Raw genomic sequence first — 57,671 nt, forward strand, 5'->3', positions numbered from 1 at the left:
TTTCATGAGTTGATCGATAATAAACCTTGTATGTAAAGCAGGAGTATCAATTCTCTCAAGTTCTTCTTCGATTTCAGGAATTACAGTCTCGATTTGCTTTTGTGTATCATCAATATTTATTGCGTTGGCCGAAGATAAAACTGATCTCAGGTCTTCTATAAAGGGAGATATTTTTGATACAGAATATTCTTTATTATCCAGATGAATAAGATAAACTCCAATAGATGACGCTAATATCATGAATGCATAATTATTCATTATCAATTTATAACTATTACTTTCTATTTTCCTTTTTTGCGCCGGGTCTGTGATGAGCCTGTTATAAGATGAAATCACATTGGACATCTTTACATAAGTATCCTTCCTCAGCTCTCTGTATGTAGTCTTATCTATAGATTCTTTATCCAGAGAATGTAAAATATAAAAAGCGAAATTTTTATTTGACTGCCATAATTCATTAATGAAAACAGGCATACTTTTATGTTCCCAGAAAGGAAATATGACTCTGATAGAAATAAAACATAAAATACCTCCGAAAATAGTATCAATTACCCTGTAAAATATAATTTCAGTATTCAGGCCGGTAAGAACTCCAAAAAGGAGTAATACAAACAAGGTGAAAAATAAGGTTGCTTTTACATAGTCCCGGGGTAAAAAGTTAAAAGCAAAAAAGAATGCGATACCCATTAGCAGGATTCCGGCAAGCGGGTTTATTTCCAGGAAGGTTAATGGCAGAACAATTAACGCCCCAATGATGGTACCGATAATTCTTTGGGTTAATCTATTTTTGGTGATACTATAGCCAGGCTTCATTATAACAAGGATTGTCAATAATACCCAGTTAGGATTTTGGAAATCCAGAAATCCAGCCATTACATATCCGATTACGGAGGTGATAGCCATCCTTAAAGCATATCTGAAGTAACTCGAATCTAAGGTCAGATTAGATAGAAAAGCATCTATACTAAGCTTTCTTGGTGGAATAAACTTATCAATCCGTCCCGGATCAAAATCCATATCCACTTTCTCTTTTTCTCCGGCAGCAAGAAGGGATATCCTGGAGATTTTTTTTATCTGGTGATTAAGGTAAATGTTAAATCGATTGATAAATCGATAATCAGCGATTGTCTTGTCAGGAGAAAGGGCATTGGATTTGGCTTTCTCCAATTCTGATCGAAGGGAATCCATTTCCTTCTTGAATTGTGGAATATCAAAAGAGGTGAGTTTTCCCTTTTTGATGCAAACTGAAGTGTTTCTGAGAATTTCGGGCATTTTGCCTACTACCCTTTCTAATGCATCCACACCAGGAAAATCAGATTTTAGCGACCTGTATTTTTTTGGATCAAAATGAGTTATCAATGCGAGCTCAAACATTTCTATTAGTTCGATAAAAATGAATAAAGAACGCTCATAATGCCTTTCAGACCTAAAGAGATCCATTCTCTCTTTTAATAACAAATCTCTAATATCATCATACTTTGGATTTAGACCTGACTGAAATTGAGCAAGGTTATAGAGCACCTCTTCCTCATTAACCTTTTCTGATTTTAAATATTTTAGCCTGAGGTCAAAATAATCAGCCGTTACATTAAGTAGATCAGCCAGCTTTTTATTAATGAGAGATGGTTTATACAATTGATAAACAATAATTGCATAAATAATATAGAGTATTTCGCCAGCTGAAACTCCAATAAAGTGATTTAAAACTTCCCCTGATTCAAGTCTATTTGAAAAACTCAAACCAAGCATTATAGACAAATAGCCTGAAAAAGAAAGCATTGCGACGTTAAAATCAAATGCTGCAATATAAGCTAAAAGAAAATTGCTATAGAAAGAAAAATGTTAAGTACAACAGGATTATCAGCGAGCATTATTACTCCTAAATGGAGTCCCAGCGATAAAAAGAAAGCAACAAAAAATAATTTTAATTTACTTATAAAATTGATGTTTAAATCTACTGCTGAAATAAAAGAGCCGCCTAATAAAAACTGAATGGCCTCTGTCTTAAAACCCAATGCAAATAAGATGATTACAGGAATATAAACACCGGCAACTATTCGAAATGCATTTATTGCAGATTCACCTTTAAAAAGATACTTGATATTTTTAGTAACTATATTCCTCAACAATCTTAGTTTGATATTCAAAATTAGTTTAAACTACCTAAATAAAATATCTATCACTTATTATATCTAAATAAAAAAAGCGACCCAATTACGGATCGCTTTACAATCACAACCTATTTGCACTATTTATTAGTATTCAATTCTTCTTCTAATAATGGATAATCAGTATATCCTTTTGGCCCCGGGGTATAAAAAGTGTCTATATCATAATCATTTAACGGCGCATCATTTTCAAATCGTTCTACAAGATCAGGATTTGATATATATAATTTCCCATAAGCAACAAGATCTGCATCGCCTTCCTCTATAACCTTATTTCCGGATTCCTGATCAAAATGAGCATTGATCATTAAAGTACCCCTGTATATAGGGCGATATCGTTTAGCTATTTCCGTTTCAGCATTTGGGATATCACTTACGTCGTTAAATGGTTCTGACAAGTGTAAATAAGCGAGGTCATAATTATTTAACTGGTTAATGATATAATCAAATGTTGGAATTGTATCTTCATTTAAGGTCATACCAAAGATTCCATGTAGTGAAGGATTCAACCTCACACCTATTTTTTGTTCGGGAATTTCCTTTTTTATCGCATCAATGATTTCAAACAGTATTTTAGCCCTGTTTTCAATACTACCTCCATACTCATCAGTCCGTTTATTTGAAGTAGATGAAAAGAATTGATGTAACAGGTATCCATTTGAAGCATGTATTTCAACACCATCGAATCCGGCATTTATTGCATTTACAGCTCCGTTTTTAAAATCTTCAATCGTAGATTTGATTTCGTCAATGGTCATTTTTTTAGGAGTAACCGTATCTTTAAATCCTTCAGGAGTATAGGACTTTTCATTAGGATTTATGGCCGATGGGGCTAATGGAAGATCTCCATTATGAAAATCAGGATGAGATATTCTTCCTACGTGCCAAAGTTGAAGAAATATTTTCCCGTTCTTTTCGTGAACTGCTTTAGTTATTTTTTTCCATCCTTCCACCTGGGCTTGAGTATAAATGCCAGGTACATTAATATAACCTACAGCCTTTGGAGAGATTGGAGAACCTTCTGAGATTATTAACCCTGCACTGGATCTTTGTTTATAATATTCTGCCATAAGGTCTGTGGGAACATTTCCGTCATTATCTGCCCGTGACCTGGTCATCGGTGCCATCACGATCCGATTTGATAGGTCTAACGATTTATTTAGAGGTCTTAACAATGGTTTTATATTTTGCATAATTAATTCTATTTATTTGTTCAAACGTGTATTGTCTAAACATGTTTTATAAATGCTCGTTTAAAAGGAAGTAAAATGTCAGGAGTTTTACATGAGGATCAGATATGTGAATATGTGTAACCTTTGAACTTGAAACCCTGTTAAATAAGAAAAGAACCATGCCATGGATATTCAGGAATTGATTGATAAAATGGAAGGTGATTTTCCTGTAGAATCACAACTTTCATTTCAACCTTTATTGAAAAGGTGGAAAGAAATAATAGATGCAGATCCCAATACAGGGAGAGGTAAAATACTTCAAAAGATGTATGACAGGATTGCGTCAAATCCTGAATTACAAGGTGAAGATCTCGATAAAGATGTCGTTTTAAATAATGAAGAGGAGTTTGAAATAATTCTTGGTTCGCTTTTTCCTTTAAGCACACATTCTCCTGATCAGTTATATACAATTTGCTTACCTTTTGAACTTGATCCGCTTTATTCTTCTGAAGCATTTAAATTAAATTTTCTGAATGAAAGTGGACAGATGACATTACCTGAAGAATTTGATGTCAGGCGTATTACTATGACCCGAATAATACAGGCATATAGAATTATTCTGGGTAAATACTTCGATAAAGAGATAAAATCTTCTCCTCCGATAATATATAAGTTTATTGATTCAAATGGATTGATGAAATATTATCAGTTTGATGTGGATTCCAGGTTTCTTGATGTAGAACTCAAAGCTGATACCTGTCCCAATCTTGATCAACAAATCATCAGCGGAAAGGTACCATCAGTAAATGATATCGAAACATGGATGGAAAAGCTGCCATTAGACCTATTTGTATTTAAAGGATTCGCGGTTATCACCTTGAGGGATTTGACTATGACAGAGGGTATTTCTGATCTTAGAAATGAATTAATGCTTCATCAGGATTTTTCCGATCCGGAGTTTTTATCTCAAATTCAATTAGCAGTCAAAAGTATTTTGAACTGTGCAGATATCAATGTTGGAATAGCTGCGTTTCAAAATTTCGAGGGACGTCAGCTTTTATCTGAAAGAAGGTTAGCTAATAGTTTTTTGATCAGTAGGTTGTGCTCTGGTCACTGTAAGGAAGAATATTCTGAAGTAATTAAGTTACTCGATAACGTAAAGGTTCCAAAATACATAAGGAATATAAAGGACTTTATTTCTGATTACCCTGTGTTGGGCAGGTTAAGTGAAACAAATATTAACTCGGTTATATTGTATCCATTGTTTTTTGATGATGAACCTGTTGGTGTTCTTGAAATTTCATCAGAGAGTACAGAAGTTCTCAATGAAAACATGATATCATTACTGGATCACGTTACACCAGTTATTTCTCTTGCTCTTCATAGAAGTGCTGATGTAGTAGTAAATAATGTGAGAAATATAATTAAAACGAATTATACAGCAATTCAGCCTGTTGTAGAATGGAAATTTAATGAAGCTGCGATAGATTTATTAATGCAAAGGGAAAACGGAAATAATCCTTCAGTACCCGATATTAAATTTCAGAAGGTATATCCATTATATGCAAATCTCGATATCCGGGAGTCGTCGAATGAAAGAAATAAGTCGATTCACATTGATTTGAAAGAGCAATTAAATCTTGCCGTTAAAGTGATCAATGAATCTAAAGAAAAGATCAACCTTCCGATACTGGATAAATATGCCCTCCAGTTAAATAAAATGAGGTCAGGTATTAAGCATGTGCTAATCCCTGAAGATGAAAGAAGGATTAGTGAGTTTTTAGTCGATGAAATCACACCATTATTAACTCATTTAGGTAAAACATATTCAGATTTAAAAGAATTGATCAAGTCTTACTTCAATGAATTGAATGCATCATCCGGAATGATCCATTCAAGAAAACAAGCCTTTGATGAAAGCATGCAATTGATCAATGATACTGTATCTGATTATATTGAAAAGGAACAGGTGATAGCGCAGGAAATTTTCCCACATTATTTTGAAAAATACCGGACTGATGGAATAGAGTACAACATTTATATTGGTCAATCACTGGTTAAGGACAGAGAGTTCAATGATATCTATCTTAAAAATTTAAGATTCTGGCAATTGAGAACTCTTATTGAATTGGGTAAAATAACTACCGATCTTAAAAAAGAAATGTCTTACAAACTTGATACTACCCAATTGATATTAGTTCATAGTGATCCTTTGACAATTAAATTCAGAATAGATGAGCGAAAGTTTGATGTTGAAGGTTCATATAATATCAGGTATGAGATAATGAAGAAAAGAATTGATAAGGCACTGATCAAAGGTACCGGTGAAAGATTAACGCAACCTGGTAAGATTGCAGTGGTCTATAGCAGGCCTGAAGACATGGAAGAGTATTTTGAATATCTAAATTACTTCCAGGAAACTGGGATGATCGAAGAAGATATTGAAGATCTTGAAATTGATACTTTACAAGGTGTTCAGGGTTTAAAAGCACTTCGGGCATCATTAAAGAAAAAGGAACCTGAGAAAAGAAAAGAATCTAAAAAATCAGTTAAAGAGAAGGTTTAAATAAGAAAAGGGCTCAGGGCCCTTTTTTTAATTTACTTTAATACATCCATTCTGTATTGTAATTCTATCCCCACTTTTTACTTCAACTTTTCCACATGATGTCATGATCACACATTTATCAGATCCTCCCTGAATGGTCAATGAACCTGTACGACTACCGGAAAATTTCACTTTTGTGTTACTTCCTCCAATTTTTACACTCATATTATGATCTTTTGAATCTTTATTGGTGTAGCGGATAGTAACTGATGCAAATAGTGAATAGGAAATAATAAAAAATCCAGTGAGAACTAGAAGAAATTTTCTTTTCATGATTGTTTTAGTTGAAAGTTGATAAATAATTATATGCAAGTATAATTATTTCATTTTTTATTTCAAATCAAAATTGAAATCCGGCTGTAACATATGGGAGTAATTCCTCTTCAGAGTATCCTACTGTAACGGCAAGAACTACCAATTTTAATGGTGAAAAATAAATCCCCCGCCATAACCGGTGTGCCATTTGTTACTATCTTCATTTTCATACCATACTCTGCCAACATCATGGAAAAGAATTATTCCAATGGAGGCAGGAAAAAGGTAAGTATTGAAACTAAATAACCTGGCTCTTAATTCGGTATTATTATAGAAAGAACCATCACCAGCAAACCTGAATCTTCGATATCCTCTTAAATTGTCTGTTCCCCCAGCGTTTGTGCCTGGAAAAAGGCATAATCTCCAAAAGTATATCCTCCGCCAAATCTGGTTGACCAGGTTACCCTGCCCGGTAACCTGAAAGTCCAGTAGAAAGACAGGTCTCCACTTAGATAAGCAAAATCTTCACTGTATTCTGTAGCTCCGGCAAGTGCTGAGGCTGTAAGCAGGAATTTAATTCCCCTTTTTGGTAAAACAGGATGATCGATGTCCACATAAGATAATTCACTGGATAAACCGATATAATGCCTGGTCTGAAAAATAAAGTCGTCATTGAATTCATCGGGAGGTAAAGTCGCGATAAAATTATCTTCGTTATCGTCTTTATCAAGCTTAAAATACTGATATGCAGGCCCTGCTTTAAAATGGAATCTGTTTCCAAGATTACCACTAAGATATAGGCCAAGGTTAGCCTGGTTGAATCTGGCCCTGAAATATGAAATAGGCTGTTCTGAAACGTTAAGACCAGGGGTTTCATTTCCAAAACCAAAGAAGTTTCGCACATAATTTGGCGCCAGGAGATTTGCTTCTATGTTAAAATCAAGTTTTTTATAAACATCAATAAAATTTCCGGTATACCTGATGTTAAATGCGTTTGTCCTGAAAGCATAATTGGCGGTAACTCTTTGTCTCAAAGCATAGGGCTCTTTTCTGAATCCATGTTTTATATAATCAAGTCCGCCACCCACGAAAATGCCATCATCAATATTAAATTCAAATGAGAGTAACGGGATTAGAAGATTATATTTAAAATTTTTTCGGTCATAATAATAAACAGATGGATCTTTACTGACCTTTGTTTTCCAGCCTTCCCCTTCATTAAAAACGCCCAGAGAATCATAAGCATATTTATAAACCAATATTTTTGGTTGCTTTACCGGTGTTTCATTTCTTATCGTATCCTCTCCTTCTCCTTTAAACACCCTTATTTTTATGTCAGTTTTATTGTCCCCTTCAAATTCTATTACATCATCTCCGGCACGAGTATAAATCCTGATCTCTTTTGTGATTTCCGGTTTAAACTTTCTTTTGTAAATGACCTGTTCTCTATCTCTGTCATCACCATCAATTTTTTTCATTTCCACCCTGACTTCACCGTCATCCTGTATCTTCACTTCCACTTTTTCATGTTTATCCGAACCGTAGACATCCACTTTTTCCGCTATAAAATCATAATATTCAAGCGCTTGGTTTACCAGGTCATCCCTTCTTGATAACAATCTTTTTTGAACCTTTTGTACAGTTTTCTGTGAAATATTGTCTGGAAAACGACTAACAGCTTCTTTGATCACCTCATCAGTTAGTTCGTTTTGAACATCCTCCGCCAGGTCTTTCCAATCCTCTTTATCAAGTTCATTAAGAAAGGTTCTGTCGAAATATCTGCCATTAAACATGAAGGTATTGATATCATCTATTTCTTCATCAAATCCCTGAAATTTGGGCATCAGCCACTTTCGGGAAGCTATTTTGGGAATAAATCCTTCATTAACGAAATATGCCTGGTCCCGGTCTCGTGGCACAGCAATATATCTATTGCCTTTTTCTTTATCTATTTGTGCCCAGCGCCACTGATCGTCATGCCTGTCCCAGTCTGCAATGACTATATCCAGCAATCTTGCCTTTAGGAGTAGCTTTTGGTCAACGGTATTGTCATTATCCTCTTTAAGGTTTTCGAGTACCTTGTCAGTACTATCGTAATCCTCTGGCTTAGCATCCGGAGGTTTGGGTTCTCTTTTTTCAAACAAGTATACACCACCTCCGAATTCTTTTTGATAGATGCCAAGTGCAGGATCTTCAGGTAACCAGACTAATTCAGGTTCTGCATGAGGAATCCCGATAGCTTCTGCCATCGGAGGTATAGTAAGAGCTGCATATGGATTGCTGGCAGAAATCTGATCCTGGACTATATCTTTAGCTACCGTTTCCCTTAGTACCTCAGGAATAGCTGATTCAGGAAATTTATTCACCGACCTAAGTACATATTGAGTGCCAGCGCTATCTTCCAGTCTAAGACTCTTTGTTTGTTGTCCACCTCCCCTTTTAACTATTTTGAGCCCGCCCTTTTCTTCTTTTATATCCAGAACCCTGAATTCATTTTCTACGGACCATATTTCTCTGTAGTTTTCTCCAAACAGTTTTCGTTTAAACTTCTTTGCTTCATATTGATTTGTTATCGTCGTATCAACTTTGGCAGGAAAATCTCTCTTAATGTCATCAGACCCCATATTCTTAGGTGCCTCAGCCAGGTAATCAAAAAGTTTATTTGAGTATAATGTGTCTCCGTAGCTATTAAAAAAATCCACTGATACTTTTTCATCATAAATATTTAATGCAGCATAGCCCTTAGATTCAGCTGAGAAACGGGCCGGATTTCTTCGTCTTTTCACATTACTCAATTTCGCAGCTGATCCACTGACAATATAATGTGATCTATCTGTTTCAATATATTGAAGTGAATGTTCATGCCCGGCAACATGAATTGTATAGGGATGCCTTTTAAGCAAATCATGAAGGCGCTCAGACATTTCTCTATATACAGGGTGCGGCCGGTCCTGAATATTTCCAAACCAGGTTCTGTATAGCGGATAGATCGAGCCAATTCCGGGAAGAGGAAGATATAGTTGCTGATTAGCTGCAGTTAAAGGGAAAAGATGTTCTTTTATAGTATAAGCACCATTGTGCTCACCAAAAGTGAAGACCGGGTGATGCATTGCGATTATTTTGATTTTCTCCTTATGCCTGACGAGAATGTCATTTATAGCATAGAGAACCTCTTCACCGGTTTTATTTTCACAATCACTGTCTTCTCCGGGACGAGTATCATGAGATTGCAGCCACCATTGGCTGTCAATATAAACTATGATCACTTTGTCGTTTATTACGCGATATTCAGGACCCGGACAGCCATTGTAAGGAAAATAATATACGTTAGGTTTATCAAGTGATCTAACAAAATTTTGTTGCCTTTTTACTTGTTGCAGACCATATTTCCTTCCTCTTGCCCAGTCGTGGTTTCCCGGGACAAATGAAACTATGGTATTGGGTAAACTGGAGGCTTCAACTTGCCTTAATAATACATCTTTATATTTAGTGTAGTTTTTATCGTCTTTAGTGGGAAGTCCTAATGGATAGATATTGTCGCCCAGGAAAATAATTTCTTTTTGAATATTATTATTATGATTATCAAGAATATTATCTATAACAGGATGAGAATCACCAATTTCAAATTTTCCAGCGTCACCAACCAAAAGTATTTTAAGCTCCTGCCCTTTAGATTGGTGCGAAATCAATAAAGATAAAAGCAATACCAGCCAAATTATTGAATTGTATTTAACTATATTAATCCCGTTTTTAGCCATCTTCATTTATATTAATCTCTTCACTACAGAGATGAATTTACTGATATCTTCAGGAGTATTGTAAACATTTATGGATATTCTAATTAAAGTCTTTCTTACAGATACTGAAATATTTTCTTTTTTGAGTTCATCAGCTAATTGAGTTGCTGAAACATTACTTTCTGAGAGATCTATTCCTATCAAGTGGTTTTCTCTTTCACGAGCATTATTAATTTTTAGGCCACTTGATTCACAAAACTGAATTAAATCTTTACTCAATTCTTCACAATACTTGTTAACGCCTTCTACAGTCCACATATTCAGTTGTTCCAGAGCATCTCTAAGCATTGGTAGGAGAATAAAATTACTGAATTCGCCAACATTAAATCGAGATGCTCCCTCATCATATTCATCTGTATAATTAGTCAGGGAAGAAAAATCTGCTGCATTCGACCTGTTCATCCATGAATATTCTATCGGCTCACCCTGATTCAAAGATTCATCTACATATAATAAACCAATGGAATAAGGGCCGAAAAGCCATTTATAAGAAGCTACTATGAGTGCATATAGATTGCATTCTGCGATATCAAGCGGAACAGCTCCGACAGACTGAGTTCCATCCACAATTAATTTAATGCCTTTTTCATGACATACTTTCCCTATTTCTTTTAAGTTAAAGGCCGTGCCGTCAATCCAGTGAACTGTTGGGATAGCAATAATAGAAGTTTTGTCGGTGATGGAATTGATAAGCTTTTTACTCCAGGTAATTTCACTTTCAGAAGAAGGTTTTGGGATTTCTTTAAGATTAGCGCCATTATTTTTACACCAGTTATCAATTGTATAATAGCTGCTTGGAAACTCATCGGCTACCATTAGAATCTCATCATTTTTATTTCCTTCCAGGTTTCTGAAAACTGAAGCATAACCGTAGGAAGTAGATGGAATTAAAGCTATTTGTTCGGATTTACAATTAACAAGTTTTGAATAAAGTGATTTGATCTGCTCTTTAATAGTAAAGAAATCGTCCGGATTAATTTTTGTTGGATCTCCTTTTGACTTAATCCCTTGAATACCTGCTTGTTGACTCGAGGTAAGTAAAGGAGACATATAAGCGCAATTCAAATAAATAGTTTCAGGAGAAAGACTGAATTTTTCTTTTTGGCATGTTAATTCCGGCATAAAATCATAACAAATATTTAATGAAAAATAATCATAGTGAATAATAAAACCTAATGAATGAAATATTCTGGAAAAATATGATTAGTTTTTTAAATAAATTATTTATCATAACCAACTTTTTAATTTATATATAAAACTCTTTGCTCCTTTAAAATGAACAAAAAGGCAATAAGGTTTGAAGCGCTGGATATTACTCGTGGATTTGCTATTTTAACAATGGTACTTTCCGGAGTCATTCCATATAAAATCTTACCGGATTATATGTATCATGCACAAATACCACCTCCCGATCACGTATATGACCCGAATTTACCGGGACTAACGTGGGTAGACTTAGTATTTCCGTTATTTATTTTTTGTCTTGGAGCAGCAATTCCATTTGCCATAGGTTATAAATTGCGGAAAGGAACTAGTAAAGCACATATAGTTGTAGAAATTTTCAAGCGTTTTGGCTTATTAGTTATCTTTTCCATTATCCTACAACATTTCAGGCCACATCAAATGTTAAATCCACCTGATACAATTACATGGATAAAAGCAATAATCGGATTTGTTGTATTGTTCTGCTTATTTGTAAAGCTTCCTGAAAGATTTGGGTTTTACAGGTATGTAGTTAGAGCTATCGGCTGGAGTCTTACATTGTTAATTATTTTCACTACCAGTTATCATGATCCTTCTGGTTTTAGTGCTGGTAGAAATGATATTATTTTGTTAGTTCTTTCTTATATATACTTGTTCTCTGCCTTATTATTTTTGTTTGAGGATAAAAAAAATATTATCTATATTTTCACTGTTTTGGGGTTGCTGGCATTTCGGCTAACACATAACGAAATAGAATTTGTAGGTGCTATCTGGAATTGGAACCCTTTACCATCAATTTATAGTTTTAGATTTCTTCAGTATCTATTCATAGCTATACCCGGGATTATTGCAGGAAAAATATATTTAAGTCATTATCAGGAAACACCTAATTCGGCTCCCGGGAGGAATTATATTATTCTGATTTTAATATTAATATTTTTAGTTGTAGCTACCCTTATCGGGTTTCAGGAACGAATACAGCTTTTCTCTTTTATTATTTCAATTGCATTAATATTGTTAGGATTTTATATAGTTAAAAAATATCAGTATTCTCTATTTACCTTGATTTCCTTTGGAGCGGGAGTGATTTTACTTTTGATTGGATATTTTACTGAAAACTACGAAGGTGGAATAAAGAAAGATCCATCAACGTTATCTTATTTCTTTATAACTTCTGGTCTATCATATTTTATTTTACTGTCATTTACTCTTTTGATAAAAAAATATAAACAATTAAGATTTTTAACTTTATTATCTCAAAATGGGAAAAACCCAATGATTGCCTATGTAGCCTTTGGAAATTTACTATGGCCTATTATAGCAATAACGGGCCTTGAACCATTAATTTTAGCTGTCTCTCAGGATATATTAACAGGATTGATTAGAGGAATTGCATATACTTTAATTATCGCGATGATTACCGCTTTTTTTACAAAAAAAAATATATACTGGAAAACCTGATCAAGTTTGATCAAACATAATTTTATTACCATCAGGATCTACAATCACAATAGATGTTAGGCGTTTGGATTTATTATCTTCAGTAGCCTTTATTATTTTTAATCCTGTATTATCCATTCCCTCTTTAATCTTATCGAGATCATTTGCGTTAAACATTAAAATGTTTTTCTCAAACATACCCTGGAACAAACCTATTTGCAGGTTATCATTTCTCATTATTCGCCACTTGGTAAGATTATTATCAGGAAAACCCTGGTTAGTATGTCCTCCATCAACTACTTTAAATCCCAGTTGCTGATAGAAGTTTATACTTTCCATGATATCTTTTACTTTTAAACTCAAAGAAAATTGTCCGAGCTGCATATTTCCCCCTTTCTTATGTGATCGCTACAATTATAACGTGGTAAATATTGAATTATTTCAATCTTTAATTGAACTTTAATAATAAATATAACGAAAATAAATGTATTTAGTTATTTTTGGTATGAGATTTAGACTATTAATATTACTTCAACTCATACTTTAATTTGATTATATCCGGACTACCATCTCTCGCTTCATTCGAGATAAAAAGGTCACCGTTTGAATTAAAAGTTATACCTTCAGGCTGATTAAAAATCCTGGGATTGAGGTTGTGAAATGATTTTAGGTTTTGATTTTCATCAAATACGGCAAGCCATTTACCGACATGAGATATAATATAAATATCATTGTTAAGTGGATTTGTTGCAGCTCCGGAAGGACTCACATGTATTTTTTCTTTTCCATTTAATTGCTTCCCGGTTATTTTCCAATCTTTCGTTTTTGTGATTTTATTTGAATTTAGATTTAGCTTGTATGATCTTGCTTCATCTTTATCATCTCCTTTACAGTTTTTACAAAGCAAGAAAATCGAATTATCCTTTGAGGAGAGAATAAGAGTTTCAAAATCATTTTTACCTTTAAAAGGAAAATCAATTTTTTTTGAAATTACGTTTTTCGAAAAAGCGTTTGAAACTACATATATATCACCATCACTCTCGAGGCAATAATATTTATTATGAAATAGGGCTAAAGCCTCAAAATCCATGCTTTTCTTAAAATCTGAGACTTTAATTATTTCCTTTGATTGGATATTTACTTTATAAAGTCTGCCCCTTTCGTCTTGAATACAGATAAACTCGTAATTATCGGACCATAAAATACCCGATACTTCGTTAAGTTGATCAGGGAGAATAAATTTTTCTCTGTTCTCATAGCTATATCCTGGTGGTAAAGTGTATTTTTTATCATTATTAAAAGAGCAGGTAGAGGACAGTAGAATAATCCCTAAAAAGAATATAAATTGATTATATTTCATAAATTAATGTTAGAATAAATAAATATATACAGAAATAAAGATATGTCTGTAAACCTTGATATACTTTCCAAAGCTGAAGATCATGTCAAAAACATTATATCAGATAAACAAAACAATGATCTTCTTTATCACAACCTTGATCATACTGTTGGTGTGGTTCAAGCCTGTGAGGAGATGGCCGATTTTTATAAATTAAATGTTACCGATTATAATGTGCTTATATGTTCGGCCTGGTTTCATGATATTGGGTATTTTCTGGGTGAACAGGAACACCATGAAGAAATAAGTGTTGGTGAAGCAAGAGACTTTTTATCATCAGAAGGTGTGCCTGCAGAATTTATTGAAAAGGTCGAAGGATGTATCATGGCTACAAAAATGCCCCAATCTCCTAATGGTCTTTTACAGGCAATTTTGTGTGATGCTGATTTATATCATTTGGGTACCGATGAGTTCTATTCAAAAAGTAAACGACTAAAGGAGGAGACCGAAATCATATGTGATAAAGATTTCTCTGAAAATGAATGGATAAAAATTAATCTTGATTTTCTTCGATCACATAATTATCACACAGATTACGGTAAAAAATTTTTAGAACCAGTTAAGCAAGAGAACCTTGATAGGTTGGGAAAAAACTACCAGGTATTTTATGAAGATGAGCCATCAGAAGGAAACACTTCCGTAACCGAACCTCATCAAATAAAAGAAGATCTCCCTGAGATCACGAGAAAAACTGAAAATAAGAAGGTTAAGAAGAAAAAGAAAAAACCTGATCGTGGGATTGAAACAATGTTCAGAATAACTGCTCGTAATCATATTGAATTGAGTGCTATTGCTGATAATAAAGCAAACATAATGATATCGGTCAATTCTATAATTGTCTCAATATTAGTAACGGTATTATTCAGAAAATTTGAGGAATATCCGAATTTAATTTTACCCTCCATATTTTTATTAGTAACCTGTTTAGTGACCATGGTATTTGCAATTCTGGCTACCCGTCCTAATGTTACATCAGGAGTATTTACTGAGGAAGATATCAAGATGAAAAGATCTAATTTATTGTTCTTTGGTAATTTCTTTCGGATGAGCCTTGACGATTATCAGAAAGGAATCAAAGAAATGATGAATGATCCTGATTTTTTATATGGTAGTTTAACTAAAGATATATTCTTCCTGGGGAAAGTTCTGGGACGAAAATACCGGTTGTTAAGATATGCTTATACTGTTTTTATGTATGGGTTTATATTTTCAGCTCTTGCTTTTGGTATTGCAATGATATAAAGGACCGGCTATACATGAAAAATATGGCCGGTCCTGTTTTATTTTTGTTACCTATTATAAAATGAAATACCTGCTTGTATACCAAAGTAGTTCTGAGCCTCAAAATCGTCATTTTTGAAATTAGCATAATAAGAAAGTCCCAGATTAAGTCCGAAACCGGGATAAACCCAATACACCACTCCTACTTCCGGGTTTAAAGAAAATTGCCAGGTTTCATCTGTAAAAGCAAAGATACCGATATCTGTTTCTCTGTTAATGTAAGTGGTCCCAATACCTAAATTAACATAAGGACGGATTTCATCTTCGAGAAATTGCTTACCAATTGTAAAATAAATTGGAACCGCATCTTGATATCTGTATTGTCTACCCGAAATTGAAGTATTACCATCAACCGCGGTTTTATAACCACTATCTTCATAAAAAACATTATAACCGGTCTTAAAACCAAGCATTACTCCGCCATTTACTTCACTTCGAAATGACAAATTTAATCCTCTGAATGACACTTCTTCAATATAATCCGAAAGATCTCCAGTGGGCAGACCAAGCGAATAACTAATAGATGTATATTTTGTTTGAGCATTCATTTGATAAGAAGCTATCAGGAGTAGTCCTGAAATTGTATATAATAATATCTTTTTCATCATCTATTTGTTTAAATATGGTGATTGTTCAAAGCCCTGGTCTATAGAAGTATTTATTCTGGAAATGATAGAAGAATTGCTTCCCTGTAGTAATCCATTCACTACCATTGTCCAGTAAACAGGTATAATGTCATTAAATTGCGAATCACCTAAAGGTGTTAATTGTACTAATAAGGTTCCTGTAGTATATCCTGTTGTAACTGGAGGGTAAGGATACCACCATCCACCACCATTACAATACCATGGATACCACCAGCACCAATAGCCATAATCGTAATAATAAAATATAGTTGTCAATGTAGTGTAAGATGGTAGAATAACAACATCAGGGTTATCTTCTTCATTTACTCTTGTCCAACCATAATTATTCATGTTTTCTTCGATTTGACTCAAAATTGGATCTGCAAATTCAGGATCCATAAATTCCGGGGTATCATCACCCGGTCTTTCATCACCAATTTCAATGATTTCGTCTGGCAGAGCGTAGGTTGTTACACTTCCGAAATCATATGTGTCATCAAAATTCGTTACAACGACATCAAGATCTGATACGTATTCAGCACCGCCCGGCTGACAACCCTGAAGGAGTATCATTACATTAATAATGACTCCAAAATAGAAGTACTTAGTAAGGTTTTTAATCATCTTCATTCTGTTTTGATTAATAAAAAACTTGTCATCCACCTCTCCCACCTCTTCTACCTGTAGCAGGCCGAGGTTGTGCCCTTTGAGGCATATTTCTCCTGGCATTATTTACTCTTGTATTTCCTCTGTTTCTTTGATATTGCATCCGGTTCAGATCGCTTGTGTTAGACGGTCTGCTCCAGGAATTTCCAGACCTTTGTTGCCATCCGGATTCCCGGGTGTTTTTGTAAACATTTCCATTTCTATCTGAGTAAATATTATTATTAGTTTGCCTGGAACCAGTACGTGTAGCGTCACGGGTATTTCGACCAGGTTGTTGCCTGTTTGATGGCCTTGCAGTAGGGTTTCTGTCTCGTGAGGGTCTGGTATTTGTTATTCTGTCTCGATCTCTGTTTCCTGTTGAAGGCCTGGTGCTTGGTGCTAATTTATCCGGTCTGCCCGGTCTGGGCCTATTACCGGAAGAAACCCCTGGCCTTCCATCGTAAATGTTGTTGTGATTTCCATAATAATTATTGTTGATCACAATATTATTATTACGATATATTCCTCCTGGTGGCCTATGCCAATAATGAGGTCTGTATGCCGGAGGACCCCACCAGCCTCCTGGCCTGTAGTATCTTCCTCCCCAGCTGAAATTAAACCAGCCAACACTAAAACCGAAGCTCATACTCCACCCTGACCATGGATTATAATGCATTCCAAAGCCCCATGTTACAGGTCGTGGATAATATACGCTACCATACCATGGATTATAATGATAGCCGGTTCCATAAATAATAGTTGGCCCATATCTATAACAACCAACGTAACCAGGAGTATATCCCATATATACATAATCAGGGGTTACATCATAAATATTTACATACTTTACATTATAGGTTGGGTTATCAGGAGGTATTTTCTCAACTTCTTCCGGTCTGTCTGTAGCCACAGCCCATGGACCTTCAGGATCATTGCTAAAAACCAAACCCCGTTTTCTACCGCATAAAATCCCTTGTTATCTCTTATTACTGTTGCAGAAGTATTTACAGCAAAGCTTAAACTCGTTCCTTTTATTTGCTCGAATTTTGGTTTACCATCATATTCTACGTTGCAGGTGGCCTCTTTCCTATTTACTTTAGCTGTTTGTGGAATTTGGGCATCTAATAGAGCTTCTTCAGCAGCCACTGTTCCTGCAACGTTAGCTAAGACATTATCTTTTTCGGAACCTTCCGGGATAGCACTAAAATCTTTTGGTAACGCATCACTTTCAATAAATTCCCATGTTCCATCCAGCTTTTTAGATCTATACCACCTTCCGGATAATACTGTATAGTAGTATTGATCTTCTATATTCATGAATACATTATCACCTGAATTATCCATGTATAAAAGATTGGTGCCCTGAATATTAGAAAATGATGCCGGACCATTGGAGCTGATCAATTCAGCAGGATTTGTTTTAATTATTATTTTTGGTGTGGTTTTAAAAACTTTTACTTCTTTCTCATTTTGATTTTCCTGCTTTTTAATTTCTTTATCTATACTTGCGATTTTCTTCGGTAAAGAAGATAACTCCTTCCATTCACCAAATAAGCTGGCAGATGAGAACCAAAATTTCTCTCCATAGAGGTAGAATTGATTATTATCAAGATCTTTAAATATAAGGAATGGCGTATTTGTGATTATTTCAATATTTAAGTCTTTCTGTTTATTGTAAATAGGATCGCCATCTATTAATACCAGTATGGATTCGTGGTCGACATAAACTATTTCAGGTGGGCTATTATCATAATCAGGCCTAATTAATTCCTGATCTTTTTCAATAGTTGCAATAATTTCATCTAAGTATATTACCAGGTCCCACGTTGGTGCCGTTTCTTCTATTAATTCCTTTAATGACTCAGACTCTTCCGGACTCAGATCCTCAGGAAATCGAACTTCAGTTATATTAACCGACTCCAGAGATGCTGTCCTCGAGTCGCGGTCAACAGTAATCATGACATCTGCCCAAATAGCACCAAAGACCGGATCTATATTCATGTTTTTCTTAACACTAATTGCTGATCTGACTTTTAAATGATTCCCATTTAATTCTTCCGGATGGGGTTGGTAAATTGTTATTGAGGCACCACTTTTTGTATTTATAATTTGCGGCCAATTATTTTGACCATAAATACAAAACTGGAGAAATATTAAAACCTTAATTAATATTAATTTTTTCATCCTTCATTAATATTATAAATGATCACGATTCTCAAGCTACCTTATTCGGGTATGTACTAGAGCAATTTTATTCCAAGACCTATTAATACAGTGTTTAATCTAAGCGAGTGATCAGAATTATTATTTAAATCAGTTAATGTACGTTGAAATCTTAAAGCAAAACTCAATATTGAGATATCAAGGCCTAATCCGGCATGAATATCCCAACTTCGTTTAACGACATCAGCTCCCAGATATTCGGTCCCATTAATGTTTACCTCGTCTTTAATAATATTAGATAAACCGGGTCCTGCGAATATGTGAAACCGACCAAAATCAAAATCAGTTATTTTATATCCCAATAAGATATTACTGTCAATAGCACGCAATTTTAAGTTATAATCAGTGACTTGCGTCTCATCAATATCCGATACCGTTGCCGATTTAGAATCATAATTTATTTCTGCCTGAATATAAAGCCTGTTATAAGAAAGGTATCTTGCAAATAAACCAACCTGGATTCCACTCCCACTTGTCTGCTCATCGTATTCAAGATCTGTTGCAATAAAGGAAGAACTCATTAATATTTGAGGACCTAATTCAAAAGTCTGACTATGAATTTGAAAGGAAGTAAATAGTACGATTAAAAATGCTATCTTCCGCATAAAAATAAATTATTCGGTAATTTTTATTCTATGATAAATTAATGAAAAAAAGTAATTATTCTAAGCTAAACGATTTTTATTTTATATTAATTCGACGAGATAATATCAATCGTAGGTTTCCTATATCCATATTTACAAATTCATTTTCCTTATCTGTTAAAAACCGTGTTCTTTCGTTGAAAAATTTCATACCTACATTCCACTCTCCCATCATAACGCCTGTATAAATTCTAAAGTTGAAATCAGGTCTGAAATAAAAAAAATCAAGGTGTTCATTTGATGGCAGCGATAAGTTGGTGTAACCAATGGCCAACCCGGTAGAAATGGCCCCATTAAATATCAAACGTTTCAAAATTATCAATTTAAAGCCTAATCCGATTGACGGGGCTATTTTATAAAAAGAAATTTTTTCAAAGGAGAATTGATTTGATTCTTCAATTTGAGACGGAATAATGGCGGAATCTGCAGAAATAATCCCTCCGATTATCTCACCACCCAATAAAAATGAAGCCCCGGAAAAATGTTGCTTACTATGACTTTGATCCGGTGATTGAATATCAAAGTTTTTATGGTTAAGAATCTTTAGTACATCGATTCCCAAAACATTGACATTTAAATCTTTTCTAAGATAGTAAGGCTCATCATATCTGATTCTTGAATAAAACCCACGATAAAATTCTCCATAAAAATCTACTATAAATTTTTTGTTTAGAACCATGTGAGCCTGGAGATCCAGGTATCTGGTGTTTCCTTTTTTTTCCCTGTTGGGATTTAAAAACCCAAAGCCATAGGCCAGGTTCAGAGTGGCAAATTTATAAGTAGCTCCGATTCCCATATTAAGGGTCGTACTAGGTAAATATCTGATTGGTTGATGATCAAGCGATTTAAATTGAAGTGCGGTGTATTTTTTTGAAAAATAGAACCTGCCTATCAATTTACTCTCATATTCCTGAGAAAAAGTAGTATCTGTATCATCTTGAGAAAACAATTTTACAGGATTAGAAATCAGGAGAGCGATTAATAAAAATATATATGAAGTTTTTGGTTTCAAACTTGGTATTAAGCGAACATTTATCAGTTATAATAATTATATTTATTATTACCTAAGTTATAATTTAATGAGTGAAAAAATAACATATTTTGAATATGGTTTTTTGGTAAGACTAATGATTTTAACAACTATTATTATTAGTGGTTATATAGTTTTGAGTTCTATTTTTAGTACTGCACCTCACTTAGCGATAATTTCTCCACTTTTATTGCTCAATATTTTTGGGCTTCTAAGAATTAGAAAAAAAGACTTATTTAAAATAAAAAACCGGTATGTAGGAGCTTATCTTGGAATAGTTTATCTAACAATAGTAGCTCTTATTATTTTCACCGGAGATGTTCAATCACCCCATTTAGCATGGTTAATTATCCCTTCGTTTTTTCTTTCTTATTAGGAGGAAAAAAAATTTCAATAACTTTCCTTGGCCTTACTATCGGGTTCATAGTGATCTTGTTAATATCATACGGAGATAAGCTCTTTTATGATAATCAACAGCCATTCATTACTCGATGGCATGTGATTAGTGTATTTACATTAATTATTTCGATTGTATTACCGATGTATTGGTTTTTTAGTAAACTAATTAACCAGAAAAATAAAATCTATTCTCAATATATACTTTTACAGGAAAAGTCTAAACAGATAGAATTTCAAAATAAAGTGATTGATGATCAGCTAAAAAAAATAAACATTCAAAATGTCAATTTACACGATAAGCATATTGATTTAGAGGCTGCAAAAGAGATGCTGAATTATCAAATGGCAAAAGTAGAAAAGACAAAGAGCAGATTAGAAAGATTTACCGGTACATTGTTGATTTTATCAAAAAAAGAAGCTGTACACAATGGTAATCTTAATGAGTTATGGCAGTTGATTTCAAGAGTAATAAAAAGAAATTTAAATATTAATCGGGTCAGCTTCTGGAAATATGATGAAAGTAAAAAGAAGTTGTCGTCTTTATATATTAATGATCAGGATAACAGTGAGTCTTTCGAAAAAATTGAATTGATTGAAAATGAGTTTCCTGAATATTTTCAAGCTCTTAAAGATGAAAAATTAATTGTTGTTGATGATGTTTTTGACAGTGAAGTCACCCGAAGTCTGTTAGTTCCATATATGATTCCAAATGAAATCAAGTCAATGCTTGATTCCCCTTTCTTTATCGATAATTCATTAGGGGGAGTAATTTGTTGTGAAAATTTAAGAACAAGAATGTGGCAACCCGAAGAAAGATTTTTTGTGAATTCTTTATCTGATTTAATCACTGTAGCTTACAAGGCAAAGCAAAGAGATATTTACCAAAAGGAATTATTAAAAAGAAAAAGGAGATTGAGGAGCTAAATGAAGAATTAGAACAAAAGGTTAGACAAAGAACTATCGAACTAGAAGAATTAAACCATCAGTTGATGGATTATGCCTTTTTAAATTCACATGTAATCAGAGGCCCCGTCTGCCGGGTAGTAGGTTTAAATAATGTTTTAAACATGAGTGATGACGAGGTTGAAAAAAATACCTGATATCACAAATAATTCAAACTGTAAAAGAAATCGATGAGGTCACTCACAAAGCTTCCACAATTTGACAAATGGTACAGTCTCAGAATTTTTAGATAATAAAAGAAAACCTCAATACAAATAAAATCATCTCTTACTTCATCTCCTTACAGATCAAATCAATATCAATATAAATTTATTTGGTGTTAAAATTAAAAATCTACCACTATACCGATTGAAGGAAGAGCTGAACCACTATCAATTGATTCAATTCTTGATAAAGTAGGTGGTTGTGAAATACTGCCATCTGAATCACGTAAATAACCTATAGTTGGTGGAGAAGGTGCCTGGCTACCAAAAATATTTTGAATCTCAAGGAATAGATTAAGAGACACTTTATTGAAATTCCACTTTTTATCAATTCTGATGTCTACCTGATTAAAAGAATCTAATCTATTATATTCTAAACTATTGTAATCATAAATAATCACCGGGTAAGTTTCAGAGGTAGCCTCTAAATCAACTTCAGGAAACGGGGATGGCCCTACATATCGGGCTCTGATACCTAACTCCCAGTTTCTTTTAAACTTGTAACCACCGGTAAGAGATACCAGATTTCTGCTATCCCATGAGCTAGGCAAGTAATTATCCTGATCAAAGCCGGTAAACTCACTCCAGAATAATGTATAAGCAAAGATGGCGTAGAAGTTATTCTTCAGTTTTTGATTATACAGGAATTCAAGTCCATAGGTCCTGCCCAGACCAACAGATTCAACAGGTTCATTTCCCAGAACTTCGAAACCGGCCCCTAGATTTGCCAGGGAAACACTATCTCTTAGTGAGACAGGATAATTATCATATTTTTTGTAGAATCCTTCAATACTGATTTTCGATGCTTCATTTACTAAATATTCAATTCCTGCAACTATATGATCACTTTGAATATATTCTACATCCTTATTGACATTTATTCCATCTTCGTTATTGTATCCTAATATAGTATAAGGTGGTAATTTATAATATCTGCCAATTGAAGCATTCAAAGACCACCTTTGATCTTCATCTAATTTATACGTTGCTGAGAATCGGGGGCTGAAGGTCTTATATAATTTATTCCCATCAGCAGTATACGAATTTCCGTCTATTCGAAATCCACCGCTCAATCCCAGTCGATCTTGAAGTAAACTGACGCTTGCCTGTCCGAAAACACCATATTTCATGAAATTAATGTGTGTATCATACGAAACATTATAGGTGTTATCTGTTGTTTCATTATTGTAATCGGCATTTTGAATTGTTCCACCAGCAGAGAAAGTCCAGTTATCCACAAACCTGGTCGCCTCGTATCTTAATTTAGTTTCCCACTCACGAGAGTTATTATTAAATATGACACCGGTTTCAGAAATGTTATCTTCATATCGTACAAACTCATTATTTAAAATATTCGTGCTAAGTGTCGTTCTCATAAATCCATCAACATCCTTAAATCTTCTTTTCCAACTGATTCCTGAAGTAGTTGTCCATTGATTGATCACAGGAACCTGTTCGAGAGAAGCTAATTGCTCAGGATCTGCATCTGATGGCTCGTTTACACTAAAATTATCAATAGAACCGATTCCGGTTACAATTATTTCATTATAGTCATCGATTTTATGAGTTAATTTATATTGATAATCCCAGTAATCTGGTAAAATTGTAAGGTCAAGAAGTTTAAATAAAAACTGCAAATAAGATCGACGTACAGAAGCAATAAAAGAAGTGTTAGCAATGCCTGATTCATTTTTCTTGCCTATGGACCTTCTAAAGTTAATGCAACTTCTGAAGCACTTATTCTAATGTTGCCTCCAAAATTCCTGAAGTCTCCGTTCCTCTGATCAAATTGTAAAACTCCACTAAGCACATTGTCATACTGAGCAGGAAAAGCACTGGTTGTCAAGGTTACCCTTCAAAAAACGAAACATTTAATAATCCAACAGGTCCACCTGCACTTCCTTGTGTAGAAAAGTGATTGATGTTGGGGATTTCAATGCCATCAAGATAATATACATTCTCATTGGGTGCTCCTCCCCTGATGATAACATCATTTCTAAATCCCGCTATGCTTCCCGAAACTCCCGGTAATGACTGGACGACTTTAGCTATATCGTTATTTCCACCGGGATAGGCAGCAATTTCTTCTCTTGAAAGTCTTTGAATTGATAAAGGAGTTGACTCCAGTTTTTGAAATGGATTAGCTCTGACTACCACTTCAGACAATTCTGATACATTTTCTTTTAGTTCAAAATTCAGATCAGGATTTCCTGCACTCCTAATTATGATATTATATTTTATTGCTTCCTCATAACCAACAAATGATGCCTTAATGTTATACGACTTTGGATCAATGTTTTTATTAAATAATAACCATTTATATCTGTTACAGCACCTTTAGAAGTTCCTTCCAGAATTACTGACACCCCTATCAGAGGTTCTCCGGATTTTGCATCAATTACCCTTCCACCTATTTCTCCTTTTTGCTGAGACAGCACCTCAATAGTTGAAAAAAAATGTAATGTAATACACAGGAAAAAAACTAAGGCCTTTTTATTTATCTCCATGACTAGTATAAGATGATCAAGCAATTTTTATAAAATTTATAAAATCAAAACGACTAAATGGTTTTAAAGTTTTGAAGGTAATAAATTAAAATTAATCAGTTTCTAAGCTTATATGGTGATAATGACTGAAATACAGATACTTATAATTAATAGCTTAGTGTTAAAAATAATTTGTTTTCTTACATCTATTATTTCTCATAATCTGAAAAATGACTGGAACTGACAAATTATTCAATTATTCCACTAAATTTGTTTAAACAGAATAAATTCGAATAAAATTGGGTGAGTACAATTTAGTTATTAATTCATTTTAGAAATGTTCCAAATTAGATAATTAGTTTTAACTGAATGATGTGATTGTTTTTTTAATAAGTATCACTTTGTTATTACCTCATTATCTTGACAATAGAAAAATTAAGATTTATTAACATTCAGAAAACATAAGTATTGTGTTTATCTTTGCACACCATGGGGTGGAATAATAATGTTCTTAAATTATTAATATTTTGTAGTGCAATAGTATACAAATGTAAAACCCTGTCTCCTGCAAAAAATCAAACTCTCTTTATTTTATTAACTAATAAACTTTAATATGAATCAGTTTTACAAATCACTGACCTATTTGCTGTTTATATTAGTTAGTACCTCTGCTTTTGCACAGGGATTAACTACTTCAAGCATTAGTGGTGAGGTCTATGATATGATGGCAGAACCATTGCCGGGTGCCTCAGTCATAGCTATTCATGAACCTACAGGTACCAAATATGGTGTAGCGACATTGCCAGATGGATCTTTCAAAATTCCTAACATGAAAGTTGGAGGACCATATAATATTACTGTTAGTTTCGTGGGATTTATTCCTGAAACGCTTCAATTAGAAAAACTTCAACTAGGTGAAAACTTTTCATTTACTATTGCACTGATGGAAGAGTCTACTAACCTGGGAGAAGTAGAAGTTGTTGCTTCCAGAAATGACGATGCTGAGCAAACAGGAGCAGCTACCTACGTAAAAGGTGAGCAATTACGAGAACTCCCTTCAATTGCCAGAAGTCAGCAAGATTTCACCCGGTTAACACCACAATCTGATGGTCTTAGTTTTGGGGGAAGAAATAATTTGTATAATAACTTTTCATTAGACGGATCAGTATTTAACAACTCTTTTGGACTTGACGTACCTACTCCTGGTGGACAAACAGGGGCCCAGCCGGTATCATTAGATGCTATTGATCAGATCCAGGTTTCTCTTGCTCCTTTCGACGTAAGACAAGGTGGTTTTACTGGTGCGGGTATAAATGCTGTTACGAGATCGGGAACGAATGAAATCTCTGCTTCAGTTTATCACTTTTTCAGAAATGAAAATTTTGTAGGAGACCAGGTTTCCGGAACTAGTGTACCAAACCTTGATTTTAAAACAAATACTTCCGGATTCAGAGTTGGTGGCCCAATTATTAAGAATAAGTTATTTTTCTTTGTCAATGGAGAAATTGAAAGAAGAAATGAGCTTGCAACCGGTTTTGTAGCAAGTACTTCTGAAAACCAGGGAGATCCAAACGCAGCAACTGTTAGTGAATCAGATATAATAGCTGTACAACAACATTTAAGAAATAATTGGGGGTATGACCCGGGAGCATACCAGGGGTATTTTCACGAAACATATAATGATAAGATCCTCTTAAAGCTGGATTGGAATATTAATGATAAAAATAACTTTTCAATTCGTTATAATTACCTGAAGAGTTGGAAAGATATACTTCCTCACCCGGAAGCACTTGGTGGAAGATCTCCGGAGCCTTTCAGACTTGCATTTGAGAATTCTTCTTATAGAATTCATAACAATATCAATAGTATAATTGCAGAATTAAATACCCAGTTCTCTAATAAACTATTTAATAAGCTTGTAGTTGGATACTCAGCCTTCAGAGATTACAGGGAGCCTAAATCAGCACCATTCCCTACTATCGACATACTAAATGATCGTGGACAGGTGTCAATATATGCCGGGTCTGAATTCTTTTCAACTGAAAATGTCCTGAACCAGGATGTATTTCAGATTAATGATAACCTGACATTTATCAGGGACAAACATATGATTACGGTTGGTACAAACTTCGAATATTTTGCCTTTGAAAATAGCTTTAACCTGTTTTATTATCCCTGGGTGACTGCTTTCTCTGTTCAGGACTTTTTGAATGATGATTTCGTTTATTTCGCTGGTGATCCGAATGCTCAGACAGGAGATTTTAACCAGGATGTAATCGAGTCTAATAAAAACCCACTAAATATTACCAATTTTGAGGTAGCTCAATGGGCTCTTTACGTTCAGGATGAAATTTCAGTAAGTAACAAGCTAAATCTTACAGCAGGATTGAGAGTTGATATTCCACTTTATTTCTCAGATGTCAATGGAGATCCAAGAGTTGATAATTACGATGGTTGGGTTGATGAAAATGGAAATCCTGCTAGTTTCAATGCATCTCAATGGCCGGACTCAAAATTACTTTGGTCTCCAAGACTAGGATTTAACTATAAGCCACTGGAAACAGATAAAATAGTAATACGAGGTGGTACCGGAATATTTACCGGTAGAATTCCTTTTGTATGGTTAGGAAACCAGGCTGCCAATGCCAGATTCCTTCCAGGATACACTTTCCAGGTAAATGCAACTGCTGAAGACTTTAGATTCCCTCAGGTATGGAAAACTAATATAGCTGTTGATTATAAAACTGATAATAATTGGGAGTTTACAGGAGAATTACTTTACGGTAAAGATGTAAATGCAGTAGTTCATAGAAACTATAACATGAATGTTCCAACGGATAGATTATCAGGAACTGGAGATGAAAGGCTGATCTTTACAGACTTTAGTGATGTGAATATTTATAGTGCAGATCCTGATTCAGAAACATTCCTTGACGCGGGAGCAATACTTTTAGATAATACTAGTAAAGGATATCAGTTTAATGTAACCGGTCAGGTGAGAAAAGCATTTGATAACGGATTAAACTTTATGGCTGCCTATACATATCTTGATTCAAGAGATTTGACTTCTATTCCTGCTGAGATTGCTGCAGATGCTTTCCAGAGAAATGTTGTGGCTGGGAACCCAAATAATCCGGATTACAGCTGGTCTCGTTATGGATTGGAGCATCGATTCATTGCTTCGCTAAATTATGGTAAAACATATGCAAACGACAAGTTCAGAACTTCAATCGGAATGTTTTATGAGATTGGTTCAGGAGGACGTTATAATATGGTTTATGCCACTGCTCCTGATGCAACAGCTAGTATAAATGGTGATAATATTACTTTCAATGACTTAATTTATATCCCTGCTAATCAAAACGATATAAACTTCGGTACTGTAGATGCTACCGGTGTAGGAATTGAAGCTGCAAATGCCGCTGAGCAATGGGCTGCATTAGATGCTTACATTTCAGGAAATGATTATCTGGATAGTCGAAGAGGAGATTATTTTGAAAGAAATGGTGGACAATTACCATGGTTCGCTCAATTGGATATAAAAATTCTTCAGGATTTTAATTTCTTAGCGAATGGTAAGACTAACACCATCCAGTTATCAGTTGATATTCTGAATTTTGGTAATATGATTAACAGTGACTGGGGTGTAAGACAGATTCTTCAAACTAATGCTCCGATCACTTATACAGGTACTGATAACAATAATGTTCCTTATTTCAACTTTGATCCTGATTTGCAGAATAATTACAACGATAATGTATCATTGATCTCTAAATGGCAAATGCAGCTTGGAGTGAGATATATATTTAATTAATAATCAGAAAAATAGAAAGGCTGCCATTTGGCAGCCTTTCTATTTTAATCTCGTATTGAAAACTCATCATCTTCCAGAATCTTTGAAGCCATTTTCGTTACCTCATCAAGTTCATTAAGGCCATCCAACATATGTTTCTTTATCTCCTCAGGATGTAATTGATTATCCATTTCAATTAATATTTGCAAGCCCAGTAACCTGCATAGTGGCCCTCTGATCTTATGAGCATTTATAAATGCATACCGTGTTAACTTTTTATTCATATCCTGGATCTTCCTGGTTCGTTCATAAACCATGCTTTCCAAATTGCTATTTAACTCGGCTATTTCTAGTTGCTTTTTAATTAGTCTTTCATTAGCATCTTTCCTTTGTGCAGCTTTTATCGCTATTACGTAGGCATCTGCCAGCGATTTAAGCAATAAAATCTCTTCGTCCAGCCAATGTCTCTTTGCCATCGATTCACAGCATATAACTCCCTTTAATTTACCATAACTCATAATGGGGCAATCAAGCAGAGATTTATATTCGTAATCAGAAATATGATTCTTTTTAAGGTTGAATAATATTGGATTGTTTTTCACATCATTCGCATTCAGAAATTCATTATTCATCAGAAAATCAAAATATTCATTGTGATCGGATTTTCTGACTTCTTTTAAATAGCGTTGGCTTTCTATATTATCATAACTATCATCAAGAATAAGCTTCTCTTTTGAATAATCGTAAACCCAAAATGTAACTCGATCAAGTTTGAGGAAGTTTTTGACATAATCGACTATTAGGTTTCTAACTTCCTGAAGGTTGCCTTCATGGACGTCTTCTTCTTTAGAAATTTGATATAAAGCCTTTAAAACTACTCCTATCTTCTCTCGTTTTTCTTTGAGTAAGTCATTTGCCCCTTGCAATTCTATATGGCTCTTTTTAATCTCATCGTATTGCTGACTAATTGTTTCTGCCTGCTGTGATAACAGAGAACTTTGTGTTTTTAATTCGTTGTTTAATTGGATTAGCTTGTTATTGATCCTAAGGGTTTCTTTCTGGTATATATTTACAAAATAAATCCCTACAATAAGTAATCCTGAGATGGAGACGATATGCCACCAATTCTGATTACCTATTACCCCAAAAACGAGTACATCTTCAAATAGATAAATACCGATTAAACTAAAAGTTATAATGACGATCCAGAATATAACTGCTTTTCTATTCAATAAAATAGAAGAGAGTAAAACAATGATCATCATCCAATGTAATCCAGGAGCCACAATACCGCTTCTTTGTAGTGAATAAAATATTATAGCAATATATATGGCTATACAGAAAACCCATGAAAATAATTTTACTGAGCGGGTTTTAATTAGGAGATAATAAAAAACACTAAATGCAATTAAGGATATGCCAAAGGTTATAGACTTTTCAACTGAATTAAAAACCACATGAGTTATGGTTAGTAATAATAAGGCAATTATTATTATCCTGTAAATTTTAACTAAAATTGAAAATTTATCCATGTGCCTGGCCCTCTATATTAAAAATAAAAATAGAGATGATATAAAAAATGTAATTCTATAAATAAGAATTTAATAATAATCAAAATAATTAATTATAGATTTCAATTACTCGTTTAAGTTCATTTATTTTTCGATGAAATGCACTTTTTTAATACATCAGTTAATTATAGAAAGATTATATGCCACTGATAAAGTATCCTATCCTTTCTTGAAGCTTTCATCAATAACCATTGATTTGATTGAAAATAGTAACATTTAAAGTCTTGGTTGATGAAAGCTTACTGATCACTTATCTGCATTTTTATGGGCTTTATAATCATTTAGAATTAGTTGATCGAATCTATAATTTGTAAGGTTACCAAATACAATCGAAATAGATGAATACTAAAATCAAATTTATAATTAAAAATGTGCAGAATTAGCATTTTAGTTCTTTTACTGGCGGTTACATTTTCTTTACAAGCTCAAAAGATTTACAATACGCAAAATGATGGAAGCCAAAATTGGGATGATCTCAATATCTGGTCTAAGAGTCCAAACGAAGGCTGGGTAGCTGATTACCCCGGTGATAATGTAAATTCTGATGAATATGTTTACATTTCAGGTTACGTAACTCGTTTTGGGAATTTAAACATTGAAGGAGGAGCTTATTTAACTATTAACGATACTTTGGTGATTACAGGTGATGTGAATGCTGCCGGAGGTGCGAATATTATTGTAGAAGATAACGGCCTTTTAATTATAGTGGGTGATTTTAATTTGAGTGGTGGATTAACGATGGATAATACCAGTTCCGCAGGTCGTGTCGTTGTTGGCGGTGAATTTTCAATGTCAGGGGGAGCAGACGTAGAAACAAACCCAAACTTCTATTTATTTGATCCTAATCCACAATTTAATGGTGGTGCAACTGTAAATGGTGACAGAGCGAACAGATCTCCGGAGAATAATTTTAAAGATTCAAATGATTTGCAAAATGAGGACCCAAAAATCTATGATTTTATTACCTCATCGGGAATTAATCCTCTACCGGTCGAATTGATTTCATTTTCTGGTTTTTATAATGGAGAAAAGGTGGTCCTTGAATGGTCTACAGCAAAAGAAGAAGATTCAGATTATTTTGAAGTACTGGGTTCAAATGATGGTATTAATTATGTTAAAAAAGCAACAATTAACGCAGCTGGAAATAGTAATTCCATAACACATTATGCTATTGAAGTAAATGCACCATCTGGAACGAATTATTTTAAATTAAAACAATACGATTTAAACGGTTCTTTTGATGAATTTGAAGTGATCATGGTTGATGTTGTTAACACATATAATCAACCAACTATCTATCCTAATCCAGTTTCAGGTAATAATTTTAAGATGACGGTACCGGAACTAAAAAATCAAAATCACGATGGAATACAATTAATGGTAATCGATATATTTGGAAAACCAGTTCCTGTTAATAATTATTCAATTAATGAAAACACAGGAACAATTGAAGTGTATTTAAGATCCAAACCGATTACTGGTAAATATTTTGTTCAAGTTATTACCCATGAAAAGGTTTATACCTCACCATTCTTAGTTAAGTAAGTCAATAATAATTATACTATTATTAATCCTGGAATATTTAATCAATTTAAAATTCCAGGATTTTTTTATTGATTTATTTTATTCATTAAAATTCTAAATTATAGTTTGGTGTTTGGATTCTTTCACTTTCATTTTTTCTGTTTAAACTTCAAACATGCATATTAATCGGCTTTTTCCTGGTTATTATTCCACTCTGTTTGATTTTATTTATTTATAGAAAGTATTAATAAGCTGTGCTGCTAATTATATTAAATATATATTTTGTCTTTTGCGATTTGATTATGAATTTTAATTAAATTTTCTATTTGATTGAAGAAAGGATTTAATAATGAAGATCAGCAACCTTAATAATAATGACAATTTATTTCCCAGACTGCTAGCTGAGGCAGAAGACAGGGAATTAAAGAATATTGTTGAAAAAGCAGCAAAAGATCTGGGTACCCCGATAGCCATGGTCAATTTAATGCTGGATCATATACAGTTTTTTCGAGCTCATTATGGATTACCGGAAGACCTTAAAATTGCTGGAAGTACAAATAAGGATGTCTCTTTTTGTCAATTTGTGGTAAATAAAGGAAATATATTTGAAGTTAATGATGCTGAAAATGACAACAGAATTCCAAAACATCTGGTAAGAGAATATGGCATAAAATCATATTTGGGGATGCCAATTAGGGCTCGCCACGAAATTATTGGCTCTTTATGTGTAATTGATACAGTACCCAGAAAATTCACACCTGAGGAGCAAGAAAACTTATTGAAATTATCTGAAATAGTTAATAAGAGGTTTGAGCAAATTTTAATTGAAAGGGAAAATTCCAGGCCAAGTCTTATAGAAAGAAATGCAACCTATGCTATTGAGGAACTGAGAAATGCAATTAAGCCATTATCGGAGGGTGTTAATAATGGGTTTAGTTTCTTAAAAACTATTAGTTCTTTTGTGAAACTATCAGAACATCAGTTAAATGGTAATACCGTTTCATCATCATCGCTAAGAAGTTTGCTTAACGCTGCAAAGAAATCTTTAGTAGAACTTGAGAATGATCTATATAATTTAGATGCAGCAGCAGGCGATATTAGTGATTCTGTAAAAGCCCTGGATAATTTACTGATTGAATCTGAAGCTACATACTTAAATGAAGTTGCCGAATCTGGAAGGGAATTATCAAGACACCTGACTAAAGATATCGGCGGTGTGTTTTTGCCTGATATTGAGACGAATCCGCGTCTTTCTATCGCTAAATCCACAGGGATAGCCCTTGTTTCAAACTGTCTGTTGCACATGGCTATTATTCTATCCGAAAAAAGTAATTATTCCGATGGTATTAAAATGAACATTTCTGATCTGGAGCATGAGGCTTGTATTTCGATTCAGGCATCTGGTTTCACTAAATCAAATTCAAGAAATCTATTAAAAACATTAAATAGCCTCACTATAAATAATCCTTCTATAGAAATTGTAGAAATACCAGATGGAGTTGAATTAAGGTTTTCTATACTGAGAAAATAATCTATCTACCTTTATCGGAACTAAAAGTCAGAAGGTATTTTTCAGAATCCTTTAATATAAGTTCATCATCATCTATTAAAAAGAGGAAGCTTTATTTAATGAAACTATCAGATCGTTTTCAATTTTAGAGCATCCTTTTTTTCTGAGAGCTTCAAGGCGAATAATTATGTAATTATCTTTTACAAAATATTTACCACTAATACTATTACACCCTGTAGTTCCGGCGATATCACCGTCACTTTCAAATCGTATATTCGGAATCTTCCGTTTCATATTTGAAAGCTGGGTTGAGTCAAAATGTATTTGACTAAGTGTCCAGGAATTTTTATGTAATTTATCCTCTTTTGAAAGAGGCTCATTGGTTTTACAAGAAAGACCAATTATTGATATAATAATGCTGCAGATAAGTAAGTGATATTTCATTCCGGTATAATTGTTTCTTATATAATATAAGAATTTCCAGAATTAATTTCACTTTTTATTCCTTACATATACATGTTTGATGTTCGATTTTTCAGTTTTTCGCTCATCAATTTCAAATTCCTTATCTAAATCCTTTAAAATTGGGGTCAGCTTTGGATATCCATAATTACGCGGATCAAATTCAGGTCGCTTCTTAATCACGAGGTTGCCAACTTCTCCAAGAAATGCCCAGCCATCATCATCTGCAAGGTCATTTATAGACGATTTAATTATGCGGAGAATTTTCTTATCCAGGCGTGCCTTAGACTTACTTTTAGACTGACTGGTTGATTTTTTGATTGATTTCGACTTCTCCTCTTCATCTTTGCTAAGGATCTCAATGTAGATAAATTTATCACAAGCTACGATAAACGGATCAGGGGTCTTTTTTTCACCGATTCCAATAACTTTCATTCCTGACTCTCTTAATCTGGTAGCAAGTCTAGTGAAGTCACTATCACTCGATACGATGCAAAAACCATCAACTTTTTCACTATATAGAATGTCCATAGCATCTATGATCATCGCTGAATCTGTGGCATTTTTACCCTGAGTATATGAATATTGTTGAATCGGTGTAATGGCGTTTTCAAGAAGCACACTTTTCCATCCGGCTACTGTTGGCTTGGTCCAGTCTCCGTATATTCTTTTAGTTGAAGGAATACCAAATTTGGCTATCTCCTCCATCATTTCTTTTACGTTTTTATAAGGAACATTGTCAGCATCTATTAAAACAGCTAACCTAAGGTCTTTTTTTTCATTCATAATTACGTGTTTCGAGCGTAAGATACAAAAAGAGTTGACAAATACACCTTGTCAACTCATTGGCCTCAATTTAAATTCAAATAGTCTTTATCAGATATTAGTTCATCCCTAACATTCTTTATATATAAGCAAAGCTGGTCTATCTCTTTCCTGGTTAACTCAGGGTTTATAATACATAACCTGATTACCGGTCGGCCAAGTAGTTCTGTGGAAGTAATAATGTATTGCCCATCCTGAAGGAATCTGTTAATCATTGCCCTGGTCAATTTATCCTCTTGCTGAGAATCATTCTTTTTAAGTTTTGGACGAAAATTAATAATGGCCAGTCTTGCTGGAGTAACAATTGTCCAACCGTCCTGATCATGGAGGTTCTCCTCTACTCTCCTGGCAAGATCCATTCCAAGTTGAATAGCCCGACGAAATTCTGAAACACCAAAAAACTGTAGTGATAACCACAGCTTAAGCGCTTTAAAATTTCTTGTTAGCTGAATACCCTGGTTATAATAATTCAATTGTTCAGAATCGTCATAGGTTTCTTTTAAATATTCTGCTTCAATGTGAAAGGCATTTAACAAATGTTCTTTATTTCTAACCAACAGGCATCCTGCCTCATATGGCTGAAACCACCATTTATGAGGGTCTATCGTTATTGAGTCTACTTCTTCTATTCCACTTAGCAATTGCTTACCCTCTTCAGTTAAGACTATAGCAGCACCATAAGCTCCATCTATATGAAGCCACATTTTATACTCATTTGCTATTTTTCGTAACTTTTTTATGTTATCTACTGCTCCCGTATTGGTTGTTCCGGCATTTCCTACAATTACAAATGGAATAAATCCATCGTTTAGATCCTTCTTAATCTGCTTTTCTAATTTTGCCAGGTCTATGGCAAAATTCTCATCATGATCAATCGGTTCATACTGATAAGGCTCAAAACCCAATACCCTTAAACCCTTTTTTACTGATGCATGAGTTTGAGTAGCCCCGTAAACTTTAAATTTTCGCCAGTTATCAGAATGAAAATTTCGTCGGGCGGTTTCCATAGCAGACATGTTTGCCATACTTCCACCACTTAAAAATAAACCACCGCCTGATTTAGGAAGTCCTATACTATCAAGAAGCCAATTGATGGTTTGTCTTTCAACCTTAGCAGGACCTTTTCCTACTAGCTGACTACCGCTAAAAGAATTAAAACTCGAAATAATGTAATCAGCCAGGTTGCTAATGAAATTTGAAGGTCCGGGTATATACCCCAGAAACCGAGGGTTTGAGGGTAATGAAGTTTCTTTATAAATTTCCCTTGTAATTAACTTTAACAATCCTTCAAAAGATTTCCCATCTTCCTTAAAAGGGTTCTTATTGAGTACTTCATCCAGTTTAAAACTTGGTTTACTCAGCGGTTTATATTTTTGATTCGCCTGGTGATCAATAATTTCCGCAGTCACCATGTCTGCGAGCTGTTTCATTTCTTCAGGTGATATTCTCAGGGGCTATTGTTGTTCATATTGACTCTCAAATTTTTATACCTTAAAGCTAGTAAATAGTGCTTTTAGTTTATTTAATTAAAATAGTTTTTAGATCAATTTCTAAAAATTCGAAACTCTGTTAATTTTCTTATTGATCTGCTGAAACCTATTATAGGTCTTTTATCTCCTAATATTTATCGATAAAGTTCAATATATAATTACTTTTAAAAATAAAAACATCGTCTTTTGTCTTTTTATTTTTTATTTAACAAACATTTTTCAACATGAAATGCTTTAAAATCTTTCTTTTTGCTTTTATAGCTATTATTAGTTTTATCAACATTAATGCTCAAAATTTAGATAGAAACAATGTTTCATTTTCAAGATTAAGATTACCTTCAACACCTCTACCTGAAAATGTAAAGTTTTATAATCCAGAGCTGGATTTAGGTTATGTTTATCACGGAGATAGCAGGACTATGGTAGAACAAACACTAAAAAATGCTATTAAAATTGATGGTTTAGAAAGAGGTCCAAAAGGTGATGATTGTATAACAATCTTGGCACGTCTTGAAAGCTATTATAAAAGCGAATTACGTTATGAAACAGTTCAGAAAAATGAAAAAAGAGGAGAAGAAACAGTGAAGGTAACTTATCATTTCCTAACCTTCGATTACAAATATCCTTTATATTATGAATTGATTTTACCAGGAGAATATGAAGCTGAATCAAAAGGGTTTATTAATAATTCTCACGAGATGAAAAATTATGAATCCAGACAATACAGAAATAAAAGTGATTTAATAAAATGGTGGAGTGAGAATTATAAATCACTTCAGGCTAAATTAAGAAAAGACCTTCTAAATACTAATGCCTCAACATTAGGAAATCTTCTAGATGATAGATTTGGTTTTAAAACTGTAAAAGACAATGAAATGTTCTTTACAGTAAAAAAAATCAAAAAATTTGATTACACAGATCTTGACGAGGCCTATTCGCTTGCTAAACAAGGTCTTGAAATGATGCAGAATGATCAGCCATTGCCTTCTGATGCTGCAAGATCAACAATGCAAAAAGCGATCGATATCTGGGTTAAAGCATTAGATGAAGCTGATCTTGAAACTAGAAAGGTCAGAGTTAACTCTAAAGTTGCCGGAGCAATTGCAAATAACCTGGTAAACCTTTATACCTTGATGGGGGAATTTGACAAAGCTCAAGCAGCTATAACTAAAGCTGAAGAGCATTTCAAAAAAGATGGCTGGACTTATATGGCTCAGCAAAAATTAAATGATTTGAAAATGAGAATAGAAGCCAATCAAATCACTATTCAGTAATATTTTTTAACTGTTTTTTTATGAGAAATTTAATTAGTCTCTTTTTATTAGTATTTTTTTTGTAGGCTTTGTCGGGTGTTCAGCACCTGAGGAAGAAGAGGTAATACCTTCAGGTACAATAATTGATAATCAGGGTATAAACGTAGTTTTAGAATGGACTACTGGTGGAACTGTAACTCAATCTATTGAAGATGCTGATCTTGATCTTTACATAGGTACAACTACATCTATTTCAGATGCAGAATTTGAATCTTCATGGAGTTTTCAATATGAAGAAATAGAACTTGGATCAATTTACGCTGATAACACTTATTATGTGACAGTAGAATATCATTCGGGAGTAGCCAGAGCAGATTATACAGTGTATGTTCAGGGATTATCAGATGGAAAATCTCTTTCGTACGACGGTTACTTTCTTGCCGAAGATGATGGATTAACTACTCAAATTATAAAAATCAATAAAAGCGGAGATAATTACGCTGTTATAGATTAATTAAGTGTTGAAATATAAAATAAGGGCTTCAATTTTGAGGCCTTTTTTATTATAAATAATTTCATATTTTGATTTCTTAACCTGATCCAATTGAACAAAATATGAAAATACTTATCAAATCATTCAAATTCTTTTTTCTAGTTTCATTTTTTATTCCATCCTTTTCTTCAGCTCAAGATAATTTACCAATAGATCTTATCGATGCGATCGAATACAGATCTATCGGACCATATCGAGGTGGCAGAAGTGCTGCAGTAACCGGGATTCCGGGAAAGCCAGAGCTATTCTATTTCGGAAGTGCTGGTGGTGGGGTATGGAAAACTACTGATGGAGGAAAATCCTGGGGAAATATTTCAGATGGATATTTTGGTGGATCTATTGGAGCAGTCGCTGTCAGTGAATACGACAATAACGTGATTTATGTAGGTGGCGGTGAAAAAACAGTTCGAGGAAATATGTCTTTTGGTTATGGCATGTGGAAAAGTGTTGATGCCGGAAAAACCTGGGAAAATGTTGGTTTGAATAATTCCCGTCATATTCCCAGAATAGAAATACATCCTAAAAACCCTGATATTGTTTATGCAGCAGTGTTGGGTAATGTATTTAAACCAGGTCCGGAAAGAGGTGTCTATCGATCTAAAGATGGTGGAGAATCCTGGGAAAAGATATTATTTGTTAATGATAGAGCCGGAGCGGTTGACTTGATTATGGATCCTTCAAATCCAAGAATTTTGTATGCATCAACCTGGAATGTACAAAGAACTCCCTTTACCCTTGAGAGTGGTGGACCCGGATCAGCATTATGGAAAAGTACGGATGGAGGTGATAACTGGATAGAAATTTCTAAAAATGCAGGATATGCCAATGGGACACTCGGTATAATAGGCGTTACAGTTTCACCGGTTAATAATGATGTGGTTTATTCGATTGCAGAAGCTGAAAATGGCGGAGTTTTTAAATCAGAAGATGGTGGTAATACCTGGAATAAAGTAAATGAAAAAAGAGATCTCAGGCAAAGAGCCTGGTACTATACACGAATTTATGCAGATCCTAAAAATGTAGATAAGGTTTACGTTCTAAATGTTCAATATCATGTATCTGAAGATGGTGGAAAAACTTTTAAAGGTTATAATGCTCCACATGGAGATCACCATGATCTTTGGATAGATCCCAATAATCCGAATAGAATGATTATCGGTGATGATGGAGGTGCCCAGGTAACCTATGACGGAGGCGAAAACTGGTCTACTTACCACAATCAGCCTACGGCACAATTTTATCGTGTTACAACAGATGATCATTTTCCATACAGAATATATGGTGCCCAGCAGGATAATTCTACTGTGAGAATATTACACAGAACCGAAGGATATTCTATTGATGAAGATGATTGGGAATCAACCGCAGGAGGTGAAAGTGCTCATATTGCTGTAGATCCGGAGGATAATGAGATTGTTTATGGAGGTAGTTATGGAGGTTTCTTTTCGAGAATTGACCATAAAACAGAACAAATAAGATTGATAAATGTATGGCCTGAGAATCCGATGGGCTACGCTGCAAAAGATATTGCATATCGGTTCCAGTGGAACTTTCCTATTGTGTTTTCTCCTCACAATAAAAATAAACTCTATGCCGCTTCTCAATTTTTGCATATAAGCACGGATGAAGGGCAATCATGGAAAACGATATCTCCTGATCTCACAAGAAATGATACAACAAGGATGATTTCTTCCGGAGGCCCGATAACAAAGGATAATACTTCTGTCGAATATTATGGAACTATCTTCGCTGTTGCTGAATCAATACATGAGGAAGGTGTGATTTATACCGGATCTGATGATGGCTTAATTCATATTACTGAGGATGGTGGAGAGACATGGACAAACATCACTCCGGATAATATGCCGGAATGGTTAATGATTAACAGTATAGAAATCGATCCTTTCGATAAAGGTGGGATGTATTTTGCTGCAACGGGTTATAAATCGGGAGATTTCACACCTTATCTCTATAAAACGAACAATTATGGCAAATCATGGACCAGAATTACTGAAGGTATAGATAGCGAACATTTTACAAGGGTGGTCAGAGCTGATCCTAGACGCGAGGGTGTACTCTATTCCGGAACTGAATCCGGGGTATATATTTCATTAAACGACGGGAATAACTGGCAACCTTTTCAGCTTAACCTTCCTGTCGTACCTATTACCGATCTAACCTTAAAAGATAATAATCTTATTGTAGCTACTCAGGGGCGTAGCTTCTGGCTTATCGATGACCTCTCTCCTATTCATCAATTAAAAGAGGGTATGGAGAATAAATCTATACATCTATTTAAGCCTAAAAAATCATACAGACTGTACGGAGGACAACCAGAGGAAACACCTGATGGTAAAGGGATAAATCATCCGGGAGGAGTTATGTTTTATTATTTCCTTAAAGAAGAGCCAGATACAACAAATGCTATCACCTTAACTATAATGGAAAATGATGGGATACCATCAAAACTTTTTCTTCTGTTTCAGAAGATAAAAAACTACTTTTTGAACCAAAAAAAGGTAGTAATTTATTCGTGTGGGATATGAAGTATCCCGATGCTGAAAAATTTGATAATTTGATATTATGGGGTGGTGGATTAGATGGTGCAAAGGCAGTTCCGGGATCTTATAAAGCTGTTATAAGTATGGGGAGTGAATTTAGTAAAACTAGTTTTGAGATCTTAAAAGATCCTCGATCCGATTCAGATCAGGAAGATCTACAGGCCCAGTTTGACTTTGTCAGAGATAGCCAGGAAAAACTATCGGAAGTTCACACCTCTATTAAAACCATCAGAAAACTAAAGACTGAAATTTCTAATGTTCTTGGGAAATTAGATAAAGAACAAAATAAAGAAGTTTTTGATCAAGGAAATGAGGTTCTTAGAAAATTAAATAAAATAGAAAATGCGTTGTATCAAACTAAGAATCAAAGTCCGCAAGACCCACTAAATTTCCCTATTAAATTAAATAATAAATTGGCAAACTTAGCTCAACAAGCATCAATAGGTAATTACAAGCCTACTAAACAGATGCATGATTATAAGAAAGAGGTTATTTCTTTAATAGATGAACAATTATCTCAACTTGATTCTGTACTTAAAAGTGAAGTACCCAAGCTGAATGATATGATTGAAAATACAACCTATAAACCACTAATGATTAAACCTTAAATAATAAAATAGCCTAAATAAAACGTCATGGATTCAACCACTATTAAAGCACCACCAGAGGTAACTGTCTCGACAAAGAGAGAGCGTCAGTCGATACCTGTTTATGCATATGCGACAGTTATTTCCTCTATCAGTATTATGATTGGCTTGGTATGGGATATTAGCTGGCATACAAGTATTGGCCGTGACGGACTATTGTCCCCTCCCCATCTTGCAATATATTTCGGAGGAATTCTGGCAGGAGTATTTTCAGGTATAAGAATATTGAAAGTCTCCTTTTGGGGAAATGAGCCCGATAAATCCAAAAGCTTAAAATTCTGGGGAATATTTTATGGTTCTCTTGGTGCCTTATTTTGTATTTGGGGAGCTTTTGCCATGTTAACTTCCGCTCCCTTTGATGATTGGTGGCATAATACCTATGGATTAGATGTAACAATTCTTTCACCACCCCATACAGTGTTGTTATTAGGTATGGTAACGATACAATTTGGTGCAATGGTGAGTGTTCTGGCTGTAAATAACAGGGCAAGACAAAGAGAAGATTATTCTCAGAAAAAAACCGCAAATGTATTATTTGCAATATCGTCAGGATTTTTGATCTGTATGATCTTTACAATTTTAAGTGAGTTTTTCGGAAGACATGATATGCATAAAGCCTCATTTTACCAGGTCGCCTCCATTGCTTTTCCATTGCTACTTGTGGCCTTTAGCAGGTCTGCGCCTTCCAAATGGGGTGCGACCCAGGCAGCATTTGTTTATACTTTATTTATGGCTGTTATGGTTTGGATTTTACCTTTATTTCCTGCAGAACCCTTGCTCGGACCGGTATTAAATCCAATCACCCATTATCAGGCCTTTGCATTTCCTTTATTATTAATTTTTCCGGCAATTGCGATAGATCTAATTAATCAGCGGACACACGGGAAAAATAACTGGATAAAATCACTGTTTTTTAGTTTTGCGTTTATTCTGGTGTTTTTCGTTGTGCAGTATCCTTTTGGTGATTTCTTAATGTCCGATTTTGCCAGAAACTGGTTTTTCGGTACAGAAAGTTGGTATTTTGGGTCTAACCCGGACTGGGAATACAGATATAGTTACGCTGATTATATGGAAACAAAAGGCCTGGACCTATTAATTGGACTTCTGATAGCCACCGGATTGGGATTCTTAAGTTCCAGAGTTGGATTAAGATGGGGTAAATGGATGAATAACATTAAAAGGTGAAATTACAATGATGAAAAAGTCTTTATTATATATTAGCTTATTTCTAATTCTAATCCTTTTACCCTCACATATTGGAAGTCCGGGAGTGACCCTTGAAGGAGCCGCAGGCCCTTATAATCTTACAGTCGTTGTAAACTCTCCGGATGTTATACCAGGTACTGCCTCAGTGGATATATATACTACTGACAGAGGAATAGATTCAATATCAGTAAAACCTATGTATTGGTATGCCGGTACTAAAGGAACTCCTAAATCAGATCCGGCATTGCCTGTAGACGGTGAGCCAGGCCACTATAAAGCTGAAGTATGGCTCATGAGTAGTGGAACTGCAGGGATATCAGTAAATGTAACCGGTAGAGAAGGAAAAGGAGAAATACTTGTCCCCGTTATGGCTGTTTCGACTGCAAAAAAAGAAATGGAAGCCTCGCTGGGATGGACTTTAGCTGGTCTTGGATTGTTTTTGGTGATTTTGATGACTACTATTATCAGTCTTAGTATGAAAGACAGCCAAAGAGATCCCGGTGAAAAACCTGATAAGAAAACAAGAAGGAAAAGATGGATTGGTGCGTTGATAGGAATGGTTGTTCTGATTTTGCTGTTATGGGGTGGAAATAACTGGTGGAAAAGCTGGGCAAAGAACTACTCCAGGTATATGTATAAACCCTACACAGCCACTACGGAAATAAAATCTTCCAATGGAATTCAGAAACTTGTCTTCAATATAGATTCGACGAAGCTTGAATCATTGTATTTAACCAGAAGTCTTAATTATCTCGTGCCTGATCATGGAAAAATCATGCATATGTTTTTGTTGAGAGAAAATAAGCTGGATGTTTTTGCCCACCTCCATCCTACCCGTCTTGATTCTTCTACATTTGAAACAATTATTCCGCCACTGCCTCCGGGAAATTATTATGTTTTCACTGATGTCTCAAGGCTTAGCGGTTTTTCTGAAACCATTGCAGATACAGTTACAATTGGTGAAGCTTCACCCCAACTTGTCAATTCATGGAATGATTCGTTGTTGATGGATGTAGACGATACATATTATATTACAGATCCGTATATTGAGGATGCCGAAAAAGAAATTCTTCCTGGTGGAGATATTGTTATCTGTGGAAGTCCAGGGGAAAGAACACGTTTACCGGACGGTAGCTGGGTAACTTTGGAACTACCGGAAGAAAAAGTATTCAGGTCAGGCCAATTATATGATCTGACTATTGTTGTTGATGATCCGGATGGAAATCCTGCTGAACTTGAACCCTACCTGGGAATGATGGGACACGCTGTAGTTTTTAAATCTGACGGTTCGGTATACATTCATTTGCATCCTGTAGGCTCATATTCTACCGCCTCACAGCAAACTATGCTTTCCAGGTTTCAGGGCGAATCTGGTATGGTAGACTGGGATAACCTTCCTGATCCTGTGATTTTCATGGACAGTGTCGATAATTATATTACTTACCTTAATAAACTATCTGACGAGAAAAGAGAAGAGATTCTTTTAGCTGATATGGACCATGATTATGATGCTGATGATCCTGAACATGAAGGACATTCATCAGTATCTTTTCCATATACCTTTCCAACATCAGGAAATTATAGGATTTATGTTCAAATGAAACGAAAAGGTAAAATTTTGAATGGAGCATTTGATGTAGTTGTTGAAGAATAGCCCAGGCTGAATATTAAGCGAGGTCATTCGAATATGGCATCGTTTAATATTCCTGATCAGGACCTGTCAGATCAAAATTCATTGATTCTACGATTTTTAACCTATCATAGTAGAAATGGATTTCATGAATTTTATTTTCTATTATTAGAAAAGCCAGATGGTAAGGAACAATTACGGATATTCCATTGCTATGTGTATTTCTATTCTTTCCCCAGTTATAAATCCATCGTCCATTTCTTTCTTCATCAAATTCCCCAATTAACCATTTTTTTTCGATGATTTTTGGATTTAAAGTCATCCTAATTTCCTCCCAGAAATCAATATGACTATCCCTGTCTAAGGATTCATTCCCACCAAGATTATAGGCTGTAGAATTATCAGTTAACATTGATTTCATAGTCTTCCAATCGGCATTTTCGTATGCCTGGACAAAGGTTTTTGCCGATTCGAGTTCTTTTTGACCTTTTCTTAACTCATTATTCTGAGCATAAGTTTGGCAAGTGAAAAGAAATATGAATATCAGTAATATGGTCAGGTGCTTTTTCATGTTATTCAATTTTTATTTAGTGATTTTTACAATCACAAATTCTCACCTGGTTAACGAACTGATAAACTCTCTTCTACTAAAAAGAAATAATGATAAATTCTCTCTATTAAATTTAACGCAAACAGCTTGTAGCCGTTACCATAATTATGAAATATAATGGCCTTATGATCAAATTTCCCCCAGTTTAGGGTATAAGATTAGCTGCTTATTTAAGATCGTAAGCTTTTAGAAGTGCATCAGTATCCAAAGGCCTGGTATACATTGTTAATTTCCCATCAGGATCAACCGGCCATTCATTTTTAGGTTTATCCCAGTAAATTTCCACCCCATTTTTATCCGGGTCATTAAGGTAAATTGCCTCTGATACACCATGATCAGCAAAACCGGTCAAGGGATATTTAGCTTGAAGCAATCTATCCAGAATGATAGCCAGGTCTCTCCTCTCAGGCATTAATATAGCAGTGTGAAACAAACCAGGATGATGATTTGCAGCTGGTTTCTGATCTTTACTATACCAGACATTTAATCCTATGTGATGATGATAACCTCCTGCAGATATAAAAGCTGCCTCATCGCCGTAAGTTGTTATTAATTCAAATCCAAGCAGGTCACAATAAAAATCCAAAGATCTTCTTAAGTCAGATACCTTTAAATGTACATGCCCTATTCTGGCTCCATTTGGAATTTTGAATTTATCAGACATTACTGTTTCTCTTTTAAATTAATCACTCTCATATGATCAATCATGGCTGTATTTATTTCTCCATCCATGTTTGTGTTCCAATCTTTAAATTTTATTTCTGCAGTATATTCTCCAGGAGACAAATAGGTTTTGAAAACATTTGAATATCCCCAGTCAGACCATTCGTCTGTTCCTCTTTGAGGCATTACTAAAACACCTTTGTAGGTGTCATCAAGGTAAAAACTACGAATCGCACAATTATTATCTGTATTCCAGGGGCCGGTACCATTTGAATACCGGAAATCTATCAGATACCAACTTTCTTCCTCTATCTTAAATTTAAATTTTATGTCCTTATTTTTAGATTTTGATATCTCAATAAATCCCTTCCCTGAATAATTACTGAGGTTTTTATTAGAAGAATTTATATAATCTTCCAGCTCCACAACAATTATATTGTCTTTAGAAATATTATAAAACGGTTCGGAAGTAAAAGATTGATAACCAGCGGAATCTAATGCACTTACTTTATATATTTTACCGTCATTTTTTTGCAATGGAAAAGAATTCTTAACCGATCGGTCGTATAAAATACCATTTTTAAAGATCAGGTATTCTTTTGCGCCTTCAATTTTTTGCCATTGTAATTCGCTATTAACAAGTTGAACTATTGGCGTAGGTAATGAAAAATGATTTGACTGTAAATTAATTCCCTCCTGATCAAACGAGTTATTTTTAAGAACAATTTCAATGGAGTGACTTCCGGTTATATCAGGAGGAAGGAAATTATTCTCGGACTCTTTACCATCGATAAATATCTGATCTATCTCATTACCATAACCTTTTACTGAAATATTTAGAATAGCATTCCGGTACTTAAAATTTGTAAGTGATTTATCACCACCATAGTTTTTTGGAACAACCGGATTAAAGTGAATTCCATCAGTTTCAAAACTAATTCCAATTAAGACTCTGTGAACCATGGCAATATTACCTGCCATACTCCAGAGCATTCTGTGAGAATTAATTTCAGTTCCTTTGTAATCTCCGGTCTCTGCTACAAAATTCTCATAATTGGTAAGGAATAATCCACCAGCTCTGTATAATGAAGCAAGGCCATGGTTAAGTACTTTTTCATTCCCTGCTTTTGCTGCCGCCAGATTCCAGTACGATTGCACAAATGGCCAGATCCCGTTGTTATGATAAGGTGGAATACCGGGTATTTGAGGGTAAATACAAGTAACTCCATAAGGAGTTAGAGGTGACCTGGAAATCAATGTTTTTTGTTGCTCTTTACTTGCCACATCAAAAATTACGGACAGTGCTGATCCGAGAGCTTCAAATCTCGGTGATTGATTGAGGTAGGGCCTTCCATACAAATATTGTGAATGATACCCTTTTTCGTTCATCCATAAATATTTGTCAATTCCCTCCTTAATTTTTTTAGCTATCTCAGAGAATTTCTCATGATTTTCTCCGAGTTCTTTTGCCATTTCACTTAATATCACGTGTGCCTCATAATGCACTGCATTTGTTCCCAGGTTTTCAGAATAAAATATATCCCTGTTATCCATCCATTTTGGATAGGTTTGTTCTCTCCAGTCAAGGAATGAGGATTCACCTTTATATAATCCTGTATTTGAATTATATAGTGTTTTTCGATCATCCTCGAGTGTATTTTTTATTATCTCATAAGATTCTTTTAACCACTCTTTCTCACCCGTTACTTTATATATCTCCCAGGCTGCAAGAGCCCATGTTGTACGGTCAGATGATACGGGCCATGCCCCACCGGAGCCGGTATCCTGTATGATTCTACCTCGTTTAACCTTTTTCCTAAGGCTGATTTTAGCTATTTCCGGTTCATGGTATGCAAAAGCTAAGAATATGGAATAACTGACATCCCTGGTCCAGACCCCTCCCCATTTAGCTCCTGTCCTAAGGGTACTGTCAGGCTCAATATTTAGAATAGCTTCTTCCAGTGAAAGATTGTATAAAGCATCAACGATGGGTTGATCAGATTTATAAATCGGTTTTTGGGATATGTTTTCGGTCAGCTTCCATTTTTTATTACTTACTGTAGATTCATCATAAGGATTAAGGGTTACTGTTATTTCATAAATATGGTTCTCCACTGATTGATTTAACCTCAACCCTTTGTTTTCCAGATTCACAAAGTCCCAGGATAACGGTTCGGCATTTCCCGCAATATAGACTCCCTTAAAATCGTCCTCTGCAATCCTTGATCCATTATAAGTTTCGTAATACCCATTTTCTTCGAAAGAATTAAAAATAGGTGAAAGATCAACCCTAAATGTGTATTTATAATTTGTAGGTAATCCGCTTTTCGGAACTTCTGATTGATCGACGTATCGTTCTCCAAAAGTAATAACAGGAGATTCATGTTCATCTCTAACAACGATTATATGATCTTCTCCAGGAGCAGATTCGTTATCCTTTTGATTAATGCTAAACTTAAAATTTATTTTTCTGGAAAAATTTTCTGAGGCAGGGCTTTTATAATTTGACTGTATAATTGAATCATAGATAACTCGGGCAACATTTTCTCCCTGAACTATTTTATCTTTATATAGGGTAAATTTGTCGTTACTATAAAGAATAACGCTATTATTTATATCCTGTTCTTTATTTTCACAGGCCACTAAAATTATAATTGTTAAAAGGCAATAAATTTTCCGCATAACTCAAGTCTTATGCTGGCAAATTAATAATTCAATTCTAAATACACTTAATAATGAAGTTTATAAAAAGTATGAATAACTTATTATATAGATAAATGAGTTTTTCCTGTCAGTAATTAATCAGATTATTTCAACCACTCTAACGCTTTATCTCTATCGAGGAAAATCCTGGTGGGTTTTAATGGTTTATTCAAACCCAGGAAAAAATTACCAATTATTCTGCTAATCGGATTAGTAACTATCAAAGCACATTTAGTAAAGGTTTGTGCATGATCTTCGCCTGCAAAATGTTTTCTGCATTCTTTAGACATTCTTATAACATTGGACAGATTGCATAATAATGGTTTGGGAATATTATTAAGCATTTCTGAAGTAATTCTAGTGGACTCTAATCCGTCTTCATAGGTCATTGTTGTATCTGGAAAACAGTCAGTTTCAAAAACCCCGTTGTGATGCAGAGTAAATTTTATTTTCGAATTTTCCCTGTAGTCTAGGACACTTTGTGTTTTTTTTGGAGCTATTGTTTTGTTATTATTTTCGCTCATATCATTTTAATTCGTTAATTCTGTCATTATTAACACCTATGGTAAAATAAAAGTTTGAACCCTTTCCTTGTTCAGATTCCACCCATATATCTTCTCCTGTTGATTCAAGCAGGTTTTTTACTGTTGCAAGGCCGATTCCCTGGCTTTCATGTTTTCCGTCCGGATCATATTTATGAAATAATTCAAAAATTTTATCCTTTTCTTCAAATGGTATCCCGGGTCCATTGTCCATTACAGAAATTACTGCTTTATTATCCTTCTCCTCAACTTTTATATCTATTTCACAAGTAGGTTTATCACAATATTTTACAGCATTACTGATCAGATTTCGCAAAACCCTCAACAGGATTGTTCGATTGAACTCTATTTTGTTATCAAAATGATCCACTCTTACAGTAATATCATCTTCATAACGGTCTGTCTCTATTATTTCATTGACTATTTCTTCGAGATTGATCTCACTTTTCATCTCAGTGGGATCTGCAACCACTGAATATTCAAGAATTCCATGGACTAAATTTTTCATTTTATCCACAGTACTTGCAATTTTTACTATTAGATCCCGTGCATCATTATTTTCTTCACTGACAGTATTAGCTAAAAGAAAAACAAGTCCGGATAATGAATTGAGAGGAGATTTTAAATCATGGGCAGTACTATATGCGAACTGCTCAAGTTTTTTATTTGTTTTATCTAGTTGCTCTTTCTCTACAACATTATCTTTCAGTTCCTCGCTTAACATATTAAGACCAAGAGATATCGCATCAAATCGATCATTGTTATTACTGACAGGTAACTTATGATCTAAATCTAATGCTGCTATCCATTCAATCATTTCAAGAATTTGAGAAAGTCTTTCATCTTTAGTCATATTAACACTATTCACACCTTCAATTAACAATAGATGTTTCTGATTACTTCTATCATTATTTTCATAAGATACCATAAAATGTTTTTAAAATAAATACATTTATATATTTAAATATTTATATTTAATCTTTATAAAAGGATTTACGCTCAATTCATAATTATTTATTTATATAATTTTAAATTTTTATTACAAATAAGACATGTCCTTAACCGTTATATTATGCTAAATGTTTAATATATTGGAAATGGTAAACCACAATCATACTTAAACCATGAAAAATTTAATTTACTTTCTCGCTTTTTTTATCATTGGATGTTCTTCTGCTAAGGTAGTTAGTTCCTGGAAAGATCCGGACACCACTATTAGTGATACAGACTATGAAAAAGTAATGATCGCTGTACTTGCCTCTAATGAAGGTAGAAGACGAGCCGCTGAAGATTTTTTAGCACAAAAATACCCAAAACTAACACCTTCTTACCAGGTTTTTAGAGGATTAGAAGAAGAAAATGTTGATAAGGAACAAGTTAAAAACATTCTTACGAATCAGGGATTTGATGCAGTTATCGTAATGAGATTAGTTGATGTGTCAAAAGAGACAAATTATGTTCCTGGCAGCTATAGTGGTGGATTTTACGGTTACTATGGTTCTTATTGGGGAGGCTATTATAATCCCGGGTATTATTCTGAAGACACAAAATATACCGTTTCAACAGATGTATTTTCCCTGGAAAAGGATAAGTTAGTATGGTCTGCGGTTACTGAAACCTACAATTCTTCAAAAATTGAAACAACTATTGAGGATATAGCCTATTCAGTAACTAAAGAAATGAAGTCCAAAGGCTTTTTACAATAAATAAACTTAAAAAGTCACGACCATAAAAGTCGTGACTTTTAGTTTATTATAATTCCTCTATTACTTTACCACAATTAAGCATTTTGTCTCCAAAATAAGGGTTCATCACTTCTTTTTTAGAGCTGATCCAGCTTGCACCTTTATTGTTAAATGCCATTGGACAATATTGTTGATAAAGTGGCATATCAATTTGCGATGATTTAATCATTGTATAAACACCTTTTGAAAGATCTTCGAAAGCTTTTCTTTGTTGTTCGACATCCGATGTATTGGCAATTGTATTGCTTGCTTCAGATAATGCATCCATTTTATCAACTTGATGTTCGTTGATGAAAAGATGTAAAGACTTTGCTGCGACTGCTGTTTTTTCAGCATCAGTTTCAACTAACGCGTTTTTTATATTTAAATATTCCTCTACTATTGCTTTTGCTGTTGTTGGATCAGCTTCCATTTCATAAGAAACCTCTTCCGTTTTTTCGGACTTATCATCACCGTTCATTTCGGCATCATGCTCATGATTTTCATGCATTTCTCCATCATGCTCATGCACTTCTGATTCATTTTCTGTTGTGCCATTTTCAGAACTTCCTCCGCATGACATCGCGAATAAAGAAATTACAAGTAAAAAACTTAATCCTGAAATTAATCCTGACTTTTTCATTGTCTTGTTTAGTTATCTATTGAGTTTAAAATTAAAATAATTATAGTTAAAGCTCCTAAAATCATCCAAAAGATGTTTTTAATCATCCTGGATGTTGTAGAAGGTTTTTTAGTTTTACTTTCAATTTTGCAACAATCCTTCATTAGTGTATCTTGCTTTTTACTTCTCCACAAGTAAGCATCGCATCTCCAAAATACGGATTCCTGATTTCTTCATCTGCACTTAACCAATCAGCCCCATTATTACTATCGGCCATTGGGCAATGCTGAATATAATATTCGACGGATCCAGAGTTAAATATCTCGGCGACTTCAATTATTTGATTGGATATAGTAATAAACGTATCCCTTGCACTTTCGATATCATCAGCACTCGTGAATATAGTTAGTGATTTAGACAGGTTGTCCTTGTATTCATCAAACATGGTTTTAGCTTCTCCTGAAAAGTTGTTCAGATTGATCGCATTTAGATTAGTCAATAACTTATCTGCAGATGTATTAGCTGAGTTCAGGTTATCATTAACAAGGCTGTTTTTTAAATCTAAATATTGATCTATTAAATTTTCAATTTGTTCTTTACCATTTATATTAATTTCATCCTCAAGGTTTAATCCTGAAACATTTCTGTTCATCATACTTGGTTTATCAGCTAATTGTGCTGCAGCATCGACACTAAAAGTACCATTAACAACGATTTCTTCACCCGGACTCAATCCATCTAAAACAATATATTGATCATTAGCCTGAGGGCCAAGAGTTACTTCCCGGAGTTGAAAACCGGTTTTAGTTTCGCTGTCAGATCTAACATAAACCACAGAACGTGTCCCTGTCCATAATACAGATGATTCGGGAATCATAATTGATTCATCAATATTTTCAACTTTTGCATCAACTATTCCTGTTGCAAACATTTCCGGCTTAAGCCTGTCGTCGGGGTTTTTTACAGTGACTCTGGCAGATGCTACCCTTGTTTGGGGATCAATGACCGGATCAATATAATCTATGACCGACTCATAAGTTTTGCCTGGAATGGATCTGATCGTAAATGTAATAGAATCACCTTCGTCCACCCAGGGCAGATCGCTTTCATAAAGGTCAAACATAACCCAGACTGTAGAAAGGTCTGCTATTTCGTATAATGATTCTCCTTGCTTTACATGATCACCTATGTTTACTGTCTTTTCTACCACATAACCAGAAACATCCGCAGTAATTGGAAATTCTGTTCTTACCCTTCCCGATTCTGCGATGTTTTCGATCTGCCTTTCACTTAGTTTCCAGTTTCGTAGTTTTCTTTTTGCAGATTCATACAAAGAGGGTTGAGTTTCCCTGATTTTCTTTGCTTCAAAAAGCTCTTCCTGGGCAGTGACAAGCTCCGGAGAATAGATATAAGCTATCACCTGTCCCCTTTTAACTCTTTCACCGGTGAAATTTACATTCAACCGTTCTATTCTTCCAGGGATATGGGCAGTTTGTAAGAATACTTTTCTTTCGTCCTGCTTTACTTTTCCAGTAAGTCTCAACACTTTACCGGCATTTCCCCTGGCCACGGTCATCGTTTGTATTTTGGCTAGCTGCATGGCCGTTTCAGACATGGTTACGACATCCGGATCAAGCCCTTCATCGCCACCATCTTCAACAGGTATAAGGTCCATGCCACAGATTGGGCAATCACCCGGTTCGTTTTGTCTGATCTGAGGGTGCATCGAACAAGTATAGATTGTTTCTTCAGAATGATCATGTTGTTCGGTAGCCGATTCTTGTTCCTTACCATCAGAACCACCGATGAATAATCCTGATAGTACACCAATTAACAGCATAAAAATGCCGTACATTATTAATTTATATTTATTTGAAAGTTTCATTTTCATCTATCGTTTTCTAAATGAATTCTTATTCGGTTGCTGTATCCAAATTATTACCTAAATAGTAATCAAGTTCAGCTTCAGCGATCTTATATTCTTTAATAACTTCTAATTGCAGAATCTGATAATCCAGCAATTCTTGTTGTATCCTTAATAGTTCCTCGAAATTCTCGCTATTATTGGCATAAGACCTGTATTGTAGGTTAAGCATTTGTTTTAAATGACTTATTTGCTTTTGATACAAGTCCAGTTTATCCTGTACTTTCGTCAATTCAAATTTTGACATATAATATGCTGACTGAAAGTCGTTTATTGCCTGTTGTCTCATTTCTTTATACGAATTTGACATGGCCCTGGCTTCGTTTTTAGCTGCCTTATATTTTCCTCCAAAAATTGGTAGAGAAATACTGACCATCGGCATAATGACATCCTTTCCACTATCTTCTACCGGCATAGAGGCTTTATCAACTATAACATAGTCGAGCCCGACTCCAAAACCAGGCTTACTTTGAGCTTCAATCGCTGCAATTTCCGCTTCAGATGCTGCAGCCTGTAATTCTAGTGATTTAATTTTGGAATGATTGTAGAAAGTTGAATCAGAAATCAGCTTTACATCATTTTCAGATATAATAACGGTATCAGAAACCTGGAAAGTAGTGTCTACCGGCCAGTCCATTATTGAATTAAATCCCGCTCTCAATGGTGCTTCCTGGTTTTTGAGAATCTCGATTTCAGTTTCAGATTTATTTATTAAAAGATCTGTTCTTAAAACATCTACCAAAGGGACTTTTCCATTCTCAAATTTTATTTGAGCTATTTTCTTGTATGACTTCAAAAGACTAATGTTCTCTTCAAGCAAAGAGATTTTTTTGTCGAGTTCATATATTGGATAATAGTAAACTGCCAGTTTTTGATACAGTAGGCTTTTTGCATTTTGAAATTCTAAGAATTGAGCATCAGCAGCAATGGCAGCAGCATCTCCTTTCGCCTTTAAAGTACCAAACCAGGGAAACATCTGGCTAAGAGAAATCTTAGCTCTTTGAGGACCAACCCTTGTTTCTACAGGAGATATAAAATAACCAAAAGAAAGTGTCGGATCCGGAAGACTATTAACCTTGTTTACTCTTTCTAAGGCAGCCTCAAATTGATAATACTTAGCTTTTACTTCCGGATTATTCTCCAGAGCAATTTTATAATACTCATCAAATGTCTGACTATATACTGAAATACTGCTTATTACCAGTAATAGCAGAGATATGGCCACACGATGCATCGATATATAATTAGTTGTTATTTCAGGCCTCATCTTCTTTTGTATTTAATTTTCTTTCTTCTCTCCAGCTATAAATAACCGGAACAATAAAATAAGAAATTGCAGATACCAGCATTCCGCCAAAGGCTGGAATAGCCATTGGTATCATAATATCTGACCCTCTTCCTGAAGAAGTCAGAATCGGTAAAAGAGCTATAATAGTTGTAGCTGATGTCATTACAGCCGGAGTAATTCGTTTCTTTCCGGCTTCTATTACCGCTTGACGAATAGATTGTCTGGTGTTTGTTTTATTTCTGTCAAAACTTTGATCCAGGTAAGTTGCCATTAATACACCGTCATCGGTTGCAATACCAAATAAAGCGATAAATCCAACCCATACAGCTACACTTAGATTGATAGTATGTATCTGGAATACATCTCGGAAATTAACTCCAAGGAGGTCTATGTTGGCAAACCACTCATATCCATATAGCCAGATTAGTATAAAACCACCACTAAAAGCCATAGCTATACCACTAAACACCATTAAAGTTGTGGAGACTGATCTGAATTGGAAATAAAGAATCAGAAATACAACACCAAGTACTACAGGAACAATTATGGAAAGCCTCTTTTCTGCCCTGACCTGGTTTTCATAAGTGCCGGAAAACTTGTAGCTAACTCCTTGAGGAACTTTTAAGTCACCTGAATTAATTGCATTTTCAATAGCAACCTGAGCATCATTAATAACCTGAATTTCACTAAAATCAGCTCGTCGATCAAACAAAACATACCCGGTAAGGAAAGTCTCCTCACTTTTGATTGCCTGGGGACCTTTTACATATTCAATATCAGCAACCTGATTTAACGGTATTTGGGTTCCGGTTGGCGTTGGTAGTAAGATGTTACTTAACGAAGTAGGATCGTCTCTTAACTCCCTTGGATACCTTACTCTTACAGGAAACCGTTCTCTTCCTTCAACAGTTGTGGTTACTTGCAACCCACCAACTGCAGTTTCAAGTGCTGCCCTGATACTTTCTATGGTTAATCCGAATCTGGCAGCCTCATCTCTTTTAATATCAAATTGCAGATAAGGCTTACCAACAATCCTATCTGCAAATACAGCTTCCTTTTTGACAGATGGAACATTTTTAAGTATTTCTTCCAGCTTCATGCCGAAGCGTTCAATAGTTTTCAGATCAGGACCGTATACTTTGATTCCCATAGGAGCTCTCATCCCTGTCTGTAGCATAACTAACCTTGTTTCAATTGGTTGAAGCTTTGGTGCTGATGTTACTCCTGGAATTTTAGTGACTTTAACTATTTCTTCCCATATGTCATCCGGTGATTTTATGTGATCTCGCCAGTTTCTGAAATAGTCTCCATTTGCATCCTTGATCAGGAATTTTTGAATATTATCTTTTATTTGTTTATTCAACCGATGTTGAAGGCTGGATTCGAGTGATTCATTATCACTATTGTAAAAAACACCTTCAGATTTATCGTAGTGAATATTTCCTTTAATACCTGTAAGGCCATTTAAGATAAACCTTCCCTTCTTATCAGTTTTATACCTGATCTTATGACCATCTTCGTTGGTTATATATTCTGTCTTATAATTTATGACATTTTCGAACATGGAAATTGGTGCAGGATCTAATGCTGATTCTACCCTTCCCAATTTTCCAACAGTAAGGGAAACTTCCGGAATACTAGTTACCAGCATATCCATTTGAGCTAACACCTCTTTGTTATATTCAATACCGGAATGAGGCATAGAAGTTGGCATTAGCAGAAAGCTTCCTTCGTCAAGTGCGGGCATGAATTCTTCACCAATTCCAGGGAATGTATGTGTTAATGAAGACCATACTTCTGTTTTACGGATATCCATGCCTATCTTTTCAAATCCTGTACCGATAAAACCAAATATCGTATTAAATCCAAGCCAGATATTTAATGCGAGAATTATTAAAATGAAAGGTATTGATAAGAACAGCTTTTTATTTTCCAGACAAAATGTAAGTATGGTTGAGTAATATTTTTCCAGTAGCAGGAAAGCTCCTAAAATCAGAGTGACCAAAACACTGACGAAAAGTATATTCCCAAACAAATTAATTCCTGCACCCAGAGGAAGCCAATAGTAACTAAGGAAAATAACAACAATAAGAATGCTTAAAATCAACTCAAAATTGGAATAAACTTTCTTAATTATATATTTTCCTTCAAGTTTATCTTCAGGAAGTACAGTTGCTTTTAGTAGTCCGGATAATCCAAATAACAGCAAAGCAATTCCAGCCCAGAGATAGCCATAAATCCCTATTGTTATTGCTAAAACAATCAATACAGAGTTTATGATAATACTTGTTCTTTTTGACTTAATTCTTATTCCAAATACAAAGTGAGCCAGTGACGGAAGAAGGAAAAGAGCAACAAGTAAGGCCGCGACCAGCGCAAATGATTTAGTCCATGCTAAAGGGCGAAATAATTTACCTTCAGCCGCCTGCATGGCAAAAACAGGGATGAAACTGACTATAGTAGTTGAGACAGCAGTTAAAATTGCCGAACTTACTTCAGCTGCACCATCATAAACTGCTTCTTTTACTTTTATAAAGTAATTTTTAGATTTCCTCTTTTCCGGTTCATTTAATCCATATTCATTGACCTTTTTAATAATGTTCTCTGAAAGAATCACTCCGAGGTCAATCATCGTACCAATTGCAATTGCAATACCTGATAGAGCCACAATATTAGCTGTGACACCAAAATAGCGCATAGCAATGAAAACCATCAGAACAGCTATTGGTAACAATACTGAAATTAGTAATGACGCTCTCAGATTTAGAATCATTACAATAACAACCAGAATTGTTATAAGAACCTCAAGTGATAGTGCTTCTTCTAAAGTTCCTAAAGTTTCGTGGATCAGTTCAGTCCTGTCGTAAAAAGGAACGATTGTCAGTTGACTTATTGTGCCATCCTTTAGTGTTTTTGAAGGAAGTCCCGGTGATATCTCATTGATCTTATCTTTGACATGATTAATTACTGCCAGAGGATTGGAACCATACCTGGCTACAACTACTCCACCAACTACTTCCGCACCATCTTTGTCGAGAATCCCTCTCCTTTGTGCAGGCCCCAGGGTTACCCTGGCTATATCTTTAACTCTGATTGGAATGTTGTTTTGTACATCTACCACGGCCAATTCAAGATCTTCCAGGGATTTTATATATCCAAGCCCCCTTACAAGATATTCAGCCTTATTAATTTCCACTGTTTTGGCTCCGAAATCCTTATTGGACTCCTGAACAGCCTTCATTACTTCGGTAAGAGGAATGTTATAAGCTTTTAATGCATCCGGATTTACGTCTATCTGATATTCTTTTACGAAACCACCGATAGATGCTACTTCTGATACACCTTCAGCTGAATTGAGTGAGTATTTAACATAGAAATCCTGAACAGTTCTTATTTCTTGTAAATCCCAGCCACCGGTTGGGTTTCCATCTTTATCCCTGCCTTCAATTGTATACCAGAAAATTTGTCCTAATGCTGTGGCATCCGGTCCCAAAGAGGGCTGTACATTTTCAGGTAAAAGTCCGGACGGGAGTGAATTGAGTTTCTCTAGTATTCTGGATCTCGACCAATAGAACTCAACATCCTCATCAAAAATTATGTAGATACTTGAAAAACCAAAAATCGAAGTGCTTCGAATTGATTTAACTCCCGGAATACCCAGTAAATAGGTTGTCAGAGGATAAGAAATCTGATCTTCAATATCCTGGGGAGATCTTCCCGGCCATTTGGTAAATACGATTTGTTGATTCTCACCTATGTCGGGTATAGCATCGACCGGAACCGGATCAGATGGGAGGAAGTCTGTTTCCCATCCAAAGGGAGCAGTTACAATTCCCCAGGCAACAAGACCTGAAAAAACAAGTGTTGTTACTAATTTATTATCTATAAAATATTTTATTACTTTATTAAGCATCATGAATATGATTTACCATACAATTAACTTTTGTTAAAGATCTTATAATATCTTTAAATGTATTGTTGGTGAATCGATACTATAAAAGAAAGGCCTCATGTATGACGATAAGGTCATT

The 57,671-nt window shown here is 34.7% G+C and carries 48 protein-coding genes (2 of these 48 running past the window's edge); 16 read left to right on the plus strand and 32 right to left on the minus strand.

Features of this window, described 5'->3' with window-relative positions:
• The 3 genes from DCC35_RS11745 to DCC35_RS11755 form a co-directional block, all read right to left on the minus strand.
• Positions 1-1,779, minus strand: the 5' portion of a protein-coding gene (locus DCC35_RS11745) for an FUSC family protein (protein ID WP_246070006.1). Its footprint begins 48 nt before the window's first position; only the first 1,779 of its 1,827 coding nucleotides appear in the window; its start codon is at positions 1,777-1,779; its stop codon lies off the left edge, out of view.
• Positions 1,780-1,811: 32 nt separating this feature from the next.
• Complete coding sequence (locus tag DCC35_RS11750) at positions 1,812-2,126, minus strand: hypothetical protein (RefSeq protein WP_137090986.1); 315 nt, start codon at positions 2,124-2,126, stop codon at positions 1,812-1,814.
• Positions 2,127-2,248: 122 nt separating this feature from the next.
• Positions 2,249-3,361, minus strand: a complete 1,113-nt coding sequence (locus tag DCC35_RS11755) for an alkene reductase (protein ID WP_137090987.1) — start codon at positions 3,359-3,361, stop codon at positions 2,249-2,251.
• Positions 3,362-3,524: 163 nt separating this feature from the next.
• On the opposite strand from DCC35_RS11755, the gene DCC35_RS11760 reads away from it, so the two are divergent.
• Positions 3,525-5,906, plus strand: a complete 2,382-nt coding sequence (locus DCC35_RS11760) for a GAF domain-containing protein (RefSeq protein ID WP_137090988.1) — start codon at positions 3,525-3,527, stop codon at positions 5,904-5,906.
• Between the two features lie 27 nt (positions 5,907-5,933).
• Here DCC35_RS11760 and DCC35_RS11765 read toward each other — a convergent pair whose 3' ends face one another.
• On the minus strand, positions 5,934-6,218 hold the full coding sequence (locus tag DCC35_RS11765; protein ID WP_137090989.1) for a hypothetical protein: 285 nt from the start codon (positions 6,216-6,218) through the stop codon (positions 5,934-5,936).
• Positions 6,219-6,368: 150 nt separating this feature from the next.
• Between DCC35_RS11765 and DCC35_RS20690 the strand changes: the two genes are divergently transcribed.
• Entirely contained in the window at positions 6,369-6,506 is a 138-nt protein-coding gene (locus DCC35_RS20690; protein ID WP_175402799.1) for a hypothetical protein, read from the plus strand.
• A gap of 68 nt (positions 6,507-6,574) precedes the next feature.
• Here DCC35_RS20690 and DCC35_RS11770 read toward each other — a convergent pair whose 3' ends face one another.
• Positions 6,575-9,958 (minus strand): hypothetical protein, encoded by a 3,384-nt coding sequence (locus DCC35_RS11770; protein ID WP_137090990.1) that lies wholly within the window; start codon positions 9,956-9,958, stop codon positions 6,575-6,577.
• A 6-nt stretch (positions 9,959-9,964) separates the two neighbouring features.
• Entirely contained in the window at positions 9,965-11,119 is a 1,155-nt protein-coding gene (locus DCC35_RS11775) for an aminotransferase class V-fold PLP-dependent enzyme (protein WP_137090991.1), read from the minus strand.
• Positions 11,120-11,272: 153 nt separating this feature from the next.
• On the opposite strand from DCC35_RS11775, the gene DCC35_RS11780 reads away from it, so the two are divergent.
• On the plus strand, positions 11,273-12,661 hold the full coding sequence (locus tag DCC35_RS11780; protein WP_137090992.1) for a DUF5009 domain-containing protein: 1,389 nt from the start codon (positions 11,273-11,275) through the stop codon (positions 12,659-12,661).
• On the opposite strand, the gene DCC35_RS11785 is transcribed toward DCC35_RS11780, so the two are convergent.
• Positions 12,662-13,024: a VOC family protein gene (locus tag DCC35_RS11785; RefSeq protein ID WP_137090993.1), complete on the minus strand. Its 363-nt coding sequence runs from the start codon at positions 13,022-13,024 to the stop codon at positions 12,662-12,664.
• Positions 13,025-13,166: 142 nt separating this feature from the next.
• Positions 13,167-14,000, minus strand: coding sequence for an SdiA-regulated domain-containing protein (locus DCC35_RS11790; protein WP_137090994.1), 834 nt, complete (start codon positions 13,998-14,000; stop codon positions 13,167-13,169).
• Between the two features lie 42 nt (positions 14,001-14,042).
• Between DCC35_RS11790 and DCC35_RS11795 the strand changes: the two genes are divergently transcribed.
• Positions 14,043-15,281, plus strand: a complete 1,239-nt coding sequence (locus DCC35_RS11795; RefSeq protein WP_137090995.1) for a Pycsar system effector family protein — start codon at positions 14,043-14,045, stop codon at positions 15,279-15,281.
• Positions 15,282-15,328: 47 nt separating this feature from the next.
• On the opposite strand, the gene DCC35_RS11800 is transcribed toward DCC35_RS11795, so the two are convergent.
• From DCC35_RS11800 to DCC35_RS11825, 6 genes are all read right to left on the minus strand, one after another.
• Complete coding sequence (locus DCC35_RS11800; RefSeq protein WP_137090996.1) at positions 15,329-15,925, minus strand: glycine--tRNA ligase; 597 nt, start codon at positions 15,923-15,925, stop codon at positions 15,329-15,331.
• Between the two features lie 3 nt (positions 15,926-15,928).
• Positions 15,929-16,675, minus strand: coding sequence for a DUF4136 domain-containing protein (locus DCC35_RS11805; RefSeq protein WP_137090997.1), 747 nt, complete (start codon positions 16,673-16,675; stop codon positions 15,929-15,931).
• Entirely contained in the window at positions 16,602-17,501 is a 900-nt protein-coding gene (locus DCC35_RS11810) for a hypothetical protein (protein WP_175402800.1), read from the minus strand. The genes DCC35_RS11805 and DCC35_RS11810 overlap by 74 nt, the downstream gene beginning before the upstream one ends.
• Entirely contained in the window at positions 17,438-18,775 is a 1,338-nt protein-coding gene (locus tag DCC35_RS11815; protein WP_137090999.1) for a hypothetical protein, read from the minus strand. The genes DCC35_RS11810 and DCC35_RS11815 overlap by 64 nt, the downstream gene beginning before the upstream one ends.
• 56 nt (positions 18,776-18,831) lie before the next feature.
• Positions 18,832-19,419: an outer membrane beta-barrel protein gene (locus DCC35_RS11820; RefSeq protein WP_137091000.1), complete on the minus strand. Its 588-nt coding sequence runs from the start codon at positions 19,417-19,419 to the stop codon at positions 18,832-18,834.
• Between the two features lie 76 nt (positions 19,420-19,495).
• Complete coding sequence (locus DCC35_RS11825; RefSeq protein WP_175402801.1) at positions 19,496-20,470, minus strand: DUF4421 family protein; 975 nt, start codon at positions 20,468-20,470, stop codon at positions 19,496-19,498.
• A 67-nt stretch (positions 20,471-20,537) separates the two neighbouring features.
• Between DCC35_RS11825 and DCC35_RS11830 the strand changes: the two genes are divergently transcribed.
• Positions 20,538-20,864 carry a hypothetical protein gene (locus DCC35_RS11830; protein WP_137091002.1) on the plus strand — a complete coding sequence of 109 codons (327 nt, stop codon included), beginning with the start codon at positions 20,538-20,540 and terminating at the stop codon, positions 20,862-20,864.
• Positions 20,828-21,811 carry a GAF domain-containing protein gene (locus tag DCC35_RS11835; protein ID WP_137091003.1) on the plus strand — a complete coding sequence of 328 codons (984 nt, stop codon included), beginning with the start codon at positions 20,828-20,830 and terminating at the stop codon, positions 21,809-21,811. The genes DCC35_RS11830 and DCC35_RS11835 overlap by 37 nt, the downstream gene beginning before the upstream one ends.
• Positions 21,812-22,175: 364 nt before the next feature.
• Here DCC35_RS11835 and DCC35_RS20920 read toward each other — a convergent pair whose 3' ends face one another.
• From DCC35_RS20920 to DCC35_RS20935, 4 genes are all read right to left on the minus strand, one after another.
• On the minus strand, positions 22,176-23,690 hold the full coding sequence (locus DCC35_RS20920; RefSeq protein ID WP_217495820.1) for a TonB-dependent receptor plug domain-containing protein: 1,515 nt from the start codon (positions 23,688-23,690) through the stop codon (positions 22,176-22,178).
• A gap of 62 nt (positions 23,691-23,752) precedes the next feature.
• Positions 23,753-23,899: a hypothetical protein gene (locus DCC35_RS20925; RefSeq protein ID WP_217495821.1), complete on the minus strand. Its 147-nt coding sequence runs from the start codon at positions 23,897-23,899 to the stop codon at positions 23,753-23,755.
• A gap of 2 nt (positions 23,900-23,901) precedes the next feature.
• Positions 23,902-24,210, minus strand: a complete 309-nt coding sequence (locus tag DCC35_RS20930) for a TonB-dependent receptor plug domain-containing protein (RefSeq protein WP_246070242.1) — start codon at positions 24,208-24,210, stop codon at positions 23,902-23,904.
• Between the two features lie 80 nt (positions 24,211-24,290).
• Complete coding sequence (locus DCC35_RS20935; protein WP_217495823.1) at positions 24,291-24,560, minus strand: carboxypeptidase-like regulatory domain-containing protein; 270 nt, start codon at positions 24,558-24,560, stop codon at positions 24,291-24,293.
• Between the two features lie 592 nt (positions 24,561-25,152).
• Between DCC35_RS20935 and DCC35_RS11845 the strand changes: the two genes are divergently transcribed.
• On the plus strand, positions 25,153-28,353 hold the full coding sequence (locus DCC35_RS11845) for a TonB-dependent receptor (RefSeq protein ID WP_137091004.1): 3,201 nt from the start codon (positions 25,153-25,155) through the stop codon (positions 28,351-28,353).
• A 44-nt stretch (positions 28,354-28,397) separates the two neighbouring features.
• On the opposite strand, the gene DCC35_RS11850 is transcribed toward DCC35_RS11845, so the two are convergent.
• Entirely contained in the window at positions 28,398-29,618 is a 1,221-nt protein-coding gene (locus DCC35_RS11850) for a GAF domain-containing protein (RefSeq protein ID WP_175402802.1), read from the minus strand.
• A 654-nt stretch (positions 29,619-30,272) separates the two neighbouring features.
• On the opposite strand from DCC35_RS11850, the gene DCC35_RS11855 reads away from it, so the two are divergent.
• A complete protein-coding gene (locus DCC35_RS11855) occupies positions 30,273-31,448 on the plus strand; it encodes a T9SS type A sorting domain-containing protein (protein ID WP_137091006.1) in 1,176 nt (391 codons plus the stop codon).
• Between the two features lie 328 nt (positions 31,449-31,776).
• Positions 31,777-32,958, plus strand: coding sequence for a GAF domain-containing protein (locus tag DCC35_RS11860; RefSeq protein ID WP_137091007.1), 1,182 nt, complete (start codon positions 31,777-31,779; stop codon positions 32,956-32,958).
• A 75-nt stretch (positions 32,959-33,033) separates the two neighbouring features.
• Here the strand turns inward: DCC35_RS11860 and DCC35_RS11865 are convergent, their stop codons facing one another.
• From DCC35_RS11865 to DCC35_RS11875, 3 genes are all read right to left on the minus strand, one after another.
• Positions 33,034-33,381 carry an META domain-containing protein gene (locus tag DCC35_RS11865; RefSeq protein ID WP_137091008.1) on the minus strand — a complete coding sequence of 116 codons (348 nt, stop codon included), beginning with the start codon at positions 33,379-33,381 and terminating at the stop codon, positions 33,034-33,036.
• A 48-nt stretch (positions 33,382-33,429) separates the two neighbouring features.
• Positions 33,430-34,185, minus strand: a complete 756-nt coding sequence (locus DCC35_RS11870) for an NYN domain-containing protein (RefSeq protein ID WP_137091009.1) — start codon at positions 34,183-34,185, stop codon at positions 33,430-33,432.
• Positions 34,186-34,250: 65 nt separating this feature from the next.
• Positions 34,251-35,654: a pyridoxal phosphate-dependent decarboxylase family protein gene (locus DCC35_RS11875; protein WP_137091010.1), complete on the minus strand. Its 1,404-nt coding sequence runs from the start codon at positions 35,652-35,654 to the stop codon at positions 34,251-34,253.
• Positions 35,655-35,938: 284 nt separating this feature from the next.
• Here DCC35_RS11875 and DCC35_RS11880 point away from each other — a divergent pair, with 284 nt between their 5' ends.
• From DCC35_RS11880 to DCC35_RS11895, 6 genes are all read left to right on the plus strand, one after another.
• Complete coding sequence (locus DCC35_RS11880) at positions 35,939-36,988, plus strand: hypothetical protein (protein WP_137091011.1); 1,050 nt, start codon at positions 35,939-35,941, stop codon at positions 36,986-36,988.
• A gap of 316 nt (positions 36,989-37,304) precedes the next feature.
• Positions 37,305-37,481: a hypothetical protein gene (locus DCC35_RS20695; RefSeq protein WP_175402803.1), complete on the plus strand. Its 177-nt coding sequence runs from the start codon at positions 37,305-37,307 to the stop codon at positions 37,479-37,481.
• Positions 37,482-37,582: 101 nt separating this feature from the next.
• Positions 37,583-40,066, plus strand: a complete 2,484-nt coding sequence (locus DCC35_RS11885) for a WD40/YVTN/BNR-like repeat-containing protein (protein WP_317128938.1) — start codon at positions 37,583-37,585, stop codon at positions 40,064-40,066.
• A complete protein-coding gene (locus DCC35_RS21845; protein ID WP_317128939.1) occupies positions 40,063-40,689 on the plus strand; it encodes a hypothetical protein in 627 nt (208 codons plus the stop codon). The genes DCC35_RS11885 and DCC35_RS21845 overlap by 4 nt, the downstream gene beginning before the upstream one ends.
• Positions 40,690-40,716: 27 nt before the next feature.
• Positions 40,717-41,913: a hypothetical protein gene (locus DCC35_RS11890; RefSeq protein ID WP_137091012.1), complete on the plus strand. Its 1,197-nt coding sequence runs from the start codon at positions 40,717-40,719 to the stop codon at positions 41,911-41,913.
• Positions 41,914-41,923: 10 nt separating this feature from the next.
• Complete coding sequence (locus DCC35_RS11895; protein WP_137091013.1) at positions 41,924-43,588, plus strand: hypothetical protein; 1,665 nt, start codon at positions 41,924-41,926, stop codon at positions 43,586-43,588.
• A 43-nt stretch (positions 43,589-43,631) separates the two neighbouring features.
• Here the strand turns inward: DCC35_RS11895 and DCC35_RS11900 are convergent, their stop codons facing one another.
• The 5 genes from DCC35_RS11900 to DCC35_RS11920 all read right to left on the minus strand — a co-directional run bounded on the left by DCC35_RS11900 (position 43,632) and on the right by DCC35_RS11920 (position 49,010).
• The gene (locus DCC35_RS11900; protein WP_137091014.1) at positions 43,632-44,135 is read right to left on the minus strand and encodes a hypothetical protein; all 504 of its coding nucleotides are present in this window, start codon (positions 44,133-44,135) and stop codon (positions 43,632-43,634) included.
• Positions 44,136-44,340: 205 nt separating this feature from the next.
• Complete coding sequence (locus DCC35_RS11905; protein WP_137091015.1) at positions 44,341-44,838, minus strand: VOC family protein; 498 nt, start codon at positions 44,836-44,838, stop codon at positions 44,341-44,343.
• Positions 44,838-47,519, minus strand: coding sequence for an alpha-L-rhamnosidase-related protein (locus tag DCC35_RS11910; protein ID WP_137091016.1), 2,682 nt, complete (start codon positions 47,517-47,519; stop codon positions 44,838-44,840). Before DCC35_RS11910 ends, DCC35_RS11905 begins: the two co-directional genes overlap by 1 nt.
• 125 nt (positions 47,520-47,644) lie before the next feature.
• Positions 47,645-48,064, minus strand: coding sequence for a DUF7793 family protein (locus DCC35_RS11915; RefSeq protein WP_137091017.1), 420 nt, complete (start codon positions 48,062-48,064; stop codon positions 47,645-47,647).
• Position 48,065: 1 nt separating this feature from the next.
• Positions 48,066-49,010, minus strand: coding sequence for a sensor histidine kinase (locus DCC35_RS11920; protein WP_137091018.1), 945 nt, complete (start codon positions 49,008-49,010; stop codon positions 48,066-48,068).
• Between the two features lie 196 nt (positions 49,011-49,206).
• On the opposite strand from DCC35_RS11920, the gene DCC35_RS11925 reads away from it, so the two are divergent.
• Positions 49,207-49,788: a hypothetical protein gene (locus DCC35_RS11925; protein WP_137091019.1), complete on the plus strand. Its 582-nt coding sequence runs from the start codon at positions 49,207-49,209 to the stop codon at positions 49,786-49,788.
• Positions 49,789-49,834: 46 nt separating this feature from the next.
• On the opposite strand, the gene DCC35_RS11930 is transcribed toward DCC35_RS11925, so the two are convergent.
• From DCC35_RS11930 to DCC35_RS11950, 5 genes are all read right to left on the minus strand, one after another.
• A complete protein-coding gene (locus tag DCC35_RS11930) occupies positions 49,835-50,449 on the minus strand; it encodes a DUF3347 domain-containing protein (protein WP_137091020.1) in 615 nt (204 codons plus the stop codon).
• Between the two features lie 142 nt (positions 50,450-50,591).
• On the minus strand, positions 50,592-52,313 hold the full coding sequence (locus tag DCC35_RS11935) for an efflux RND transporter periplasmic adaptor subunit (RefSeq protein WP_137091021.1): 1,722 nt from the start codon (positions 52,311-52,313) through the stop codon (positions 50,592-50,594).
• Positions 52,314-52,341: 28 nt separating this feature from the next.
• Entirely contained in the window at positions 52,342-53,619 is a 1,278-nt protein-coding gene (locus tag DCC35_RS11940) for a TolC family protein (protein WP_137091022.1), read from the minus strand.
• Positions 53,609-57,553, minus strand: a complete 3,945-nt coding sequence (locus tag DCC35_RS11945) for an efflux RND transporter permease subunit (protein ID WP_137091023.1) — start codon at positions 57,551-57,553, stop codon at positions 53,609-53,611. Before DCC35_RS11945 ends, DCC35_RS11940 begins: the two co-directional genes overlap by 11 nt.
• 79 nt (positions 57,554-57,632) lie before the next feature.
• A protein-coding gene (locus tag DCC35_RS11950; protein WP_449405362.1) for an HYC_CC_PP family protein crosses the window boundary here: on the minus strand, positions 57,633-57,671 show its end. The gene runs 390 nt beyond the window's last position; the window shows 39 of its 429 coding nt (coding positions 391-429); its start codon lies beyond the right edge, outside the window; its stop codon occupies positions 57,633-57,635.

This window comes from Mangrovivirga cuniculi (genome assembly GCF_005166025.1).
GTDB classification, from domain to species: Bacteria; Bacteroidota; Bacteroidia; order Cytophagales; family Cyclobacteriaceae; genus Mangrovivirga; species Mangrovivirga cuniculi.

Bases quoted from the DNA above. Each gene is read 5' to 3' on its own strand.
- DCC35_RS11775 (WP_137090991.1), bottom strand. From the start codon at position 11,119: ATGCCGGAATTAACATGCCAAAAAGAAAAATTCAGTCTTTCTCCTGAA.
- DCC35_RS11920 (WP_137091018.1), bottom strand. From the start codon at position 49,010: ATGGTATCTTATGAAAATAATGATAGAAGTAATCAGAAACATCTATTG.
- DCC35_RS11915 (WP_137091017.1), bottom strand. From the start codon at position 48,064: ATGAGCGAAAATAATAACAAAACAATAGCTCCAAAAAAAACACAAAGT.
- DCC35_RS11875 (WP_137091010.1), bottom strand. From the start codon at position 35,654: ATGAAACAGCTCGCAGACATGGTGACTGCGGAAATTATTGATCACCAG.
- DCC35_RS20690 (WP_175402799.1), top strand. From the start codon at position 6,369: ATGGTGAAAAATAAATCCCCCGCCATAACCGGTGTGCCATTTGTTACT.
- DCC35_RS11785 (WP_137090993.1), bottom strand. From the start codon at position 13,024: ATGCAGCTCGGACAATTTTCTTTGAGTTTAAAAGTAAAAGATATCATG.
- DCC35_RS11895 (WP_137091013.1), top strand. From the start codon at position 41,924: ATGAAAAAGTCTTTATTATATATTAGCTTATTTCTAATTCTAATCCTT.
- DCC35_RS11830 (WP_137091002.1), top strand. From the start codon at position 20,538: ATGAGTGAAAAAATAACATATTTTGAATATGGTTTTTTGGTAAGACTA.
- DCC35_RS11805 (WP_137090997.1), bottom strand. From the start codon at position 16,675: ATGCCAGGAGAAATATGCCTCAAAGGGCACAACCTCGGCCTGCTACAG.
- DCC35_RS11890 (WP_137091012.1), top strand. From the start codon at position 40,717: ATGGATTCAACCACTATTAAAGCACCACCAGAGGTAACTGTCTCGACA.
- DCC35_RS11880 (WP_137091011.1), top strand. From the start codon at position 35,939: ATGAAATGCTTTAAAATCTTTCTTTTTGCTTTTATAGCTATTATTAGT.
- DCC35_RS11900 (WP_137091014.1), bottom strand. From the start codon at position 44,135: ATGAAAAAGCACCTGACCATATTACTGATATTCATATTTCTTTTCACT.
- DCC35_RS11770 (WP_137090990.1), bottom strand. From the start codon at position 9,958: ATGGCTAAAAACGGGATTAATATAGTTAAATACAATTCAATAATTTGG.
- DCC35_RS11800 (WP_137090996.1), bottom strand. From the start codon at position 15,925: ATGAAAAAGATATTATTATATACAATTTCAGGACTACTCCTGATAGCT.
- DCC35_RS11885 (WP_317128938.1), top strand. From the start codon at position 37,583: ATGAAAATACTTATCAAATCATTCAAATTCTTTTTTCTAGTTTCATTT.
- DCC35_RS11835 (WP_137091003.1), top strand. From the start codon at position 20,828: ATGGTTAATTATCCCTTCGTTTTTTCTTTCTTATTAGGAGGAAAAAAA.
- DCC35_RS11795 (WP_137090995.1), top strand. From the start codon at position 14,043: ATGTCTGTAAACCTTGATATACTTTCCAAAGCTGAAGATCATGTCAAA.
- DCC35_RS11855 (WP_137091006.1), top strand. From the start codon at position 30,273: ATGTGCAGAATTAGCATTTTAGTTCTTTTACTGGCGGTTACATTTTCT.
- DCC35_RS11860 (WP_137091007.1), top strand. From the start codon at position 31,777: ATGAAGATCAGCAACCTTAATAATAATGACAATTTATTTCCCAGACTG.
- DCC35_RS11780 (WP_137090992.1), top strand. From the start codon at position 11,273: ATGAACAAAAAGGCAATAAGGTTTGAAGCGCTGGATATTACTCGTGGA.
- DCC35_RS11905 (WP_137091015.1), bottom strand. From the start codon at position 44,838: ATGTCTGATAAATTCAAAATTCCAAATGGAGCCAGAATAGGGCATGTA.
- DCC35_RS11910 (WP_137091016.1), bottom strand. From the start codon at position 47,519: ATGCGGAAAATTTATTGCCTTTTAACAATTATAATTTTAGTGGCCTGT.
- DCC35_RS11765 (WP_137090989.1), bottom strand. From the start codon at position 6,218: ATGAAAAGAAAATTTCTTCTAGTTCTCACTGGATTTTTTATTATTTCC.
- DCC35_RS11790 (WP_137090994.1), bottom strand. From the start codon at position 14,000: ATGAAATATAATCAATTTATATTCTTTTTAGGGATTATTCTACTGTCC.
- DCC35_RS11870 (WP_137091009.1), bottom strand. From the start codon at position 34,185: ATGAATGAAAAAAAAGACCTTAGGTTAGCTGTTTTAATAGATGCTGAC.
- DCC35_RS11940 (WP_137091022.1), bottom strand. From the start codon at position 53,619: ATGAGGCCTGAAATAACAACTAATTATATATCGATGCATCGTGTGGCC.
- DCC35_RS11760 (WP_137090988.1), top strand. From the start codon at position 3,525: ATGGATATTCAGGAATTGATTGATAAAATGGAAGGTGATTTTCCTGTA.
- DCC35_RS11865 (WP_137091008.1), bottom strand. From the start codon at position 33,381: ATGAAATATCACTTACTTATCTGCAGCATTATTATATCAATAATTGGT.
- DCC35_RS11815 (WP_137090999.1), bottom strand. From the start codon at position 18,775: ATGAAAAAATTAATATTAATTAAGGTTTTAATATTTCTCCAGTTTTGT.
- DCC35_RS11945 (WP_137091023.1), bottom strand. From the start codon at position 57,553: ATGCTTAATAAAGTAATAAAATATTTTATAGATAATAAATTAGTAACA.
- DCC35_RS11755 (WP_137090987.1), bottom strand. From the start codon at position 3,361: ATGCAAAATATAAAACCATTGTTAAGACCTCTAAATAAATCGTTAGAC.
- DCC35_RS11845 (WP_137091004.1), top strand. From the start codon at position 25,153: ATGAATCAGTTTTACAAATCACTGACCTATTTGCTGTTTATATTAGTT.
- DCC35_RS21845 (WP_317128939.1), top strand. From the start codon at position 40,063: ATGAAGTATCCCGATGCTGAAAAATTTGATAATTTGATATTATGGGGT.
- DCC35_RS11820 (WP_137091000.1), bottom strand. From the start codon at position 19,419: ATGCGGAAGATAGCATTTTTAATCGTACTATTTACTTCCTTTCAAATT.
- DCC35_RS11930 (WP_137091020.1), bottom strand. From the start codon at position 50,449: ATGAAAAAGTCAGGATTAATTTCAGGATTAAGTTTTTTACTTGTAATT.
- DCC35_RS11935 (WP_137091021.1), bottom strand. From the start codon at position 52,313: ATGAAACTTTCAAATAAATATAAATTAATAATGTACGGCATTTTTATG.
- DCC35_RS11925 (WP_137091019.1), top strand. From the start codon at position 49,207: ATGAAAAATTTAATTTACTTTCTCGCTTTTTTTATCATTGGATGTTCT.
- DCC35_RS20935 (WP_217495823.1), bottom strand. From the start codon at position 24,560: ATGGAGATAAATAAAAAGGCCTTAGTTTTTTTCCTGTGTATTACATTA.